Genomic DNA, 53,895 nt, shown 5'->3' with positions numbered 1-53,895 from the left:
TGTGACCAAAATAGAACGCATCGGCTCCGGAAATGGCCTGCCCTTTTCCCTTCTGTAATTGCTCAATGCGCTGGCGGCTCCAGACAACCTCATTGCCATCAACTTCGGCGCCAAACGCATAATGATTTGCCGGATAATCGGCATGCGCAACCACCACGATGCGCTGGTCCAGCTGCACATGCATAATCAGCGGCAGCGTCCGGCAGTGATTGATCGCATGCTTAGCTGCAATCATGTCGACGCCTTTCAACTTATAGAACCAGTCACCGCCGTTAAACATCCACTGCTTATGCAATCCACTGGTCAGCGCGCTGAGTGCCATCTCTTCATGATTGCCGCGCACGCTGCGAAACCAGGGTTCCTGCAACAGTGCCAGACAGGCCGGACTGTCCGGGCCGCGATCGATTAAGTCACCGACGGAAATCAGTAAATCTTTCTCTGTATCAAATTGAAGGGCTAGCAGTTGATCATCCAGCAAGGTTCTGCAGCCATGCAAATCACCTACCAGATAAATATGACGCCAGTTTTCACCGTTAAGATATTGGTACAGCATGATCCACCCTGAGCACATTTACTGGAAACATTGACAGTCCGTTTAGGAAATAACGACTACAGTATAGGCTATTCGGGAATTGGGACTTCTCACACTCATGAGCAATCGCAAACAGTTTTATATCACGCTGTCGTTAATTACGGCTGGGAGCCTGTTGATTATTGAGGTATTAGCCCGGCTGGTGCATTTGATTATTGTGGGGTAATGCTGACAGCGTCAGACGCTCGGGGCTGGCACCCGGCTGACGCTGTAGCGGGCGGCACTATTTGGCTTTTAATGCGCGCGGGTTTTTGCTTAGTGAAGCTGACCAGTTGAACTCTTTAACTTCACTCTCTTTAGCCGAAGACGCCTTGCGCGGTTTCTTCGCTATCACGGCTTTGGTGGTCTCTTTTACCACACGATCCTTCATCACCAGGCGCTTGGCCTCTTTCTGAATTTCCTTTTCTTCTTTCTTACTTGGCACATGGCTCATCTTTAACGTCAGGGTCTTAACCTTTGCCGCCACCAGCTCCTTCTCTGCATCGGTAAACTGGTCTATCGAAATCTCTTTGTCGCTTTTCATCAAGTTGGCTCCAGGCCGAACGGTGGACGCGTCACTCGCGTATCGTTGTTGCCCACTGAGGGTAGAGTGTTGGCGCGGGATAAACAAGATAAAGGGTAAAAACCTGTGGCTTTGGCTGGATTGTGAGCTCAACAGGGTGTTTAGGTCCCCTGCAGACGAGACTTTCGACCTGTGCGCCGTCATCAAACGTTAAATATCATTATTTACGCTTACGGGGAATCCAGGCGCATTTACGCTGTCTGACCCTGCAGGATATTTCAGCGTCATCACCCGGGCCATCCGGGGGCTTTACCATAACGGAGTAAATTAATGACTGAGCAGGCGTCTTACACTATCGGCAAACTGAAAATCACCCGCCTGACTGAACAGATGTTCAGCGTGCCGCAGGGGAAACTGTTCCCCACGTCGGGTGATGAGTCGCCTGCTGAGCAAGCCGATATGCCGGTGAACATGAGCGTTCACAGCTGGCTGGTCGAAACCCCTAACCGCATCATGCTGATCGATACCGCCACCGGCAATGGCAAAGATCGGCCTTTCAGTCCGCTGTTCCACCAGCTGAATTCCCCGTGGATGGAGAATCTGACTGCCGCCGGGATCGATCCGGCAGACGTGGATTATGTGCTGCACACGCATCTGCATACCGATCATGTTGGCTGGAATACGGTGCCGAATGGCGATAGCTGGATACCCACCTTCCCCAACGCAACCTGGGTTTGCCCGCAGGCAGAAGTCACCTTTATGACCTCTCCAGCCGCAGCGGCACGCAGAGTGGTATTTGATGACAGCGTGCAGCCGATCATTGATGCCCGCCGTTTGGTTACCCTGCCCGATGAAATCACCGAATATCTGCCCGGTATCGTCTTCTATCCAACGCCGGGACACAGCCCGGGACATATGAGCATCGCCTTTGTCACCGAAGGTGAAACGGCGATCTTTTTGGGCGACGTGATGCATTCAGCCATTCAGGTGGCCCATCCGCAGTGGAACTCGATGTTCTGCGGCAACGGTCCACTGGCCGCCGAATCCCGCCGCTGGCTGCTTGAATTTGCCGCAACTGAACACGCGACGGTGTTTACCAGCCATTTCGATCGCACATCTGCCGGACGCATTACCAAAGACAACGACCGCTTTGTCTGGACGTTTGTGTAGCGCGTTCGGCGTTTAGCTTGCCATCGGCGCTGTCAGCAATCGATGCGCCAGCCATTCAGCAGGATACGGCAGGCGATAACCTCTAAGGTATTCGCCTGGTGACTTTCCAACGGTGAAAAGCTATTGTTTGAGGCTAACCTGTTGGAAAGTCGCATATAAGGCACACCTCCCACGATGACTATTTCGCTGCAAACGCCCCTGATTTCTTCCCTCCCGCTGAGTCAGTTAAACCAGTGTAACGTCTGGCTAAAGATGGAGTCGGCCCATCCGAGCGGCTCTTTCAAGCTGCGTAGCGCCAGCCACGCCTGCCAGTTTTATGCGGCCAAAGGTGCCAAAGGGTTTGTCAGTTCGTCAGGCGGTAATGCCGGCATCGCGGTAGCGCACAGTGGCCGACAGCTAAATATCCCGGTGACGGTGGTAGTACCCGAGACGACCTCGTCCCGCGCACGGCAGCTGATCCTGCAGGAAGGCGCCCAGCTGATTGTGCATGGCCGCAACTGGAGTGAGGCCAACGATCATGCCTTGTCATTAACTTCCGACACCAACGTTTATGTGCATCCATTTGATAACCCGCTGTTGTGGCAAGGCATCAGCACCCTGATCGATGAAGTGATTGAGGCTGGCGTGATCCCGGATGCTGTGGTGCTTTCGGTGGGTGGCGGCAGTTTGCTATCGGGTATCGCGCTGGGGCTGGAAAAACATCAGCTTAAAAACATCCCGATATATGTTGCGGAAACCTTTGGTACGGCCTCGCTGAATGCGTCGATGCAGGCGAAGAAATTGGTCCGTCTTGAACAGGTCAGCGGCATTGCCACCACGTTGGCGGCGAGTCAGGTTTGCGAAAATGCGTTTAACGTTAGTCAGCAGTTTGATGTAAAGAGTTTGCTGGTGTCCGACGACGAAACGGTCGAAGCCTGCAAACTGTTCCTTAACGATCATCGCGTATTGGTTGAACCTGCGTGTGGCGCGTCTTTATCGTTGATGTATAAAAACCGGATCGGCTTCAAGCCTGAAGATAACGTGTTGGTGATTGTCTGCGGCGGGGCGTCGGTTACCCATGAAATGCTGATGGAATATCAGCCTACTCGTTGAGTTATTGAGCCCCTGCCGGATGCATTATTCTTCAGGGGTTTTATAGCGGCGATTTGCATACCACTGTATTGCCGCACCGAGTAACAGCATGACGATAGCGACAGGCATCTTATTGATATCCTCACTGCTCAGCCCACCAAATGCCAGGAAGTAGAATGCGGCAACGAAAGATTTAACCAGCTTCTTGATGTTGCTTTGCTGCTTGATGCAGATACTGCGAACAGACCATGCGCCCAAAATCAAACCCAATAGCGCTAAAACGGTGATCATCACGTGCTCCCTGAAAGACGATTTTCTTGGCTGTTAAAAGACACTATTTGTGGGGAAAGATCCATAAAAAAATAGCGAATCTGGGCGCGTTTGTAGGCCGTACCGTGCCAGTGGTGGGATGGGTCATTCTGGGCAAGGATATTGCACAAATCAGCTTTCGTACTGTGCATCGTTATAATCTTCTTGTGCGCCCTCAGGATAAAATCTGGTGAGTGATATGTATGATACAGCTGCTTCAGTACGGCGTGAGCTACCATTAGTGACGACGTTCCTTCTCAATAAAATCGACATCAAAGATGGTGATATCTTACAAGAACTCTATGAAGCCGACGATATCGCTGAAATGTCTGAGAAATTCTTCAGGGAATTTAACGTGCAATCCAAAGGTTTTACGCTTAACTCGTATTTTCCCTGGAAAACTCCTTCGTGTTTTTCGCGCAAGCCGGAGAATCAGGGCAAAAAGCCACTTACCCTGGAAATGTTTATTGAGTCTGCAAATGCGGGATGCTGGCTGTTCGAATAACTGACATAAGGGCGATATGCTTTGCCTGTTTTTCTACCAGTAAACGACAATCGGATGCAGGGTCTCACCCAACCCGACTATCTAATCGCACCCAATTTACCAGGCGCATCAGGTGCCGTGTTGTCGCTGTTCCAAATACCAACCAAAAAAAAGACCGAATACTAAACTCGGTCTTTTAAATCATTCGGTTACGTCATCAAGTGGCGATGAAATGACTACTGAGAATTTTTGCCTTAGTTGAATACGCAGCTTCTTCCTGACGGTGCGCCAACGACACGCGACATGCGGTCACAAGTGATAACCACTTGCTTACCTTTTTTCAGCTTTAAGGCGGTCCCTTTTTCTGAATCCTTCATTTCCATTCTGGCCGGCATGAACTGATTAGATGTTTTAAGGCTGATTATAATCGAGTCAGTGAAATCCTTATCAATTGACTGAACAATACCGGTTACCGCAACCAACTTACCTTTGATGTCTTCATCAGTAGCAACTTCATTCTCATCATAGGCACTGAAAAGTTTGCTAGCAGAAATTTGATATATTTCCTTCTGAGGCTTCGTTGGTTGTGAAGACTCTGATGTTTGTTCTGTTTGTGTAGAAGTAGAGCTGCCAGTGTCTTTGTCTTTACCAACCAAGTAACCAATCACTATCAGTCCAATAAAAACATAAAGCACCCATTTAAAAAACTTTTTCATTCTGATTTCCTTTTCAACCTTCAAATATTATTTTCAAACGTTTTTATAACGACACCCATAGGTGTCACTTCATTAGCACTGCATTCAAAACTAGAGCCTTTGCCAACAATGCTAATTTTATTTCCCGGTATTCTTGAAACGTCATAAACATCACAATTACCATCAATATCAATAATCCATCGTCCGTTACTGATATCGGATCTGGAGAAGTCACACAGCCAAGATGCTGATGCAGACTCGACAAGAATGGGTTGTTCTATGCCGGATGGTATAAAATTAAAATCGAAGTAATACCAATCATCTTCAATTAGTTTTCCGGCTATAAGTTTTGTTTTTTTTATCTTTATTGTCTTGTCATGAAGACCTTCATCTTCAGTATTTTTTTTAATTGCGGAACCTTCACCAGTAGCCAACCAATTCAGCGATACTCCAGTATCAAGCGCACAAGTTACAACTACATCACCAGGGAAGTAATCTCTACGTACCCAGGTGCTAACAGTGCCTGAAGATATCCCAAGCAGTTCACAAAGTTGCTTTTGCAGGTTGAAACCGTAGGCGTCCATTATCCTGCGAAGTACCGGCTTGCCACCATTTGAAATGATTTTATTGTAAAGGGCCTCACCTTTAGGAGACTCATGCTCAACACCCAGATTTGCATTTGCAAGTTTGCCGGTCGTAAGCCAGTGAAGGTCACTACCGGTATCCAATGCACATTTCACGAATGCACTGCCGGGCACGCTGTCACGCTGAACCCAGTTGCTGACGTTTGCGGCAGGTACACCTAAGCACTCTGCCAAAGCTTTCTGAGTTGACACGCTATAGGCAGAAGACAAACGCTCGACGATTTCTAGCGCCGTCCCTTCGGTAAAATCCATAAGCCACCAAATAAATAAACAATTGTTGTTTACTAAACGCCATTTGTTGATCTAGGATGTACCACACCACATGAAACACCATAGAACAAAACGACCCACGGGAGATATTGCTTTATGCATACTCAAAATGCAAACAGTCAGAACTCATTTGACTTACTACACTCACCTGAACTACTGGCAAACATCGCATCAGCATTGATGCCAGCCCTGAGCGCAGCGGTAAACCTCGCAGTTGAAAAAGCTATCGCATTGAACACATCTGCAACCATGTCGAAAGAAGATTTCGCGGCTGCCAATGGTATCAGTAAGTCGGTAGTAGAGAAGTGGATTGCCAACGGCGTTATTCTCCTCGCACCTACCCCAACCAGCACTGTTAAACGAATTGTGGAATGCAAAACAACAGGCCGCACTCGTACCGACGTGATGGAAAAGCATGGCAACGCTTTAATTAATGTAGCTGCTTGGCGAGAAAAGAATCGCCAGCATGCGATTAATTGCCGTTACATCAAACCTTAACTTGATTATGCAAGCTCAAGGAGCTAACTCCATGTTTGATTTTCAGGTTTCTCAACATTCGCATTATGAAAATGCCTGCCGGGCCTTCGCTTCACGTCACAATCTTCGTAAGTTGGCTGACCAGATCGGCATGAACCATCAAACGCTTCGTAACAAGTTAAATCCTGATCAGGTGCATCAATTAACTGCACTAGAAATCGCGACGCTAACAGACGTTACTGAAGACGCTACGCTCATCGATGGCCTGTTGGCACAGATGAAATGTCTGCCAGCAGTGCCCATGAATGAAGCTGTTGCCGAACGTATGACGCATTACGTTATGCAGGCAACCGCTGAGTTGGGGAAAGTTGCAGCTGCTACAGTTTCTGGCGAAAGAATGACAGCCTCACGCACCAGCGCTTTTATGGAAAACGTTAACGCAGGCATTCGCTGCCTGTCGCTTATCGGCTTAACCGTTCATGCGCGCGTCCAGTCAAACCCGACTCTTGCCAGCACCGTTGATGCAATCAGCGGGATAGGCGCGTCAATGGGCCTGAGCTGAGGTAAACAATATGATTTCCTTTGCATCATTGCTTAAGCGTCAGAATCCATCACCTGCTTACGGTCACGGCTGGATTATGGGTAAATACGGAAAGCGCTGGCACCCAAGTAATGACCAGAAAGCTCTGATGCGTGGGCTTACACAGAAACAAAAGCCAACGCTCAAATTCATTCTTAAGGTTGGGGGTTAATATGGGGCGTACCGCACTGGCAGTAACCACCGGGCAACCGGAAAAGCCATTTACGCAAATTCACCTTGTACATGCTCGTGTTGATACCGTTGAGAGAATGTCTTTCAGCGAGTTTCAGCAGGCGTGGCGCAGAATGCGTAAGAACAATGACAACCCAGCGCTTCGTTATTTCAACCGCCAGAATGAAGAATTTAAATTCTGTGTAATGACCCTGGCAAACCGCGAACGCCCGACAACATTCAGGCAGGATGAAATAGGCAGGCCGTTTGAAAGTTTCACTGAGACTCAGCGCGAAATGATTATCAGAGCGATGAATAAAATGTGTCGCTGGGGCCGTATTCTCCCCCGTCAGTTTTCAGTCGCAGACAGTTTTTTATCTGAATAAATAACCAATCTCTAAATCAATGGCGTAAGCACGCCGGGCATTCTTTTGCCCGAAATCAGGAGAAGCACAATGAATAAATCAGAAGTAATGCAGTCAGCCAATGACTTGCACCTGAATCAATTACTGATAGAAGCCCGTTCTGAAGAACGAAAAGATAAAGCGCTGGCTGTATCAATTCGCCTAGAAGCGCTGGCAATTGTTATTACACGCAAAGAGATGAGTCATAAAGAAGTGGCTGAATTATTACGTCAGGAAGCTCAGCGTTTTGAAAATGAATCACAGGAGCTGCACTAATGGCTGATTCTATGGATATCGTTCAGGCCCGCGTAGAGGAAGAGCTAGCCCGCCACGTTGCCAACGCAATCCACCGCCCTGTCAGAGTTAGCGAGTTTTTCTGTCTGGAATGCGGTGATGAAATATCTGAAGCGCGCCGCCGGGCGATTATTGGTGTTGAGCGATGCGTGACCTGTCAGGAAGTTACTGAGCTGAAAAGCGTGCATTACAAAGGGTGCTGATATTGAGAATCATAATTGGTAACTCTCACGCAATATCTGTTGCAGATACAGGCGCATTGGCACTGGAGCGCATGGCATGGCGCTCAGTAGAAGGTCAGCGAGTTCAGGTGCCAGAAGTTTTGGCAATTTATAAATCTGAGATGTTGCTTGCCCGCGATCTGATTTGCGACTGTATCGGTATTTCAATTCACCGACTGGAAATTAACAACATAGGTGACATGGGTGAAATGTTCGAACGCCTTTTACCAGTTTGTTCTCAAGCTGCTGCTGATTTGCAACCGCTGCGTCAAAGAAAGCTACTGGAATATTTAACAAAAAAACGCAATGAGGATTCTCAATGAATGGGACAGTTTTAAAATGGCCGGGAAGTAAGTCCCGCATCATGCATGAAATCAACAAGCATCTGCCAACGGGTGATCGACTGGTGGAACCTTTTGCAGGTTCGTGCGCAGTGATGATGAATACAGATTACCCGGCTTATCTGGTGGCTGACGTAAATCCTGATTTGATTAATCTGTATCGTCAAATTAAAGATTTCCCGCAGCAGTTCATTATCGTAGCCAGTCGTGCATTTTCTGAAAATCGTTCAGGCGAAAGCTATTATAAAATCCGTGAGATGTTCAATCATCATCTCGGCCTTCCATTGTTAGAGCGTGCCGCATATTTCCTCTATCTGAATCGCAATGGATATCGTGGCATGTGTCGGTATAACCAAAAGGGAAACTTCAACGTTCCCTTTGGTCATTATGATGAGCCCTATTTTCCTTTGGATGAAATCAAAGCTTTCGCCGAAAAGGCAGGGCGCGCCAAGTTTATATGCGCTGATTTTACTGAAACGCTGGATATGTTGAAGACTGGTGATGTGGTTTATTGCGATCCTCCATACGATGAAACGTTTGCTGAATATCACGGCGGCGGCTTTGGTAAAGATAAACAGTATGAGCTGGCATCCGTTCTGAGTGATGTCGCCAACCGTTACCCGGTCATAGCATCGAACAGCAACACCAAGCTCGTTAAAAGCTTGTACCGTCAGTTTGACCTTCATCAGATTACTGCCCCGCGTAGCATTGGCGTTGCGGCAGGAAAAGGCAAAAAAGCTGAAGAACTAATCTGTGTTAGCCGTGAATGTGGCACCGCTATTAAGCATGCAAACCCTGCCGTGTATCCTGGCATAATCAATGGTGCATGTGCATGACGCAGGAATTTGCCTACCCGTGGAACGCTCCACGGGAGGCCATCGCCAGCCCCTATCTCACATATGACCAAATCCACCGCCGCGATCAGCTGATTGCGGCTGTTTCGCATGCGCGCGAATTACTGGAAGGTCAACCCGCGCTTGTCCGTATCGACGTTAATCGCCGCCTTGCCGAACTGGAAAGAGAAAGTGGAGTTCAGCGAGCCAATGCCTACTTAACGAAAACTTTCGTTGAGCGGACATTGCCACGCCTTGAGCTGGTAAATGCACAGTATCGCCTGGGTGAAATGACTAAAGGGAGCTTTACGATGTTGACTGATAACGCCGGAAATAACAGTAGGGCAGCAACTGCTGCCGGTACGCTTTGGGAATTGATGAGAAGATTTAACCGCCTGCCGGAAATGGCCCGCGCCGATGTTGATCTGCTGGCCGGTGATGTAGCCAGTTTTATTTTGTCAGAAATGGTCCAGGCACATGGTCAGTACGTTGACGAATCAGACTATAAATATACACACCGCATCTACATGATGGCGGCCGGCATCACGCGTGAATTGAAGCAAACCCCTCCCCTTTGGGAAAAAGTAACCTCGCGCTTATTTGATCCCGAAGAAGTGACACCAGCCATTATGCGTATGCAGATGGAAAAATGGTGGAAAGGTCGCCTGCGCCGTATAGCTGCATCATGGCGCGAACATCTTCAGATCGCCCTTGCTAACGTCAGCAAAAAACACACCCCTTACGCCAGCAGCATGACGGTTATCGAATGGCGTGAGCAGAAGCGTCGTACCCGCGAATTTCTAAAGGGACTGGATTTGGAAAACGAGGAAACCGGGGAGCGCATAAGCCTTATCGAAAAATTCGACGGCAGCGTGGCAAATCCGTCTATTCGCCGTGGTGAGCTGATGAACCGCATCAGCGGCTTTGAGAAAATCTGTAATGATATGGGTTACGTTGGCGAGTTTTATACTGTGACCGCCCCATCCCGCTATCACGCAACAATCAAAACCGGTCACCGTAACCGCAAATGGAACGGAGCCAGCCCCGCTGATACGCAACGGTATCTCTGTAACGTCTGGCAGAAAGTACGCGCGAAACTTCATCGTGAAGACATTCGCATTTTTGGCATTCGTGTTGCCGAGCCTCACCATGACGCAACGCCGCACTGGCACATGTTGATGTTCATGCTTCCTGAGAATGTTGAAAGGGTCGGTCAGATTCTGCGTGATTACGCTTATCAGGAAGACAGCAGCGAGCTGACCACTGACAAAGCCCGAAAGGCGCGATTCCATGCTGAGGCCATCGATCCGGATAAAGGCAGCGCTACCGGTTATATAGCTAAGTATATTTCCAAGAATATCGACGGTTACGCTCTTGATGGCGAACTGGATGATGAAAGCGGTAAAGAGCTTAAAGATACTGCGCCTGCCGTTTCGGCCTGGGCTGCACGTTGGCATATCCGCCAGTTTCAGTTTATCGGTGGTGCGCCGGTGACGGTATTTCGCGAACTTCGCAAAATGAAAGACAGCGAAACAGCGCACGGTTTAAGCGTCGATTTTGGCACTGTTCATGACGCGGCAGATCACGGATGGTGGGATGAATATGTTAACGCGCAGGGTGGCCCTTTTGTTAAGCGTGACGATTTGGTTGCCCGTAACTGGTATCAGACAAGCCAGGAAACGAATGAGTACGGAGAAGAAATCACGCGTATTCAAGGGGTTTATGCACCTTCAGTCGGGGACGACACACCTATTTTAACCCGCCTTACCAAGTGGAAGATTGTTTCAAAACTCGCCGTTGATTTGGGGGTTGACCTCAAGGGTGCGAATGCGCCCTCTCGGAGTTCTGTCAATAACTGTACGGGGAGATCGGAATCTGAAGACCCGCCGAAGCCGGAAATTGTGCCAGATTGGGATTTTGGGGTAATGGTTCGCAAAGAACGCCGCAAAATGCTCACTAGAATCAGAACTGCTGAACCCAAAAGAACTGCCAAGGCGTTCTTCCGTGATCAAAAAACAGAAGCTGCATGCGCCAGAGCCATTCAGGAGATAAAAGATTTAACGCGCGAAACTATCAGTCGCGGACTCGCTATGAGGCTGATAGGTGGTACTGATACCCAAATAGCAGGCGAATGGTGTCGTGGGGCTAGAAGTGGGGCAATTTTCAAGGGTAATGTGCCCTGCTCCCCTGAAGCTTTGCTTACAAGATTCAAGCTTGCGATAGCTGGCAAGAGTTCAGAATAGCGGAATAAAACCGCCTTGCATTAGTTAAAAGACAATCATGCTTTGAGATCGTCAAAGCAACGCGCCCAATTTGACGAAGACTAAAATACTGCATCCAATTCAGCTAGATAAGGATGGTTTAGATCCAACGTAAAATCCTTTTAAAATCACGAAACACTATGATACTGTATAAATACACAGTATTAAACAAGGGGGGATTATGCAACTGGATGAGATTAGCGCCATGCATAAGAAAGTAGCGTGTATGCGGTTCATCGCTGAGTTGTCATTGATAGCCAATTGCAAACCGTCTGATCTTGAGCTGGCACTAACATTGATTGCTGATTTGGCAAATACCGAGCCTCGCTATGAGGACGAAGAAGAAATTTTTTACGCTGCTGATTGAATGCCAATGGGGGCTGAGATGCGTTTAGACATCACGATTGATAAAGAACAAAAGTTAAGCCAAGAAGCATTAATGGCTTTTGAAGCCGAGCTACACCGGCAGGTCATTGCCGTTTTTCCCGGAACAAAAATTACCATCCGCCGGGGTACGACCTCTGGCGTAGAGATGGCCGGTTTCACGTTGGAATCAGATCGAGAGACACTGAGTATTATTGTGAAGAACGTCTGGCAGCAGGATGAAAGTGTTTAGATGGCCAGAAAGGATTTCGCCCTCTTCGCAGCCTATCGCGACGCTACCCATCAGGTGGGTAACCATTTAGAAATCTCCACAGCGGACTTTATTCAATCAGCTGAAGCTGCTGGATATCCTGTTACGCCAGCTGAAGCTAACAAATTCATTGTGGCTCAGAGACAGCGTGTAAAAGTGATCTCTGAAGGAGAGCATGGAATGCATATCTACCGATATTCGCATTAGCCTGGTGCTTCAGGTTGACCACTGAAATCTTAAAACAAGTCATGCATGCTCAGAGTGCATGGATTCGCATCAGAAAACTCACAGCTCAAAACCTCAAGGGTGCCAGCACAGGCGCCCTTTCCACCCTCTCATGCATCTGCATCAAAAGCGCCCTACAAAGCGGGCAGGCGTGGCGGGGATAGCATTGCGCGCTGAGGGGGTAAACATGTATTGGCAGGCTTGCTCAGCACCACAGAGCCAGTTTAATGATGCAGCCAGGGAGGGAAGGAAAAAAGTATCGTTCAAATGTTTCTGAGCGCTGAGGTTGGCTCGTGCCAGGAACGAAAAGTACAAACGAATACTCAAAAACTGAATAGTGCCTTCTGTCAAAGTTAACAGCTATGACAATCAACTTACGTTCTGGTTAAAAACACTCAAAAAAACAAATGTGAAAATTCGAATATGTTATTGACTCAACGTCTGCGAGGGTTGAAACTGGTTTCAACCCAATTCTCAGGAGTCATTATGCAACAATTGCTCCCTCTGCAACTTTTCAAAAATTTGTCTGACGATACACGACTTAATCTTGTGCTGCTACTGCGTGAAAAAGGTGAACTCTGCGTTTGTGAACTCTCGTCTACTCTGAAAGAAACTCAGCCGAAAATCTCGCGGCACCTTGCCTTATTGAGAGAGAGCGGCCTACTAATCGACAGGAGAGACGGCAAATGGATCCATTATCGTCTTTCGCCACACATGCCAGCTTGGGCAGCGGCAGTAATTGAACAAGCCTATCTCTGTCAGCGGGATGACATTTTGCAGCTCAGCCAGCAGGCTGAGCGCGATAATGTGACGACTAACGGCAAGTCTATCTGCATGTAAAAAAATTTCACTTTATACATTCGATTTTTCGAATGTGTTTCGTGTAGTGAATTCATGATCCAGTCTCAATAGTAGTTATATTTTTGAAGGAGAATGTATGTTTCTGGCAGGTGCGATTTTCGTCCTTACTCTGGTACTGGTTATCTGGCAGCCGAAAGGACTCAGTATTGGCTGGAGTGCCGTAATTGGTGCCGGCCTGGCGCTACTGACGGGCGTGGTACACATCGACGATATTCCGGCCGTCTGGCAGATTGTCTGGAACGCCACAGCTACGTTTATTGCGGTAATCATTATCAGCCTGCTGCTCGATGAGTCCGGTTTTTTCGAGTGGGCTGCGCTGCACGTTTCCAAATGGGGAGGTGGCAAAGGCCGGCTGCTTTTCACCTATATCGTACTGTTAGGAGCAGTTGTCGCGGCGCTGTTCGCCAACGATGGCGCGGCTTTAATTCTGACGCCGATCGTTATCGCCATGCTGCTGGCGCTGGGCTTCAGCCCCGGAGCCACCCTGGCGTTTGTGATGGCGGCGGGCTTCATCGCCGACACCTCCAGCCTGCCGCTCATCGTGTCGAACCTGGTCAACATTGTCACGGCAGACTTCTTTAAGCTGGGCTTTAGCGAGTACGCCTCCGTCATGGTACCGGTAAATATTGCTTCGGTTGCCGCCACGCTGGTCATGCTGCATCTGTTTTTCCGCAGGGACATACCAGCCACCTATGATCTGGCGAAGCTGAAAGCGCCGCGTGAAGCTATCCGTGATGTGCGCACCTTTAAAACCGGTTGGATTGTGCTCATCCTGCTGCTTGTCGGCTTTTTTGCCCTCGAACCGCTAGGCGTGCCGGTCAGTCTGGTGGCAGCGGTAGCGGCGTTTATTCTCTGGCTGGTTGCCCGCAAAGGACATGTGATAGATACCGGAAAGGTGCTGAAAGGCGCGCCCTGGCAGATTGTTATCTTCTCGCTGGGCATGTATCTGGTCGTGTACGGTCTTCGTAACGCCGGAATGACCGATTACCTTTCTGCCGTCCTGAACAGGTTTGCAGAGCACGGCGTCTGGGGCGCTACGCTAGGCACCGGTTTCCTTACGGCGGCGCTCTCGTCCGTCATGAATAACATGCCTACCGTGCTGGTTGGCGCGCTTTCGATTGACGGCAGCACCGCTGAGGGTGTGGTTAAGGAGGCGATGATTTACGCCAACATCATCGGCTGCGACCTCGGCCCGAAAATCACCCCCATTGGCAGCCTCGCTACCCTGCTGTGGCTGCACGTACTGGCGCAAAAGAATATCACTATCAGCTGGGGCTACTACTTCCGGGTGGGCATCGTGATGACCCTGCCGGTACTTTTTGTGACGCTGGCCGCGCTGGCTCTGCGCCTGTCTTTTTAACCCTAATACCAGGGCTGCGCATGTGCAGCCCTTTAAGGAGTACCGCTCATGACTGACATCACCATTTACCACAACCCGGCCTGCGGGACGTCCCGCAACACCCTGGCGCTTATCCGCAATAGCGGTACTGAACCCACGGTGATTCTGTATCTTGAAACTCCACCGTCCCGCGACGAGCTTAAAAAGCTTATTGTGGATATGGGCATCAGCGCACGCGCCCTGCTGCGTAAAAATACCGACCCATACGAGCAGCTCGGCCTTTCGGAAGACCGCTTCACCGATGACGAACTGCTTGATGCTATGCTGGCACATCCGATCCTGATTAATCGCCCGGTGGTGGTGACGCCGCTCGGAACAAAGCTCTGTCGCCCCTCCGAAGTGGTCCTGGACATACTGCCAGACCGGCAGCAGGGTGCATTTATCAAAGAGGATGGCGAAGCGATCATTGATGAGCAAGGAAACCGCGTCAGTCGCTGATTTTTCATCAGGTTGAAGGCATACCTTGTGTGAAAAATAAAAGCCGGCATCTGCCGGCTTTTGTTTATATGCTGCGCTGGTTTACCCGCTCTGAGAGCTGAGCTGCGCTCTCTTTCCTCTCGCTGTAACGGTCGGTCAGATAATCGCTTCGCCCGCGAGTGAGTAGAGTGAATTTCATCAGTTCCTCCATGACGTCCACGATGCGGTCGTAATACGGTGAGGGTTTCATGCGGCCGTCCTCATCGAACTCGGCCCAGGCTTTAGCCACGGATGACTGGTTCGGAATGGTAATCATGCGCATCCAACGTCCGAGAATGCGCATCTGATTTACGGCGTTGAAGGACTGTGAACCACCGCTGACCTGCATGATGGCAAGAGTTTTCCCCTGCGACGGGCGGACAGCCCCGGACGTCAGAGGTATCCAGTCAATCTGTGTTTTCATAATGCCCGTCATGGCACCATGACGCTCAGGGGAGCACCAGACCATCCCTTCTGACCAGATCACCAGATCGCGCAATTCTGCGACTTTCGGATGCGTCTCCGGAGCATCATCCGGCAACGGGAGGCCGGACGGATTGAATATTTTAACCTCCGCACCCATAGACGTCAGCAAGCGGGCAGCCTCTTCAGTTGTGAGCCGGCTGTAAGAGCGTTCCCGCAGGGAGCCGTAGAGCATCAGGATACGGGGTGGATGCGCCACCTCTTCGGCATTCAATTTGTCTTCCGTAATGGGCGCATTCAGGAGTATGGGATCGATATTGATCAGGGCATCACTAAGGTTATTCACAATGAAGTCTCTTTATGTGTAATGGCGATAGATAGATCGCAGTCATTGCCGCCGACGCAGCACTCTTCAGTCAGAAAAGCCATCAGCTGCTCAAGCTGCGCATAGCATGGTCTGCAAAACAGCGTGCGGCTCTGTCGTTCCTGGCTTATGAGGGCCGCAGACATCAACGCAGAGAGATGATGGCTGAGCGTGGAGGCAGGAATATCCAGGCGCTTCTGTAGTTCGCCAACTGGCAAGCCTTCATGACCCGCTTTGACCAGTTCTCTATATATGCTGAGTCGGGTCGGGTGTCCCAACTCACGTAGGGCGTTTGCAGCGGTTTGTAAATCCATGCTATCTCCTAAAACTATATTTCCAGAATAGTGGAATTATTTTTATCATATATTAATTTAGTCATCTTGGCACTCTGTTGATGGGTTAAAACGACTAATCTGCTTCTGATTCGGTAGGTTGGTAACGTCCGCTTTCAGTAGGGAGCGGACGCATGCAGGAGGAAGTTAGCTATGAGTGAAAATCTCACTTCTTTCTTCAAATGAGGGTGTATGGGATGTGTTCGTACAGCACGGTTCAGTCGGTTGAGGTTATCTCCAGCGAATATGCCCTAAACGCGATCACCTCCTCCCCCATCCAGTCGTTGATTTCTTTCATGCGCTCCTGCAAAGGCGTCAGCTCGTTCCTGACAAATACCTGTGACGCTTTCACCGCATCCCCGAACCCGCCGGAGTTGTCGGGGATAATCCCCATCATCTGTGGCGGCACGCGGTGCGCGCTAAGCAGGTCGTCGCGGCTGGCCTTTTTGATGTTAAAGAAATCATCCTTTGTTGCCACTTCGCTGAGCGGCAGGATTTTGATTCCGTCCGGTTTACCGTTTGGCGCGTACATAAACAGGTTACGGAAGTTGCCCAGGCCTTTTGTATCGCGCATCGCCTGACGCATCCTGTCAACGTCGCTGCTGCTCTGCGCCGCGTCGGTCATATACAGGATGTAACCGGCGTGCGCCCCGTTCTGGTAATACTTGCGGCGAAACAGGGTGGCAGCTTCATTCAGCCAGGCGGAGTTCAGCGCGCTGAGGTATTCCGGGAGGCCGTAAAGCTCCTGATTAATATCCGGCTCAAGAAGGTGAAACACGCTTCCTGCTGCAAAAAGGTGTGGCTCTTTCCAGTCGTTCACAAACCAGTATTCATACTCCTTAACGCCCTTGCGGGTAAACTTGGCCGGGGTGGTTTCCAGTCTGAACGGTGCGCCCAGGCTGTTACGCCGCAGCTCGGCAAACGCATTTCCGAATACCAGATAATCCAGCGCAAATTTACTGAATTCCTGCTGGCTCATCATCGGGTGCGGGATAAAGGTAGAGGCCAGAATGTTGCGCTTAACGTAGATAGGCGAGCTGTGATGCACCGCCGCGCGCAGGCTTTTTGCCAGCCCGTGGAAGCTGACCGGCGGCTCGTACCAGCGCCCGTTACCGAGACACTCGGCATAATCCAGTATGTCGCGTTTATCCATCACCGGCGACGGCTCGCCGAAAGTGAACGCCTCAACCTGTTGAGGTGCTGCCGGTGCGGCCGGAGTTGGTGCCTTGAATGCCTTACGGCTGCGTTTATTCATCAGTAAAATTCCAGAATTGAAGGGTTGGCGGTGCCGCTGGCAGCGGTAAGCGGTTCATTTAACAGCGCATGCATAATTGCCCAGGCGACGTCGGCGTGGCTGGCGTCCTCGCTGCGGCTCGCCTCGTAGGTCGAACGGTTGCCGCTGGCGGTCATGGTTTTACGGATGGCCATGAAAGATTGCGTGATATCGGTGCTTCCGGCGTCATACTCCAGACGCCCGCTGCCGATGGTGTCTTTTGCCTTCAGTACCATCCCGGTTTTAACCTCCGGCGAATAACGGATCTCCCTTGCCGCCGGGTAAAACTGGCGGACCAGCTGAAACACGCCCTGGCCGATGCCGGTTGCATCAACGCCGATATATTCCACGCAATATTTTTTCGTTAAGTCCTCAATAGATTTCGCCTGCGCGGCAAAGTCCATGCCGCGCCACTGGTGGTGCTCCAGCACGCGGAATTTGCCGCCCGCAACGAGCGGCTGCGCAATCACGGCACAGCCCGCGCTGTCGCCGGTGTGCGACGGGTCATAACCTATCCACACCGGACGGTAATCAAACGGGCGCAGCGCGTAAGGGTTAAAGTCGGCCCATTCTTCGAGACTGTCGATCATGCAGGTCTGCAACTCGGCAAACGGGAACACGCTCGCCTCGTCGTCGACAAACTCACACATCAGCAGGTTCTGGTATTCCGGCGGGCTGTACTCCAGCGACAGCTGATCCAGGTCAAACAGGTTACATCCGCCGGACAGCGCGTCCTCAACGGTGACAATCTGCCGCCACTGCCCGTCTGGGCATAACGTGCCTTTCGCCAGATGTGAATGTGATAAATCCAGCTCAATACGATCGCCCTTGCTGCGACGCCCCTTGTTAAACAGCTCGCCTGACCAGAACGGATAGGCGCTGTGGGACAGGCTCGACGGCGTGGAGAAATAGGTGGTGCGCCATTTTTTATGCAGCGACATACCGCTGGCGACCTTGCGCAGCTCCTGGAATTTCGGGATCCAGAAATACTCGTCGAGATACAGGTTGCCGGTATAGCTCTGCGCGGTGCGCACGTTCGTCCCGAGGAAAATAAGCCGCGCGCCGTTGGGCAACACGATAGGGTCGCCTTTCAGGTCAACATCAACCTGCCGGGCAAAGTCGATAATGTAGTTTTTGAAAACGTGCGCCTGCGCCTTGCTGGCGGATAAAAATATCTGGTTGCGCCCGGTGGTCAGCGCATCAATCAGCGCCTCGCGGGCAAAGTAGAACGTCGCGCCAATCTGGCGGGACTTAAGGATATTGCGGATGCGGTGGGTCAGCCCGGCTTTGTGCCAGTTGAGCTGATAGTCAAAGCAGCTTTCCATAAACAGGCCGGTCAGCTTGTCGGTCTGATCCTCGCTGAAAACGTTTTTAATCACCGGCTGGCGCTCGCCCTTGTTGCGGTTGCGCACGTTAGGATTCAGATCCGCCTCGTTACCCGAACTGCGGTAACGCTCGACGCGGGCCAGCCGCTCAATCTGACGGCCCAGTGCGTCTATCTCCTTGTAATCCCCGTTGCCCTTTACCTCTTTCATGATGAGCTGAATTAACCGTGCCTCCATGCTGGCCTCAACGCGACTGATGGGCGCTATGTCCTCCCACGCGTCGCGCAGCTTCCAGCTCTGCACGGTTGGTGTTTTCTGGCCGAGCGTCTCCGCAATCTGGCGCACGGAATAACCCTGCCAGTAAAGCAGTGCGGCCTGACGGCGCGGATCGCTGATGGTGGTGGTTGGTGTCATGTTCATGGCGACAAGGCTACCGGGGAGCAAAAAGCCGCGCCTGCTGTCCCTGTTTGCTGATAGCTGAGCGGGCTGGCTTTCGTTGAGCGGAATCGCCGTGGCGGGGAAACTGGCCCCGACCTGAACCAATCCACTGACCGGAGCCTGTTAATGGCAACTCTTAAAGCAAAGCGTTTTCGTATCGCAGTTGAAGGCGCAACCACCGACGGCCGCGTTATTTCCCGTGACTGGATTTCGCAGATGGCGGCGAACTATAACCCGGCCATGTACGGTGCCCGCATCAACATGGAACACATCAAGGGTTATACCCCTGACAGTCCTTTCCGCCGTTATGGCGACGTAACCGCCCTGAGCGCGGAAGAAATCACAGACGGCCCGCTGAAAGGCAAGCTGGGGTTATATGGCGATATTAGCCCGACGCCGGAGCTGGCCGGACTGACCAAAGCACGCCAGAAAATCTACACCTCCATTGAGGTGAATCCGAAGTTTGCCGACACCGGCGAGGCGTACCTGATTGGCCTGGCCGTTACCGACGATCCGGCGAGTCTCGGCACTGAAATTCTGAGCTTCAGCGCGTCGGCTTCCGCGAATCCGCTGGCCTCCCGCAAGCAGCACAAAGACAACCTGTTTACCGCCGCCGAAGAAACTCTGATCGAATTCACCGAAGAAGCCGATCCGGCCCCGTCACTCATGGCCCGCGTAACGGCGATGTTTTCCGCGAAAACCAAATCCGCCGACCTGCAATTTGCCGACGTCAGCGCGGCCGTTACCGCCGTAGCAGAACAGGTGCAGCAGAACGGTGACGAGCAGACGCAAAAGCTGTCGGCGCTTGAGCTGGCCCTGAGCGGGCGGATTGACGAGCTGGAGTTGCAGGCCGGTGAAGACCGCAGCGCCTTTACTGCACTGCAATCGCAGCTCGGCAAAACGGACGGCAGCTTTACCCGTCGCCCGGCCTCAACCGGCGCAGATAACAAAAACGGCGTGCAGACCGACTGCTGAGCAGGCCGCAACACTCTTTAACTGAATACAGGAGCGCAAATGCGCCAGAACACCCGCTTTAAATTTAACGCTTTCATGTCCCGCCTGGCCGAGCTGAACAACGTCGAAACCGGTGATATGAACAAGAAATTCACCGTTGAACCGGCAGTGACGCAAACGCTGATGAACCGCGTGCAGGAGTCCTCAGATTTCCTGACCCGTATCAATATCGTGCCGGTGTCTGAGATGAAGGGCGAAAAGGTCGGCATCGGCGTATCCGGTTCGATTGCCAGCACCACCGACACGGCGGGCGGCGACGAGCGCGAAACAGCTGATTTCTCGGCGCTGGACAGCACCGGCTATGAGTGTGTGCAGGTCAACTATGACTTCCATATCCGTTACAACACCCTCGATCTGTGGGCGCGCTATGAAGATTTTCAGGCCCGGCTGCGTGACGCCATCATCAAGCGTCAGTCGCTAGACCGCATCATGATCGGCTTCAACGGCGTTGAGCGTGCGAAGACATCCAATCGTGCTAAAAACCCGATGCTTCAGGACGTGGCCGTGGGCTGGCTGCAAAAGTACCGTAACGACGCGCCGAAACGCGTGATGAGCAAGACCACCGCTGAAGACGGCACCGTGACCGACGGCGTGCTGGTTGGCAAAGGGCGCACCTACGTGAACCTTGACGCCGTGGTGATGGATGCGACCAACACCCTGATTGAGCCGTGGTATCAGGAAGACCCGGAGCTGGTTGTTATCTGCGGGCGTCAGCTGCTGGCTGACAAGTATTTCCCACTGGTTAATCAGGTGCAGGCCAACACCGAAGCGCTGGCGGGCGATCTGATTGTCAGCCAGAAACGCATCGGCAACCTGCCTGCCGTGCGCGTGCCTTACTTCCCGGCCGATGCGCTGCTGATCACCCGACTCGATAACCTGTCCATTTATTTCCAGGAGGGCACGCACCGCCGCCTGATTGACGAGGTGGCGAAGCGTGACCGCATCGAAAACTACGAATCCATTAACGAGGATTACGTGGTGGAAGATTACGCCGCCGGTTGCCTGATTGAAAAAATCACGATGTCCGATTTGCCGGACGAGGTTAAGGCCGACGCTTCCACGGCTGAAGCCCCTGCGGAAAACCCGGAGGCATAACGCATGTTAAGCCCTGCCCGACGTCACCTTATGCGCCAGCAGGCTGTCGAAGCCTCGCAGCAGGCCAGCAACCCGCTGCGCCATGCCAGCGGCTACGAGCTGATGCTGCTTAAGCTCAATGAAGACAAGCGCCGCCTGAAGAAAGTGCGCTCGCAGGAGCGCAAGGCGGAACTCAAGCGCGACATGCTGCCGGAGTATCTGCCGTGGGTGACGGGCGTACTGAGCCAGGGCAAAGGCGCACAGGACGCCGTGCTGATGACCGTCATGATCTGGCGGCTGGATGCAGGCGACGTGCCGGGCGCGCTGGAGATTGCCCGGTACGCGATTGCGCACGGACTGGTGCCGCCCGCCGGGTTTAAGCGTGATGCAACGGCTTACCTGCTGGCTGAAGAGGTTGCCGACGCCACGACCCGCGCCTGGACGCTGAAAACGCCGGTCGATACCGGCCCGCTGCTGGCGACGATTGAGCTGACGAAATCCGCAGATATGCCCGATCAGGTGCGCGCCAAGCTGCACAAAATCACCGGGTATGTCCTGCGCGATGGGGGCAGGGCTTTGGATGCAATGGAACACCTGACACGGGCGCTACAGCTGCATGAGGGCTGCGGCGTCAAAAAGGACATAGAGCGGCTGGCTACCGAGCTGAAAAAGCAGGCTATTGCCCGCCGCTGACCGAAAGCGCCCCGCGCCGGGCGGCAGAACGGCAACGCACTTTCAGTGTCTGCGCCGTTCTCCACCGCCCACCTATTTTAAGGCCGATTATGAACATGCTTGTTATACCCGCCCCGCGACCGGCAGATGCCGCCGAGCCGCCGGTAAAGAACACCTTTTTCTGGCCTGATATCGACCTTCAGCAGCTGCGCGACACGCTGCGCTATGAAGGCACCGTCACCGCGCAGCGCCTGCGCCTTGCGGTAAAAACGGCGATTTCAGAAGTGAACGCCGAGCTGTATGACTGGCGCGCCGCGAAGATGGCGGCGGGCTTCAAAACCCTGTCTGACGTACCGGCAGAACGCTTTGACGATGAGAGCGAAAAGGTGGCGCAGTATTTTGCCGCCGTCTCTGCCCTGACCGCCGCGACAATCGTCGAACGCTATCGCGGCTATGACGCCAGCGGCACGAAAAAGGCCGGAGAGATTGAAGCCAGCGCGGACGAATACTGGCGCGATGCGCGTTTCAGTATCAGCCGTATCGGCGGGCGTTCCGGCTGCATCGTGAGCCTGCTGTGATTATTTACGCGCAGCAGGGCGACACCGTGGATCAGATTTGCTGGCGCTACTACGGGCGCACGCAGCAGGCGGTTGAGCTGGTTTATGCCGCCAATCCGGGGCTTGCTGAAAGCGGTCCGGTACTGATGCACGGCTGCGGGGTGACGTTGCCGGACCTGCCTGAATCGTCAGCGGATGAAACCGTTAACCTGTGGGACTGAAAAAAATGGAGAAAGTCAGCTCGCTGATTAACTACCTGATCGGGCTTGTGCTGATGTGGTTCGCCCGCCACACGCCGCAGGAAATCGCCTTTATGGTGGGATCCGGCGTCGCCATCGTGACGTTAGTGATTAACGTGGCGACGTTTTTTATTAACTGGCACTACCGCCGGAAAACGTATGAGCTGCACCGGCAGACCGTGCAGGGGGTGAATATTGAAGACCGCTAACCGCTGCGCCGTTATGGCCGTGCTGGCAATAGCCGTGCTGCTGCCTGACTTCAATACTCTGAAAATTTCCGACGGTGGGCTGCAACTGATTGCCGATGCTGAAGGTTGCCGCACCTCACCTTACCAGTGCAGCGCCGGAGTCTGGACCAACGGCATAGGACACACCGTGGGCGTGACGCCGCAGAGCCATGTAAGTGAGCGTCAGGCGGCGGTCAATCTTGTGTATGACGTGATGCGCGTTGAACGTCAGCTTGCGGGCTGCGTGCCGGATGACATGCCCGCGCCGGTGTATGACGCGCTGGTCAGTTTTTCGTTTAACGTCGGCACCGGCGCTGCCTGCCGGTCGACGCTGGTCAGCTACCTGAAGCGCAGGCAGTGGTTGCAGGCATGCGATCAGCTTGACCGCTGGGTTTACGTCAGGGGCGTGAAGAATGCCGGGATCGAAAAGCGCCGCGCCCGTGAGAAAGCCTGGTGCTTAAAGGGGGCGTCATGATGCGCCTGCTTGTGGCTGCGCTGGCCGTGGCGCTGGCGGCACTTGGCTTCACCTGCTGGCAGCTTGATGTAAAGAAAAACGAGCTGAGCGCCGCTGAGCGCATCATCGGCACGCTGTCCGCCGGAATTGAAAGCCGCGATAAAGCTATAACCCGGCTGAATGACGAGGCCAGGGCAACCGGAAAGCGCGATGCCGCGCTGCGTGAGCTTCAGGGCAAGGCCAGCGCCGGTGCCCTTAACCGTGAACTGCAATTACAGAGGGAAACCGATGCTAATCCGACTTTGCGTGACTGGTCTGCTGCTGCCCTGCCTGCTGATGTTATCCGGCTGCACAGTCGTCCGGCCTTCAGTAACGCCCGAGATTATCTGGACTGGCTGTCCGCGCGTAACAAGCTGCCCGCTACCGGGCAACAGCCTGCAATCTCAGGGCGATCTGGCGGCGGATAACCGCCAGTTAGAAGCTGCGCTCGCGTCGTGCGGGTTGCAGGTTGAAATCATTAAAGATTGTCAGGAGCAGCACGATGCTGAAACCGCAACAGATACGACAGATGCTGGCAGACAGCGTGCCGCTGCTAAAACGAAATCCTGACAGCCTCAATATGTTTATCGACAGCGGGCGCATTGCTTCCACGCTCGCCAGCTCGCTGTCGTTTGAGTATCAGTATCAGCTCAATCTTGTTGTGACCGATTACGGTGACAGCCCCGATCTGCTGATTGTTCCGCTGCTGGCCTGGCTGCGTGAAAACCAGCCCGACATTATGGCAACCGAAGAAAAGCGGCGCACCGGCTTCACCTTCAAAGCCGACGTTATCAGCGACGCGCTCTGTGATATCAGCATTGATTTACAGCTGACTGAGCGCGTGATCGTGAAGCAGGAAGGCGGCGCGCTGCACGTTAACCATATCGGCGAGAACCCGTTGCCGGATAACGACGCCCGCCCAACGCAGCTTTACGCGGGCGGTGAGCTTGTGAGCGGGCTACGGCTTTGAGCGGGCTGGAGGCATTCGACGAGCGGCTGGGGGCGCTGATTGGCAACCTGTCACCGGCTGCGCGAAAAGAGATGGCCCGCTCAATTGCGAAACGGCTGCGCGCCGGTCAGCAGCAAAACATCAGGCGCCAGCAGGAGCCGGACGGCACGCCGTTTAAACCGCGCAAGGCACCGGTCCGCAAAAAGAAAGGTCGGGTAAAGCGCGAGATGTTCGCAAAGCTTCGCACGGCAAAATACATGAAGGCGAAAGGCACCGCTGACGATGCCGTGGTGGAATTCACCGGCAACGTTCAGCGCATGGCCCGCGTGCATCATTACGGCCTGCGTGACCGGCCAGCCCGTAACGGGAAAGATGTTAGGTATGAAGCAAGGCCTTTGCTGGGATTTGATTTTGATCTTTTGAAAGATGTTGAGTCTTTAATTTCCCAGCAGTTAAGTGTAGATTGAAATTACTTCAATTTTATAAAATAAGGTGAAATCCGTGCCAATTAATCGCTCTGAACATGAGCTTGAACTTGCTACCGAGCTTTTAGCTGATATTGAATTGAGCCGTTTAAATTGTGAATCATTAATACTTAAATCTGCGCGGTTAGCACGATTATGTGGAACTGATGAATTTCAAAAATGGCTTAGTTATGAGATTAAAGGGTATGTTAATGACGAGCTTGGTCGTAGGTATATGTCCAGAACGGGAAGATGGATTGACCGCGAAAATGACAAAGGATATTGGACTCCATTGGCAGGGATTGAGGCATCTATCAGTACACAGAAATTGAAACTTGAGAGCATGGTTACTCCCAATATAAGTGGGATCTCAAATGCCATCATAATCACCCGAGAACATAACACACTTAAAGCTTCAATTGCTTCTATTATAACGACGCTCACGACTATTCGAAGTAAAGTATTAGGCATTCTCCACGATTTTGTAACTCAGATATACTATGCTAAAGAGCTTGATAGCTTGGCTGAATCAATTTTTGAAAGTTATAAAGGTGAGGTGGATAAATTATTAGTTGAACAAAGCGGCGAAGTGATCAGGCAAATACCATCAGTCATAAGTAGACTATCTGATGGTGATGGAGAGGCTGTTAGCCAAGCCTTAACTACAGTTCGCCGTATTATAGATAATTTTGCAGACTCAATTTACCCCCCTTGTGAAGGAACATATGAAATTGGTGGTAATCAACTATCATTAGATGCGTCTCGTCATATAAATAGATTAAATGTATTTGTTCATCAGAGGGTGGCAAGTAAATCAAGGCGAGATAAAATTAGGCAAAATCTTGTTAATCTTTATTCAAGAGTTTCTTCTGGTGTTCATGCGGATGTTTCGATTGAAGAGGCTAAGTCACTTTTTCTTAACGCATATCTGTTATTAGGTGAGATTTTACATATTTCAAAAATTGAAATTATTGCAATCGAGCGCCCTGCCAATTAAATATCCCCTTCTCTTTTTGCTCATCGATAGACAAACAGAACTTAATTGAGGATGCCCAGACATAAGGGCATCCTCATCTAATGAACTCACAAATTCCAGAAATCCTGCGCCTGCTGCGCAATCTTATCCGTATCGGCACCGTGTCCGCCATCAATCTGGAGGACGGGCTGTGTCGCGTGGATACCGGCAGTAATACAACGAACTGGCTGCACTGGCTGACCGCCCGTGCCGGGCGCACCCGTTCATGGAATGCGCCTTCTGTCGGTGAACAGGTGCTTGTCCTGTGCCTGGGCGGCGAGCTGGATACCGGCTTTGTGTTGCCCGGCGTGTTCTCTGACGAAAACCCCGCCCCGTCAGCCTCGGCCGATGCACTGCACTGGTCATTTCCCGACGGCGCTGTGATCGAGTATGAACCGGAAACCAGCGCACTCAAGGCGACCGGTATCAAGACCGCGACCATACAGGCGGCGGTAAAAATCCTGCTGGATGCGCCAGAGGTTGAATGTACCGCATTGCTGAAAACCGCCACGCTGGAAGTGACCGAAGGCGGCACGATGGCGGGTGACATTAAGCACAGCGGCGGCGGCTTCAGCTCTAACGGCGTAATCGTTCATTCCCATAAACACGACGGCGTGAAGTCCGGCACCGATCTGTCAGGAGGGCCGAAGGCATGACCGTGAAATATATCGGCATGAACCGGGATACCGGCGAGGCCATTACCGATATTGAGCATATTCGCCAGTCGGTGCGCGACATTCTCCTGACGCCAGTCGGCACCAGGGTAATGCGTCGCAGCTATGGCTCGCTGCTGTCGGCGCTAATTGACCAGCCTCAAAACGAGGCGCTGCGCCTGCAAATTATGTCGGCCTGCTATATGGCGATCCTGCAATGGGAACCCCGCATAAAACTGACCGGCATCAGTTACGAATCCGCGTTTGACGGCGGCATGGTGGTTGAAATCACCGGCACCCGCAGTGATAACGCGCAGGATTTTTTACTAACCATTCCCGTGAGCTGATATGGCAACTATTGACCTGAGCCAGCTACCCGCACCCGATGTGGTGGAGGCGCTGGACTACGAAACCCTGCTGGCCGAACGCAAAGCCACGCTGATATCGCTTTACCCGGCTGAGCAACAGGATGCCGTCGCCCGCACGCTGGTGCTGGAATCTGATCCGGTGGTTAAGCTTCTGCAGGAAAACGCCTACCGCGAGGTGATCCTGCGCCAGCGCGTCAACGAGGCGGCTAAGGCCGTCATGGTGGCTTATTCACTGGCAGATGATTTAGACCAGCTCGGGGCAAACAACGGCGTAACCCGCCTGACCCTGACGGCGGCGGATGAAACGACCTTACCGCCGACCGACGCCGTGATGGAAAGCGACGATGATTACCGCGTGCGCATCGCTGCCGCCTTTGAAGGGCTAAGCGTGGCCGGGCCTTCAGGGGCTTACGAGTATCACGCAAAAAGTGCCGACGGGCGCGTGGCCGATGCGTCGGCGATCAGCCCTTCCCCGGCCTGTGTCACCATTACCGTGCTGGCGCGTGAGGGCAACGGGCAGGCGGCTGCTGATCTGCTGGCCGTGGTGGACGCGGCGCTGAATGATGAGGACGTGCGCCCTGTTTCCGACCGGGTGACGGTGCAGTCAGCTGAAATCATCGAATACAGTATTGACGCCACGCTTTACCTGTATCCGGGACCCGAGGCTGAACCCATCCGCGCCGCATCAGAGGCAAAGCTTGCCTCCTTTATCACTGCGCAGGCCAGACTTGGCCGGGACATCCGCAAATCAGCCTTATATGCCGCCCTGCACGTTGAAGGGGTGCAGAGGGTTGAGCTGGCCGCGCCTGTCGCCGATGTGGTACTGGACAAGACGCAGGCCGCTTACTGCACCGGCTACAGCATTACGATAGGGGGATCGGATGAGTGATCGCCTGCTGCCGGTCGGTTCTTCTGCGCTGGAGGTTGCAGCTGCGGAGGCGTGCGCAAAGATTGACGAAATCCCGGTTCCACTGCGCAGGCTGTGGAACGCGAAAACCTGCCCGCTTGCGCTGCTGCCCTATCTGGCGTGGGCGTGGTCTGTTGACCGCTGGGACCAGGGCTGGTCTGAGTCCACCAAGCGCAGCGTTGTTGCCGCCTCGGAATATGTACACCGCCATAAAGGCACCATCGGCTCGCTGCGTCGTGTGGTTGAGCCGCTGGGATACCTTATCCGCATTGTTGAGTGGTGGCAGACAAACGATGAGCCAGGCACGTTTCGTCTTGATGTGGGTGTGCTGGATACCGGCATTACCGAAGAAATGTACAACGAGCTTGAGCGCCTGATTGCGGACGCCAAGCCATGCAGTCGCCACCTCATCGGGCTGTCAATCAACCTTGACGCCAGCGGCGTGCTGCCCGTTGCCGCCGCCTGCTACAGCGGCGACGAGCTGACCGTTTACCCCTATACCCCTGAAATCATCACCGTGAGCGGGCCGGGCTTTACCGGCGCGGCGGTGCATCTTATTGACCTGACGGAAGTGAGCACATGACAACAAAATATTTTGCCCTGCTGACGAGCCAGGGCGCGGCAAAGCTTGCCAACTCCGCCGCGCTGGGCACGAAAGTGCAGATTACCGAAATGGCCGTGGGCGACGGTGGCGGCACGCTGCCCACGCCTGACGCGGCGCAAACCAGACTTGTCGGGGAAAAGCGCCGCGCTTCGCTCAACGCGCTGACGATTGACGCGGCGAACAGCAGCCAGATTATCGCCGAGCAGATTATCCCGGAAAGCGAAGGCGGTTTCTGGATCCGCGAAATCGGGCTGTTTGATGCCGACGGCGTGATGATTGCCGTTGCCAACTGTGCGGAAACCTACAAGCCGCAGTTACAGGAGGGCAGCGGCCGCACGCAGACCGTGCGCATGATTTTAATTGTGAACAGCACGGCCGCAGTCACGCTGAAGATTGACCCTTCCGTGGTGCTGGCAACCCGGAAATATGTTGAAGACGCGGTGATCGAGGTTAAGGTTTATGCCGACAAGGCGCTGGCTGCGCACGTTGCCGCCGACAATCCGCACAAGCAATACCTCATGATGGCAAGCGCGCTGGCAGAGATTAAGGATGCCGGGCTTGTTGCTGACGCGCTGAAAAACCTCGGCCTGGGTGAAGCCGGTAAGCATGAGGTTGCGGCAGCGGCTGATATGACGGCTGGCGGGGATAAGCTGCCTACCGTTGCTGCCGTTATGAGCCTCTTCAGCAAACGCGCCTTTACAGGCTATGACTATATCCGCATTCCCGACGTTCCCGGCGGGCTGATTATTCAGTGGGGATCGCTCAACCTGCAGAACGGCGCGGGACAGGTAACTTTTCCCGTAGCGTTTACCAAAGCGGTGATCCGGGTGCTGGCCGGTGACATCAGCAGCGCATCCTGGAATTCAAGTAACTTTACCGTATTTGGCCCGGCAAATCCGACGCTCACCGGCGTGGGCATTCGTGCGGTCACGCTTTCAGGGACAACCTTTGTTCAGGCCATAACCGGCAGTCAGTGGCTGGCAATAGGATATTAAGGGGCAATCATGACGAAGTTTTACAGTGCATCAACAGGCGGTTTTTATTCCTCAGAGATCCACGGCAACGACATGCCGGAAGATGCAGTAGGTATCTCTGACGAGGTATGGCAGAAGATGTGTGACGGTCAGGCGGAGGGAAAGATTATTATCGCTGACGCAGGGGGCAAGCCGACTCTTGCCGAACCACCAGGACCCACGAAAGACGAGCAGATCGCAACGGCTGAAGATGAAAAAAACGTACTTCGCGCAAACGCTGATTACATCATTCAGCCGCTAAAGGATGCCGATGAATTGGGCATTGCGACGGACAGTGAGAAAGTACGGCTAAATCAGTGGAAGACGTACAGGGTGATGCTCAACCGCGTGGCGACTTCCACAGCGCCAGACATTACCTGGCCGGAAAAACCCGCCTCGTAAAATCAGTGCTGACCGGGCAGGCTTTTGTCCGGTCATTCTTCAGCAAACCGCAACCGCATGCATCGCCCCGCCCGAGCGGGCAATCTGAGCGCACCCAATTCATGGAGTGCATCAGATGTCTGATTATCATCACGGTGTCCGGGTCGTCGAAATCAACGACGGCACGCGCACCATTTCCACCGTCTCCACCGCCATCGTCGGGCTGGTCTGTACCGCCGAGGATGCGGACGCGACCGCGTTCCCGTTAAACACGCCGGTACTGCTGACTAACGTACTGTCTGCCATCGGCAAGGCCGGTAAGAAAGGCACGCTGGCAGCATCTTTGCAGGCGATTGCTGACCAGGCTAAACCCGTCACCGTTGTGGTGCGCGTGGCTGAAGGGGCGACCGATGCGGAGACTATCTCCAATGTCATCGGCACCACTGACGAAAACGGCCAGTACACCGGCATGAAGGCGTTACTGAGTGCGCAGACCCAGCTCGACGTTAAGCCGCGCATTCTCGGCGTGCCGGGACTCGACTCGCTGGAGGTTGCGACCGCGCTTGCCAGTATTGCGCAGCAGCTGCGCGCCTTCGCCTACGTCTCCGCATGGGGCTGTAAAACCATTTCGGACGCGATGAAGTATCGCGAGAACTTCAGCCAGCGCGAGCTGATGGTTATCTGGCCGGACTTTATCGCATGGAACACCACCGCCAACGCCTCAGAAACCGCCTACGCCACCGCGCGTGCGCTGGGCCTGCGCGCCAAAATCGACAACGACACCGGCTGGCACAAAACCCTGTCGAACGTTGGCGTTAACGGCGTGACCGGCATTTCTGCCGGGGTATTCTGGGATTTGCAGCAGACCGGCACCGATGCCGACCTGCTGAATCAGGCGTGTGTGACCACGCTTATCCGTAAGGATGGTTTTCGTTTCTGGGGAAACCGTACCTGTAGCGACGATCCGCTTTTTGCGTTTGAGAACTACACCCGCACCGCGCAGGTGCTGGCCGACACGATGGCAGAGGCGCACATGTGGGCCGTTGACAAGCCGCTGACGCCGGTACTGGTGCGCGAGATTATCGCGGGTATTAACGCCAAATTCCGTGAGCTGGTTAACGCCGGTTATCTGCTGGGCGCGTCCTGCTGGTATGACGAAGCTGCCAACGATAAAGACACCCTTAAGGCGGGCAAGCTCTTTATTGATTATGACTACACGCCGGTGCCGCCGCTGGAAGACCTGACGCTGCGCCAGCGCATCACCGACACCTATCTGGCGAACTTCGCCGCGTCCGTTAACAGCTGAGGACTGAACAATGGCATTGCCAAGAAAACTCAAGGGGATGAACCTCTTTAACGATTCCAACAGCTATCAGGGCGTTGTTACCAGCGTTACGCTGCCGAAACTCTCCCGCAAGCTGGATCCGTTCCGTGGCGGCGGCATGAGCGGCGCAGCGCATATTGATATGGGCCTCGACGACGACGCGCTGGATATGGAATGGAGCATTGGCGGGATTGATGAGCTGGTGCTGTCGCAGTGGGGCGCGGGGTCCGTACCGCTGCGCTTTACCGGCTCTTACCAGCGCGACGACACCGGCGAGGAAATCGCGGTAGAGATTGAGGTGCGCGGCAAGCACCAGGCGTTTGATTTTGGCGAGGCCAAGCAGGGCGAGGACACCGAAACCAAAATCACCACCAAATCCACCTATTACAAACTGACCTTTAACGGCAAGGAGCTGATTGAAATCGACACCCTCAACATGGTTGAGAAGGTCAACGGCACCGACCGTCTGGAGCAGCGCCGTAAAAATATCGGCCTCGTTTAACCCTTATGCCAGCGCCCCGTCGCTGGCCCTACCCCCTATCTGAGCAGAGAGAAAAAATGGAACTGAAAGAAAACGTCGTTACCCTTGAAACCCCGGTTATGCGTGGCGAGCTGGAAATCAAAACCCTTGAGGTGATTAAGCCTAATTCCGGCGCGCTGCGCGGCACCCGCCTTGCCGATCTGGCTGGCTCGGACGTGGATGCGCTGATCACCGTGCTGCCGCGCATCACGCTGCCTGCACTGACGAAGGCCGAGTGTATGAACCTCGATCCTGCTGACCTGATTTCACTGGCAGGCAAGGTGATTGGTTTTTTGTCGCCGAAATCGGACGAGTAAGCTGGCCCGGCGGTATGACCGTTAACGACCTGATGGCCGATATCGCCACCGTTTTTCACTGGCCTCCCTCTGAAATGTACGCCATGCAGCTGGACGAGCTGCTTGACTGGCGGCACAAGGCGATGATCCGCAGCGGAGTAAAACCCGATGAGTAACAACCTGAAACTACAGGTGCTGCTTAAGGCGGTAGACCAGGCGACGCGCCCGTTTAAAGCCATTCAGAACCAGACCCGAAAGCTTTCCGGCGATATCCGCGAAACGCGCGACAGCATCAAGGCGCTCGACGCGCAGGCGGCGAAGATTGACGGCTTTCGCAAGACAAGCGGCCAGCTAGCGGTCACGCAGCAAAAGCTTAAAGACGCCAAAGCTGAAGCGGCCGCACTGGCCGTGCAGTTTCGCAACACGGAAAAGCCCACCACGGCGCAGGCCCGCGCGCTGGAAAAAGCCCGTCAGGCCGCAGGCGAGCTGCAAACCAAAAGCAACAGCCTGCGCCTGTCGGTGCAGCAGCAACGTGAGGCGCTGAACGCTGCCGGGATTTCCACCAAAAAACTGAGCAGTGAACAGCAGCGGCTGAAGAGTGCCGCCGGGCAGGCAACGGTCAGCCTGAGCCGCCAGAAGCAGGAACTACAGCGCCTTGCCCAACAGCAGGAGCGGCTGAACCATATCAGCGATCGCTACCGTAAAGGCCAGGAATTATCCGGCAGGATGCGCAATGCCGGTGCTGCCGGTGTGGGCGCGGCAACCGTCGGCGCGATTGCCGCGACGTCGGTACTGCGCCCCGGATACGAATTTGCCCAGGCTAATTCCACGCTTCAGGCGACGCTCGGTCTGGATAAAAATTCCGATGATTTCAAATCGCTTAAAACGCAGGCGCGCAGCATTGGTGATAACACTGCGGCTTCCGCGAACGATGCCGCGCTTGCGCAGATCATCATCGCCAAGTCGGGCGGGTCGGTTGACGACATCAAGGCCGCAACGCCGGTCACGCTGAATATGTCGCTGGCCAATAACCGCACGATGGAGGAAAGCGCCAAACTCCTGATGAGCACGAAGAACGCTTTCGGACTGGCTAACGGACAGGTGGCGCACCTGGGCGACGTGATTTCCGCGACGCTTAACAAGACCGCCGCCGATTTTGACGGGCTTAATGATGCGCTGACCTATATTGCGCCGGTCGCCAAAAACGCGGGCGTGAGCGTTGAACAGACCACGGCCATGATTGGTGCGCTGGCAAAGGCGGGCACAACCGGCAGCATGGCCGGTACGGGCGTGCGCGCCATGCTGCTGCGCGTGCAGGCACCGACCGGTCAGGCGTTCAAGGCAATCAAAGAGCTGGGCGTAAAGACCGCCGACAGCAAAGGCAACATGCGGCCGTTCTTTACCATCCTGAAGGAGATGCAGAAATCCTTTGAGAAAAACAAGCTGGGTACGGCGCAGCAGGCGGAGTACCTGAAAACCATCTTCGGGGAAGAAGCCGCATCCTCTGCGGTTACGCTGATGCAGAGTGCAGCCAGCGGATTACTGGACGACCTGACTAAAACGTTTCAGGGATCTGACGGCAGCACGGAAAAACTGGTCAAGGTGCAGCAGGACAACCTCGGCGGCGACTTTAAGGAATTACAGTCGGCGCAGGAGGCTATCGGCACCGACCTTTACGATCAGCTTGATGCCAGCCTCAGAAAGCTGACGCAGGACAGCACGAAGTTTTTGCTGACCGTGGATAGCTGGATACAGAAAAATCCGGCCCTGTCTTCGGGTATTGCCAAAGCCGCGACGGCGGGCCTGATTTTTGTGGGCGCGCTCGGTGCGCTCGGGCTTGTCGCGTGGCCGGTGATGGCCGGTGTGAACGCGCTTATCGCGGGCGCGGGGTTGCTCGGCACCGCATTCAGCGTGGCGGGCGGTGCCATTACTGCCGCACTGGGCGCGCTTACGTTGCCGGTGGTGCTTGTGGTTGCCGCAGTCGTCGCCGGTGCGCTGCTTATCCGTAAATACTGGGAGCCAATCAAGGCGTTTATTTCCGGCGTCGCTGAAGGCTTTACCGCAGCAGCAGGCCCGATAAGCGACGCCTTTATCTCGCTGCAACCCGCCTTTAACTGGCTGGGTGACAAGGTTAAAGACCTGTGGAGCTGGTTTACAAAGCTGCTGGATCCGGTGAAGTCCACGCAGACAGAGCTTAAAAACGCCGGGGATATGGGCAAGACGTTTGGCAAAAATCTTGCCGATGCGCTGAAAATCCCCGGTCAGGCGCTCGACCAGCTGATGAGCGGGATTAGCTGGGTACTGGATAAGCTCGGCGTTATCGACAGTAAATCTGACGGGCTGAAGGACAAGGTTCCCGACCACGACCCGGTCGCGCCGAACGGCCTGCCGTGGATGCTGGCCGACAACGGTCCGGACTATAAGCCGGTGTCGTCACCGGCGGCAGGGGGCGGATATAACGATCTGAGTCAGAACAGCTACCAGTACGAAATTAACATGCATCCGGGTATGACCAAAGACGACGCGCTGGCGCTGATGGCGCAGCATCAGGAGCGTAACGACCGTAACCGGCAGGCACAGCAACGCAGCAAAATGGGGTGGGAATAATATGATGATGATTTACGGCATGATGCCGTTTATGCGCCAGACGCTGCCTTATTCCGAGTTGCAGCAAAGCGTTGATTACCGCTGGCCGACTAACAGCCGCGTCGGGCAAAGGGCGTCGGCGCAGTTTATTGGCGTGGGTGATGAGAAAATAACCCTGACCGGCGAGCTGCGCCCGGAGGTGACCGGCGGCGCTATCTCCCTGCTGACGCTCAAGGTGATGGCTGATGAGGGGCGCGCATGGCCGCTGATTGGCGGCAACGGCACGATTTACGGCATGTACGTGGCGGAAAGCTTTTCGGCAAGTCACAGCGAGTTTCTGAGCAACGGCAGCGCGCAAAAAATAACGTTCACGCTGGGGCTGAAGCGCGTGGATGAATCGCTGACCTCAATGTTTGGCGACCTGAAAAAGCAGGCCGACGGGCTTGTAAGCGGCGTTAACAACCTGCCCGGCCAGATTACGTCCGCCATTAATAACGCAAAATCTGCCGCGAGTGGCATTATCTCAACCGTGGGCGGGCTGCTGTGATGGCCGTTACCGGGTTACCCGTGCAGGCCGGGGCGCAGATACAGCCTGACTTCCTGCTGACGGTGAATGCAAAAGACATTACCGGCAATATCCGCGACCGGCTTATCTCCCTCACGCTGACCGATAACCGCGGCTTTGACGCCGATCAGCTCGATCTTGAGCTGGACGATGCCGACGGGCAGCTGGCAATGCCGGTGCGCGGGGCGGTGATAAAGCTGTATCTGGGATGGAAAGGCCAGGCGCTTATCGGCAAGGGAGAATTCACCGTTGATGAGGTTGAGCATCACGGCGCGCCTGACACGATGGTTATCCGGGCGCGCAGCGTGGATTTTCGCGGTTCGCTGAATTCCCGCCGGGAGGTTTCCTATCACGACACCACCCTGGGCAAAGTGGTAACGCAGATTGCGGAGCGTAACAGCCTGAAACCCATGCTGGCGGATGGCTTTGCGGCGCTGCCGGTCGCCCATATTGACCAGACGCAGGAAACTGACACGAAGTTTTTGACGCGGCTTGCCTCGCTGTATGGCGCAGTGGCCGCTATCAAGGCCGGGCGGCTGCTGTTTCTGCGCCCCGGCAGCGGCGTGACGGCGAGCGGTAAGCCTATTCCGCAGCTGACGATCACGCGTCAGGACGGCGACCGGCACACCTTCAGCATTGCCGACCGGGGTGCATACACCGGCGTAACGGCCAGCTGGCTGCATACCAAAAATCCAAAGCCGAAAAAGGTAAAGGTAAAGCGCGTACCGAAGGAAAAACACCTCCGCGCCCTGGAGCATCCGGCGGCGAAAAAGAAAAAGGCCGCTGCAAAAACGCCGGAAGCCCCGGATGGGGATTATCTGGCCGGCACTGAAGATAATGTGTTTGCGCTGACCACGGTTTACGCCACCAAAGCTACCGCCATGCGGGCCGCAAAGGCCAAGTGGGACAAGCTTCAGCGAGGTGTTGCCGAGTTTTCGTTAACGCTTGCAATGGGGCGTGCTGACCTGTTCCCGGAAACACCGGTCAGGGTCAGTGGATTTAAGGCGGTGATCGACGCGCAGCCCTGGCTAATCAGTAAGGTGACGCACAGTCTTAACGGCAGTGGCTACACGACGGCGCTGGATTTTGAGGTGTTGTTGTCGGATGTTGAGTATGAAGCTGAAGACGGTATAACAGGGTGATACAAGCATAAATTAAAATTTGCAAGTTTATGTTTGATTATGCAAAATTCAAACATCCCTCCCCCGCTTCGCATTCACAGGTAAATTCGATAATGATGCATTGCCCACTTTGTCAGACCGCTGCTCATGCTAAAAGCAGCCGCTACATCTCGCGCGAAACAAAAGAGCGTTATCACCAGTGCCAGAATATTAATTGCAGTTGCACTTTCAAAACCCATGAAAGCATAGCAGGGATGATCGTCTCGCCCGGAGAAACAAATAAGGTCCAGATCTTTACGCACAATGCGCAACAGCCCTCCCTGCTCCACTGATGACGCCCGCGAAAGCGGGTTTTTTTTCATTAATTATTCCAACCGTTCCCCACATCATCCGTAAATCTTCTTTACTACTTATTCATAGAGTTGAACTCATGAGTTATGTATGAAATTTCTAAAACAAACATTGAATACTGTATTTACATACAGTATTTTTATGGTTTTTACACTCAGGTTTATCATGGCTATCAGAAAACAATCAGACGGCAAATGGCTTTGCGATTTCTATCCAAATGGCCGTGAAGGTAAGCGCATCAGAAAGAGCTTCAAGACTCGCGCTGAGGCAATAGCATTTGAACGTTATCAGGTCGAGGAGTCCAAAGCTAAACCCTGGCTTGGCGAGAAAGAAGATCGCCGTAAACTCAGCGAACTTATAACCCTGTGGTACAAATTACATGGCTGCTCTCTGGGTGATAAAAAAGGCCGGCTCGGCAAGCTCAACATAATTTGCAGGGGATTGGGTGATCCAGTTGCAACCACCATCACCGCAAAGGATTGGGCGCATTACAGAGAAAGGCGTCTAAGCGGCCAGATTGAGAACGGCTATAAAACCAGTGAGAAATCTCTCAAGGTCAAAGTGGGTACGGTAAATCGTGAGCATTGTTTTTTACGTGCAGTCTTTAACGAACTGGAACGCCTGGGTGAGATCACCTACCCTAACCCGCTCAAAAATATTCGTGAGTTTGACGAACCTGAAAAGGAAATGTCCTGGCTCACGGACGCGCAGATATTACGACTCCTCGCAGCTTGTGATTTACACGGCAACCCCGAATTAACCCTCATAGTCAGAATCTGCTTATCCACTGGCGCACGCTGGAGCGAAGCTGCTGGACTCAAAGCAAGTCAGATATCCCCGAATAAAATCACCTTCATAAATACCAAGGGTAAGAAAAACCGTACTGTTCCAATAGGGGACCAGCTTTATAACGATCTTAAAGATAAAGAAGGCTCGTTTTTTTCTGAATGCTATCGCCAGTTCTACCGGGTAATTCGCCTTGCCGCGATAGAGTTGCCAGAGGGTCAGATGAGCCACGTCTTACGCCACAGCTTCGCCAGTCACTTTATGATGGCCGGTGGCAACATTGTCGTTCTACAACGCATCCTCGGGCACTCAGATATCCGCGTAACTATGCGTTACGCTCACTTCGCTCCTGACCATTTGGAGGAAGCTGTAACCAATAATCCATTGGCGAAAATCACAGGTAAAAATGACTACAAAGTGTCTACAGAGGTTCCTACAGGGGGTAACACGGTATAACAGGAGGGTGTCTAACTGATTGATTTAACACTAAGTTACTGTTTTTAAATACATTAAAAAAAAAGACCGAAGACGATTCCTATCTTCGGTCCAGGGAAATGGCTCCTTGTGGGAGCCGTGCGCTAAAAGTTGGCATTTATGCAGGCTATGTCGCCTTGCCCTTTAAAAGGTAGTACAGGCGCGGGGATTTTCCAGCCAGTTGTAAACGGCTTGCTATAAACTTGTTGGCTCTGTGATCATGGCGGCAGAAACAGGCGAACTGCCTTGCCAGGCGGCAAGACAGCGTAATGAAGTGAATCTCTGGCGTGACTTTTTCGGCTTAGTTACACAGCTTTTGAGTGCGCTCGATAATCGGCGTCAGGCTCTTTTTCTGGCCCGGATGCTGTCGGTCGTCGCTCTGGATAATGCTGATGTTCTGCCCTTTCGCCTGCCCGCTCTTCACCAGAGCGCTGGCGACATCGTTGATTGGGTACTGCGCCAGCGTGCTTGGATTGATAACAAACAGCGCATTGCCTTTGGCACAGGTCAACATCACTTCTTCGCGGTCGAAAGGCCAGGTATCCTTGCCCATTTCAAAACGACTTACGGTGATAATCTCCGCCGCCATGGCGCTGGAACAAAAACTCAGTGCAATCATCAGACTGGCCAATTTTTTCATGGTGGTGCAAACCCTCTCTGGATAACGCCTGCCGTGTGCAGGCGGTAGAAATAATCAGTATCAGGCCGGTTCAAGCGTGGCAAACACGCTGACCAGCAGCAAAACCAACGCCGAGAGCAACAGCTCAGCCAGCGTGGTCAGCAGGAATTTATGTTGGGCATTCTCACCGCTACGCTGAAATCGTGGCACCAGCCAGTAACGGTTAAACAGGGCGACCGCACACATCAACGCCACCAGCAGCGTCTTAATCAGTAGCAGCTGGCTGTAGAGCTGAAAGCTGGCCGGTGGCCAGCCCAGCAGCAATAGCGCGTTGATCACGCCACTGATCACCACCAGCGCCACCGCCAGATGCCCGTAGCGTGAAAAGCGCATCAGGGTGCGGATCGCGTCATAGCGTGTCGCCATCTGTCGCGCGTCATTCATCAGCAGTGCCACCGGCAGCAATCCACCGGCCCAGAAGGCCGCCGAGAGCAAATGCACGGCCTGATTGGTGCGTTGCAGCATGCCCATCGCGCCATCCAGCATCGCGGCATGTCCGACAAAGGCCAGGCCCACCAGCTGCCCTACTCCACTCAGCAATAAGAGCTGCTGACGAATACGGCCCTGAAGCAGCAATGCCGCCACGCCCAACAAGGCGGCGATCAGCTGCCATTGCCAGGCCTGACCAAAACGGGTCTGCAATACCGCCAGCCAGACGTCCGTATTGCCGAGATCCTGCCAGCCATCGCCCATCAGCCCGGTTTGGGCGGCGAGCAGCATAACGGCGGTAATCAACGCCGTTATCGCGCTGCAACTCAATAACAGGCGAAAACGTCCCGCCAGATAGGATCGAAAACGGGCTGGCGCCATCAATGCGGTATACAGGCTGCCGCTTGCCAGCGACATCAGCGCGGCAAAGTGCAGCCAGCGGCAGAGTATATAAAAGGTGCTGAGGGACATCTTACTTCACGCTAAAGCTGTAGTTCCCGTTGGTTTTATGTCCGTCTACCGAAAGCACATGCCAGTTCACCAGGTAATGACCCGAGGGCAACGGCTTCTGTAAGGGCGCAATCAGCTGGTTATGCTGTTTTGGTGCGCGCTCAGCTTTCGCGGTTGGGATCGCTTTCTGATTGCCGTCGAGGATCACCACGCCGCTGAAAGCAGGTTCGATATCTTCAGAGAACGTCAGCGTTAACGCCTGAGGAGAGGCTTCAACATTCGCATTCGCGGCGGGATACTGGCTCTTCAAATGAGCATGTGCAGAAGCTTGCTGAGAGAAGGCGGCAGCGGTCAACGCCAGAGCAAAAACCATAGAGAACTTACGCATAATAGTCGTATCATCCTGTCCTTGGCAGCCCGATAGCTGCGATGAGGCCGAAAGGATACCCCGCTTAAAATAATGTGTCGAGCCGATAACGGCGCTAAGCAGACCCAGGCTTGCGAAAGTGCACTAACTGCTATATTTTTGCCGCCGTAACAGGAGAAAGCTGATGACTCAAAATCTGGCCAACTGGCCGCAGGAAGAAAAAGATAAGGTTAACGTTGACCTGGCCGCTGCAGGTGTGGCGTTTAAAGAACGCTATAACATGCCGGTAATTGCCGAAATGGTTGAGCGCGAGCAGCCGGAAGCATTACGTGACTGGTTCCGTCAGCGTCTGACGCAATATCGCCAGGCTTCACTGAGCCTTTCGCGCTTACCTTACGAACCAAAACTAAAATAGCCGTCAATTTGACTTAATATCTCTTGTCTTTATTCACCGCTTCGGTTGTGATGATGGCCTCAATGAGGCCTTGCTGGAGAGCTTATGTCTGTCTGGAGTATCGCTGCTGCTCAATCAGGTTCGCGACCGGGTGACATCACCTGGAACATTTCCCGCCACCTTGAATTCATTCTTCAGGCTGCATCCCATCACATCGATTTACTGATCTTCCCTGAACTTTCCCTCACCGGCTATGAACTCTCCCTGGTGCCCACTCTGGCGATGACCCTGGACGATCCGCGTTTGCAGGTGTTTGCCGATGCCGCAACTGCCCATCAAATGTCGATTGTCATCGGCCTGCCGCTGGTTAACGGCGAGGATATTCTGCTCAGCGCCGTGGCTTTCCTGCCGGATGGCACCAAGGTGGCCTACGGCAAACGCAATCTGTTTGGTGATGAGAAGCTGTTCTTTACCGCGGGTGAAGGCGTGCCGCTGTTTGGTTATCAGCGTCATCATGTCGCCATGGCGATCTGCGCGGATATCAGCGTGGAAGAGTATGCCCGCGACGCGGCAAGACGTGGCGCCAACCTGTATGCCACTGGCGTACTGGTTTCGGAAAAGGGCTATCACAATGATTGTGAATACCTGGCGCGGTGGTCACGCGACTACAAAATGGCGGTGCTGATGGCCAACCATGCCCTGCCCACCGGCGGTTATCAAAGCGCGGGCAAGAGTGCGCTGTGGGATGAAAGCGGCAGACAGGTGGTCGCCGGCGGCGAAGGTGAGCAGTTAGTCATTGCCAGAAGAACGGGTAATGATTGGCAAGGAGAGGTGCATTCGTTACGCTACCCGCCAGTTTTTTAAAAGGGACGCATAATGTTACGCGTGATAGATACCGAAACCTGCGGTCTGCAGGGTGGAATTGTGGAAGTGGCGTCGGTCGATGTGATTGATGGCAAGATTGTCAATCCGATGAGTGATTTGATCTGCCCTGACCGGCCAATCAGCCCACATGCGATGGCGATTCATCGCATCACCGAAGCGATGGTCGCGGATAAGCCGCCTATCGAGCACGCCATCGGTCGTTATCACGGAAGTCCCTATTACGTCGCCCACAACGCCAGCTTCGACCGGCGGATGCTGCCCGAAATGCACGGAGAGTGGATTTGTACCATGACCCTGGCACGCGGATTGTGGCCAGGCATCAAATACAGTAACCAGGCACTGCGCGAAACCCTGAAGCTGGAGGTTACCCCTCCGGCCGATCTTCACGCGCACCGGGCGCTGTACGACTGCTATGTCACTGCCGCCCTGCTGATCCGCATTATGGATTATTCCGGCTGGGATGCTGCCGAGATGATCCGCAGAATGCTGGTGAAAGGCTCAAGCACCACCTTCCCGTTTGGCAAATACCGTGGCAGTAAAATTGATGATGTGGCGAAACGCGATCCGGGATACCTCAAATGGATGCTGAAAAATATCCCGGATCTTAAGCCCGATCTGCGCAGCGCGATGGAACGCGCGTTGTCAGCTGAGGATTAGTTTGCGTTGCCCGCGCTGAGCGTTTCCTGCGCCAGCGCGATCAAGAAGGTGTATTCCAGCGCCACGCCTTCGTAAGCCTTGAAGCGTCCTGATTTACCGCCGTGTCCTGAGTCCATATCGGTGCAGATCATCAGCAGGTTATCATCCGTTTTCAGCTCTCTCAGCTTCGCCACCCATTTTGCCGGTTCCCAGTACTGTACCTGGGAATCGTGCAGACCGGTGGTGATCAGCAAATGCGGATAGGCCTGGGCAGTAACGCAATCATACGGGCTGTATTGACGAATGTAGCGGTAATACTGCTCTTCCGCCGGATTGCCCCACTCGTCATATTCCCCGGTGGTAAGCGGAATGGATTCATCGAGCATGGTGGTAACAACGTCGACGAACGGCACCTGCGCCACAACGCCATGGAACCGGTCAGGCGCCATATTGATTACCGCACCCATCAGCAGGCCACCGGCGCTGCCGCCCATCGCATAGAGCTTATCAGGATGACCATATCCCTGTGCCACCAGCGCATCGGTCAGATCGATAAAGTCGTTGAAGGTGTTCATCTTATTTAACAGGCGGCCATCGTCATACCACTGCTGCCCCAATTCTCCGCCACCGCGAATATGCGTCAGGGCAAAGACGAATCCGCGATCCAGCAGGCTCAGGCGGCTGGCGCTGAAATCGGCATCCATACTGCTGCCATAAGAGCCATAGCCGTACACCAGCAGCGGATTTTTGCCCGGCTGATAGTGGTCGCGGTGATAGACCAGGGAAACCGGCACTTCAACGTCATCACGGGCGGTGATCCAGTGACGTTCACTGCGATAGTTGCTGCCATCAAAGCCCTTAACCTCAGCCTGTTTCAGCACCTTGCGCTCGCCACTGTCCAAATCCAGCTCAAACAACGTGTCCGGTGTGGTCATTGACGAGTAGCCATAACGGATTTTGCTGGTCTCCGGGCTGGGATTGTAGGAAAGCCAAGTGACATAGGCCGGATCGTCAAAGGCGATGCCTGACTCCTTGCCGGTCAGCCAGTGGATCTGGCGCAGGCTGGTCAGCCCACCTTCACGTTCTTCGACCACCAGCCAGTCACGGAACAGGCTGAAATCTTCCAGCACCACATCAGGCCGTGGCGGGATCAGTGTCTGCCACTTGTCTTCCGCGAAAGCAGCGGTCCGGTACAGACCGAAATTTTTGCCTTCACGATTCGAACGCACATAGAACTGATGCTGGTAATGATCAACGCCATATTCGTGATCCTTTCGGCGCTGGCAGAACAGTTGCGGTTCGGCATTCGGGTCAGCGGCATCCAGCAGCAGAACTTCGCTGGTGGTGCTGCTGCTCAGGGAGATGAGGATATAGTCTTCCGAGGTGGTTTTGTGCACGCCGACGTAGAAGGTATCGTCCAGCTCTTCATATACCAGCTGGTCATCCTGCACAGGCGTTCCCAGCGTATGGCGCCAGACCTGATAAGGCAGCAGCGTCTGCTCATCTTTCTTCACGTAATACAGCGTACGGTTGTCGCTGGCCCAGGTCAGGCTGGATGAGACATTTTCCAGCACATCTTCGTACCAGTCTCCGGTTTCCAGATTGCAGAAGCGGATGCCGTACTGACGACGTGAGAGGAAATCCTCTGCAACCGCCATGATTTTATTATCGCCGGTGATGCCGACGCCGCCGAGGGTATAAAAATCGCTGTCCTTCGCACGCAGGTTGCCGTCCAGCAACACGTCCCACTGATCAGGCGTAGTGGTCTCTTCAGGCTGGCGCGTATAGATGGCGTATTCATTGCCCTCTTCATAACGGCTTTGATAGCGGTAACCCTTTCTGACGTAAGGGACCGAGTGATCGCGCTGAGGAATGCGGTCAATAATCTCCTTCAGCACCGTCTCCTGCAGCGCCTGCTGCGACTGCATGATCTCTTTACCATAGGCATTTTCGGCCTTCAGGTAGTCGAGGACCGCAGGATCTTCCCGCTTGTCATCGCGCAGCCAGTAATAATTATCGGTGCGGGTTTCTCCGTGGAGCGTCATATCGAAAGGAATTTTTTTGGCAATTGGTGGTTTATGCATGGTTCAGCCCCGTTGGATCAATCACATAGGCTAAGGGTGGCAGTTGTTATCAAGATTGCCAAGCGCAATGGCAGGAGATTGGAAAAATAGTGTGACGGGGTGACGCAAGCGTCACCCCGAAAGCAGGATCAGGCGGTAAGCTTCAGCTTTTCGGCTTTAATATCTTCTGCCATGCTGTCGCGCACGTCCTGAGGGATTTTCAGTTCATCACCCAGCGCCTGAAGGTAGCTGCGCTCCATAAAGTGGTCGACGTCGATCACCAGGTTGCTGAGGAAATAGACCTCCAGCGCCTCTTCTTCGTTTTTCACGTCCACGGCCAGTTTTTGTGGGTCAAGCGGCATATCAATCGCCTGCTGTATCAGCCGCTCGCCATCTACGCCAAGCCCGGACTGATGGATATGCTCGTTAATGGCCTGTCGTTCCTGGGTATCAATATGCCCGTCGCTTTTCGCGGCGAAGACCAGCGCCTGCACCAGACGCTCTGCCCGGCGATCGACGGGTGACTGCTGCTGACCGAATTGCGGCTGATCCTGATGGGTTTCGCTCACCCGATCCTTATACTTTTTCCACAGTACGGCACCTGCTGCGGCGCTACCGCCGATAATCAGCGCATTTTTGCCATACTTGGTCAGCAGATTACGGGAGGATTTGCTGGCAATCAGCAAACCGGCCAGTCCGCCAAGCGCGCCCGGTGCCAGCATTTTACTCAGGCCTTCACCGCCGCCTTTGCCGTCTTTACTGCCTCCCAGTACCGTTTGAATCTGTTGCAGCCAGTTACTCATTGCCTTTCCTTCTTCAGCGGAAAACAACCAGCATAGAGCGACTTGCGTCAAGAAGCGTCAAAGCAGGAAAAGCCTGGAAAACCTTCACGGCCAGTTGATGCTAAGCCGTCAGCTATACTTAGCCCACCAGTCGAACCTTCTGGTTCATAATGCTTCGCCAAAAGCGGCGGCTGAACCGACTGGATTTGTTTTTTTAAAGCACTGGCGTAGGGGAAAAATCATCATGAGATTCAATAATAATCCGCTGTTTATCAATACGGTTCTGCTTGGCGGCAGCACAGAAGAGAAGTTGAAGGCTGCCAGCCAGGCCGGGTTTGATCAGGTTGAGCTCTGGCGTCAGGACGTGGAGGCAGCCAGCGGCGATGCCAGTGATGTGGCCAGATTACTGGATAACCACCGCCTGGCCCTGACGGATTACCAGGTGCTGCTGGATTTTGACGGCGCGCCAGACGATCAGCGAGAGAGTAAACGCCAGGAAGCCCTGCAGATGCTGGATACCGCCGTTGAACTGGGCGCAACAACCTTGCTGACGCCTGCATCAACCCATCAGGGCTGCATTGCAGATCGGGAAGAGGAAGATATCCGCTGGCTGGCCCGTCAGGCAGGCAAAAGTGGCCTGCGCGTGGCCTTTGAGGCCATGGCCTGGAGCACGCATATCAACAACACGGCGGCGGCGTGGCAGCTGGTGCAAAAGGTCAATGAACCCAATCTGGGATTGGTGGTGGATGCTTTTCACATTTTCGTGCTGAACCGTACGGTGGACGATCTGGCGGGGATTCCGATGGATAAGATCTTCCTGGTCCAGCTGTCCGACCTGGTTACCCTTCCCAGCCACGATCATCTGGTGGATGTGGCACGCCATCAGCGTTTATTGCCAGCCGAAGGGAATTTCCCGCTTTCATCTCTGGCTGACTATCTTCATCAGCAAGGCTATTCAGGCCCGATAGGACTGGAAGTGTTCAGCGATCGTTATCATCAACTGCCGCCGGCAGAGGTGGCCAGCAAAGCGCTGCAGTCGTTGAAAAAGGTGTTATCCGGCGACGATCGTTAACGGTAGCCGGTGGAGGAAGTCACTAACAGGGAAGAATTAAGGCGAAGTTTCTGGCGCGCCAGGGAAAAATACCCTGCGCGCCACATACTGTGATGAAGTAAAAAGAATCAGGCAGCTTTAACGGTTCGTGCAGCCGGTTTTGCTTTGGCCGCTTTGCCCGTTGAGTCTTCCGGCTCTTCCGCACCGGACTCTTCAGTCGGTTCATCTGCTGCAGCTTCAGCGCTGTCTAGTTCAACAGTCGGTTCAGCATCATTACCCGCGGCGGCGGACTCGCTCGTCTCAGGCATCTTGCTGGTGCGCAGAATATGCTGCACGGCGTCTTTATTCTCCGCCAGGAACATGCCCAACGCTTCACGCTGTGGTTCTTCCATGTCCAGAGGTGCCACGCTCAACCAGTCAGAAAAGGCTTCTGCCATATCGAGCATTTTATCGTACGCGTCGGCTTCTTTCTTACTGGCGAATGTCATCTTTTCCTCACCTTTTCTGACGACAACATATTTGATTTCAACAGCCATAGTCCACACCTCAGTTAACTGTATTTTTATACAGTATAACAGACGGGTCTTTTTTGCTCAACCCTGGAAAGCGGATGTACGCGCAATCGTTTTCGTTTATACTGCGCGCGTTTTTTCCCTCCAATCAGGTAGAGATTATGACCACTCTTGGTACCGCGCTGCGCCCTGCCGCAACCCGCGTAATGCTGTTAGGTTCAGGTGAACTGGGCAAAGAAGTGGCGCTGGAATGCCAGCGTCTTGGCGTTGAAGTGATCGCCGTCGATCGTTATGCCGATGCACCCGCTATGCACGTGGCGCACCGCAGCCATGTCATCAACATGCTGGATGGTGAAGCGTTGAAAGCGCTGGTTGCGCTCGAGCGCCCGGATTACATCGTGCCGGAAATTGAAGCCATCGCCACCGATATGCTGATTGAGCTGGAAAAACAGGGTCAACACGTGGTGCCAACCGCCCGCGCTGCCCGCCTGACCATGAACCGCGAAGGTATCCGTCGCCTGGCGGCAGAAGAGTTGGCGTTGCCCACCTCCACCTACCGCTTTGCCGACAGCCAGCAGGCGTTTAATCAGGCGGCTGACGAAATCGGCTTCCCGTGCATTGTGAAGCCGGTGATGAGCTCGTCAGGCAAAGGCCAGAGCTTTATCCGCGAAGCGTCACAGTTGGATGCCGCCTGGGAATACGCGCAGCAAGGCGGACGTGCCGGTGCTGGCCGGGTAATCGTTGAAGGTGTGGTGAAGTTTGATTTCGAAATCACCCTGCTTACCATCAGCGCGGTAGACGGCATTCACTTCTGCGCGCCGATTGGTCACCGTCAGGAAGATGGTGACTACCGTGAATCCTGGCAGCCGCAGCAGATGAGCGCCCTCGCGCTGCAACGTGCTGAGCAGATTGCCGAAGAAGTGGTTAAGGCGCTGGGCGGCCACGGCCTGTTTGGTGTTGAGCTGTTTGTCTGTGGTGATGAGGTGGTATTCAGCGAAGTTTCCCCTCGCCCACATGACACCGGCATGGTAACGCTTATCTCTCAGGACCTGTCCGAATTTGCCCTGCACGTGCGTGCCTTCCTCGGTCTGCCGATTGGCGGCATTCGTCAGTACGGCGCCGCCGCATCTGCGGTGATCCTGCCAGAACTGGACAGCGATAACGTGCAGTTTGCCAATTTGGGCGGCGTGCTGGGCGCCGGTCTGCAGGTGCGTCTGTTCGGCAAACCGGAAGTTCGGGGCAAGCGCCGTCTCGGCGTGGCGCTGGCCACGGGCGAGAACATCGATGATGCGGTACAGCGCGCGATCGCTTGTGCAGCCGGTGTGAAAGTCAGCGGATAAACGCGCTTTCGTGCCAACAAAAAAGGGATGGCCTGTGCCATCCCTTTTGTTTTTTGCCTGATCCGACGTCTTATCGCGCGCCCGCTACCGCTTCTCTGGCCAGCTGGGTGATACGATCGTAATCCCCTGCTTCCAGCGCATCAGCCGGAACCAGCCAGGAACCACCAATACAGAGCACGCTTTTCAGCGCCAGATAGTCACGGTAGTTGGCCGGCGAAATGCCGCCCGTCGGGCAGAAACGCACCTGAGGGAACGGGCCGCCAATCGCCTGCAGCGCCTTCACGCCACCGTTGGCTTCAGCCGGGAAGAATTTGAATTCACGCAGGCCATAATCCAGACCGGTCATTAGTTCCGACACCGTGCTGATGCCAGGAATCAACGGCACCGGGCCATCAACCGCTGCGCGTAACAGTGATTCGGTCACGCCAGGACTGATAACAAACTGCGCACCGGCATCGGTCACTTCTTTCAGCTGCTGGACGTTAAGTACCGTGCCCGCACCCACAATGGCTTCCGGCACTTCGCGGATCATTGCTTTCAGGGCATCCATCGCACAGGGTGTTCTCAGCGTGACTTCTAATACTTTCACTCCGCCCGCCACCAGCGCTTTCGCCATCGGCACCGCGTGCTCAAGTTTGTTTACCACAATTACCGGCACCACAGGGCCAGTGGTGAGGATTTGCTCGGCGCTGGTCTTCCAGTTAGTCATCTTTCTGCTTCTCCAAAGCGACGCGCGCGGCGTCAGGACAGGAATACAGCCTCTACCATACAGGATTGCCCTTCCCTGCGTCCATGCGCTAATGCGGATTTTTAAAACTACGGTTCATTTTTCTTTACGACGCTTTTTGCTCTCGCCTGCGCAAAAAAAAGCCCCGTAACAGAGACGGGGCTTGAGAGCAGGCAGCGATGGACGATTAGCCGATATCGTTCCAGGAACGGCCATCGCGGGTGATCATCGCCACAGAGGCAACCGGTCCCCAGGTCCCTGCCTGATAAGGCTTAGGCGCTTCGTTATCGCCAGCCCAGGCTTCCATGATGGAGTCGACCCACTTCCAGGCTTCTTCCACTTCATCACGGCGGACAAACAGCGCCTGAATACCGCGCATGGTCTCCAGCAACAGGCGCTCGTAAGCATCTGCCAGGTGAGACTGGTTGAAGGTCTCAGAGAAGCTCAGATCCAGCTTGGTGGTTTGCAGGTTGTGTTTGTGATCCAGACCCGGGACTTTGTTCAGAATCTGAATATCCACACCTTCATCCGGCTGCAGTCGAATGGTCAGTTTATTCTGCGGCAGTTCCTGCCAGGAATCTTTGAACAGGTTCAGTGCCGGGTTCTTAAAGTACACCACCACTTCAGAACATTTCACCGGCAGGCGCTTACCGGTACGCAGGTAGAACGGAACGCCGGCCCAGCGCCAGTCGTCGATATCCACGCGGATAGAAACGAAGGTTTCGGTGCTGCTGGATTTGTTGGCATCTTCTTCTTCCAGATAGCCAGGCACTTTTTTGCCCTGCACAAAACCAGAGGTGTACTGACCACGCACGGTTTTATCGCGCACGTTGGTATGGTCGATGCGACGCAGTGAACGCAGGACTTTCACTTTCTCATCGCGGATACGGTCTGCAGAGAGATCCGCAGGCGGTGACATGGCAATCATGGTCAGAACCTGCAGCAGGTGGTTCTGGATCATGTCGCGCATCTGGCCGGCTTTGTCGAAGTAACCCCAACGGCCTTCGATACCGACTTCTTCCGACACGGTAATCTGCACGTGATCGATAGTGCGGTTATCCCAGTTTGAAGCAAACAGGGAGTTAGCAAAGCGCAGTGCCAGCAGGTTGAGGACCGTTTCTTTGCCCAGATAGTGGTCGATACGGAACACCTGGTTCTCTTCGAAGTATTCACCGACCTGATCGTTGATCTCCTGAGAGGTTGCCAGAGAGGTGCCTAACGGCTTCTCCATCACCACACGGGCTGGCTGTGCATTGAGCTTGGCGGTGCCCAGACCTTTACAGATCGCACCGAAGGTACCTGGCGGCATTGCGAAGTAGTTGATGGTGACGCGTTTTTTCTGGTCGAGCATTTTGCCCAGTTTGGTAAAGTGCGCGGCGTCGTTCACATCAAGATTACAGAAATCGAGTCGGCTGCTGAGCTTGTCCCACAGCGCTTCGTCAATCTTCTCCTTCATAAAGGTTTCCAGCGCTTCACGCACTACCTTGGTGTAGGCTGCTTTATCCCAGTCTGCACGACCCACCCCGATGATGCGGGATTCTTCGTGGATCTGACCGGCTTTTTCCAGTTGATACAGGGAAGGCAACAGTTTCCGGCGCGCAAGGTCGCCTTTGGCACCGAAAATGACCAGATCGCATGCCTGGGCCGTTTGTGTAACCGCCATTATATTCTCCTCGTTGCAGGATAAGCCTGACCCGTATAATCCGTAAGCAGTCAGGCTCTTATTGTAATTTTCTTTCAATACAATGTACTGCTTTTGCCGGGTCCACGTAAACCTGGCAGCACGCCTCCAGCACAGAGTATGCAATTGTCTGAACTTTCCCGCGCAGTGAACGGGCAGTTTGTGCGTAATTTTTAAACTTTTTTGTTACTGCATTTACAACTGTGAAAGTTAGACACAGTTCAAAGTCTGATAAAAAAGGCAGGCCTGACGTGCAATGCCCCTGCCCGAAGCCGATCGGCGCGCTGTATATTCTCTACAAATTGACATCGATTTCTCCTGTGATTGAAATCGTCAGAATGTATGAGTGGACGCCGTTATGAATATGCTGGAAAAAATCCAGGCTCACCTGGAACACCTTAGCAAATCCGAGCGCAAAGTGGCGGAGGTAATTCTTGCCGCGCCGGGCTCGGCCATCCATGCCAGCATCGCGCTTCTGGCCAGAGAAGCAGAAGTCAGTGAACCGACGGTGAACCGCTTTTGTCATCGCCTGCAAACCAAAGGTTTCCCCGACTTCAAACTGCAGCTGGCGCAAAGCCTGGCCAACGGCACGCCGTATGTCAGCCGTAATGTGGAAGAGCATGACAGCGTGGAAGCCTACTCCGCCAAGATTTTCGAGTCCGCGATGGCCGGGCTGGATCGCGTTCGCAACGGCCTGGATGCTACCGCCATTAACCGTGCGGTGGACCTGCTGACTCAGTCGAAAAAAATTGCCTTCTTCGGCCTCGGCGCGTCTGCCGCCGTGGCGCACGATGCGATGAATAAATTTTTTCGCTTCAATGTGCCTGTCATCTATTCCGATGATATTGTGATGCAGCGAATGTGTTGCATCAACAGCACGGAAGGCGATGTGGTGGTGTTAATCTCCCACACCGGCCGCACTAAAAACGTAGTCGAACTGGCTCAGCTTGCGCGGGAAAATGATGCTACCGTGCTGGCTATCACTTCGGCGGATTCACCGCTGGCCCGTGAGGCCACGCTGGCGCTGACGCTGGATGTCCCGGAAGACACGGATATTTATATGCCGATGGTCTCCCGGCTGGCGCAACTGACATTAATAGATGTGCTCGCCACCGGTTTTACCCTGCGACGTGGCGCAAAGTTCCGCGACAATCTGAAGCGGGTCAAAGCGGCACTGAAAGAATCGAGATTTGATAAAGAAGACCCGTTAGTGGCCCTCTCACGCCGTTAGCCGGTCCGCAACAGGTCGCTGTACCCGGCCTGATCCTATAAAATAGAGTGAACCTTTTCAGGGATTGCTCAGGCAACCTCCCTTTCAAAGTCAACGGAGTCATACATGTCCAGACGTCTCAGAAGAACCAAAATCGTAACGACCTTAGGCCCCGCTACCGACCGTGATAATAACCTCGAAAAAATCATCGCTGCGGGTGCCAACGTCGTTCGCCTGAACTTCTCACATGGCACCGCAGAAGATCATATTCTGCGTGCAAACAAAGTCCGCGAAATTGCCGCGAAACTGGGCCGCCACGTGGCAATCCTCGGCGATTTGCAGGGTCCGAAAATCCGTGTTTCCACCTTTAAAGAAGGCAAGGTCTTCTTAAGCGTAGGCGATCGTTTCCTGCTCGATGCCAGCCTGGGTAAAGGCGAAGGCGATAAAGAAAAAGTCGGCATCGATTATAAAGGCCTGCCGGCCGATGTGGTGCCTGGCGACCTGCTGCTGCTGGATGATGGCCGTGTGCAGTTGAAGGTACTGGAAGTTCAGGGCATGAAAGTGTTTACCGAAGTCACCGTCGGCGGCCCGCTGTCCAACAACAAAGGCATTAACAAACTTGGCGGTGGCCTGTCGGCTGAAGCACTGACCGAGAAAGACAAAGCGGACATTCTGATCGCCGCGAAAATCAATTGTGATTACCTCGCCGTTTCCTTCCCGCGCTGTGGTGAAGACCTGAATTACGCCCGCCGCCTGGCTCGTGACGCTGGCTGCGATGCAAAAATCGTCTCGAAAGTGGAACGTGCAGAAGCCGTCGCTTCACAGGAAGCGATGGATGACATCATCCTGGCCTCCGACGTGGTGATGGTGGCAAGGGGCGATCTGGGCGTTGAAATCGGTGATCCGGAGCTGGTCGGTATCCAGAAAGCGTTGATCCGCCGTGCCCGTCAGCTGAACCGTTCGGTGATCACCGCGACCCAGATGATGGAGTCGATGATCACCAATCCAATGCCAACCCGCGCCGAAGTGATGGACGTGGCTAACGCCGTGCTGGATGGCACCGATGCGGTAATGCTTTCCGCTGAAACCGCCGCCGGACAGTATCCAGCGGAGACCGTCACCGCGATGGCAAAAGTGTGCCTGGGCGCAGAGAAAATCCCAAGCATCAACGTCTCTAAGCACCGTCTTGACGTGCAGTTCGATAACATCGAAGAAGCCATTGCGATGTCAGCGATGTATGCCGCTAACCACCTGCAGGGCGTGACCGCGATTATCACCATGACCGAATCCGGTCGCACCGCGCTGATGACCTCGCGTATTACATCTGGCCTGCCCATCTTCGCCATGTCGCGTCATGAGCGTACGCTGAACCTCACCGCGCTGTATCGTGGCGTGACGCCGGTGTTCTTTGATAGCAACAACGACGGTGTGGCGGCAGCGCACGACGCCACCAACCTGCTGCGTGATAAAGGCTTCCTGATGTCCGGCGATCTGGTGATCGTGACTCAGGGTGACGTGATGAGTACCACGGGTACGACCAACACCAGCCGCGTGCTTCGCGTAGAATAACCTTCCCCCAAGTTATTGAGCTGCAAGGCTCAATAACTTTTTCTTATCCCCCCGCCGCACTCCCCATAGTCCTTTGACTGGCCTTTTGCAGCCCTTAACGGCTCTTTTGTGATCTGAATCACACTTTTAACATTAACAATGCTTATAACACTCCTGTCACAATAATCCTATTGAATGATAATGATTACTATTTATAATCTCATCCTCAATAACAAACGGTACTTTAACGCCACAAAACCACACAAACAGGAGTTATTTTAGTTAAGTTAAGCTAAAACCACTGGATTGATGTGCCATTAGGGTTTTTACCACCCTGGAAAACCGTTAATAAATCTGAACTGACGCCGTGCCGTCAGGCGCATAACGTCGTCCTTTTTTTGGGATGGCAGGGCTCACTACGTCTTTTTTTAAGGAATTGCTATGGTCTTACGTTCACAAACTCAGCCGGTGCCTCGTCTGCACCTGTCGTCAGAAACTGCTGGAGTCCAGGAGTACATTTTCAACGATCGGCAACTGGACTCGTGGGATCAGCAAACACAGGACGTACTGACGTTGCTGACGAATACCATTGCCAACGTGGAAAAACCGTTCAGCGGCATTCTTCCTCACGAACTGGCGCCAAAATTTAACGCTGTCGATCTGAACTCCCCGCTGGGCAGCAACGAAGCGGCGCTGGAAGAGCTGAAGGAGCTCTACCTGCGTGATGCCGTCTGGTTCCACCATCCAAAATACGTTGCCCATCTGAACTGCCCGGTGGTGCTCCCTTCCCTGCTGGCCGAACAGATTATGGCGGCGGTTAACAGCTCGGTAGATACCTGGGATCAGAGCGCTGGCGGCACGTTGATCGAACAGAAGGTGATTGACTGGACCCTTAGCCGCATCGGCTTACCGCATCATTCTGACGGCATCTTCACCAGTGGCGGCACGCAGTCCAACCTGATGGCGATGCTGCTGGCGCGAGACAGCTGGTGTGCTGAACATCATCCGGGTCATTTGATCAAACATCAGGGGCTGCCGCACGATGCCAGCAAATGGCGCGTATTTACCTCGAAACTGAGCCACTTCAGCATTCAGAAATCGATGGCGATCCTGGGCCTGGGCTACGACGCGGTGATCCCGGTGGATTACGACAATCACTACCGCATGGACGCGATGAAGCTGGAGCAGGAAATTCAGCGCTGCCATCAGGAAGGCCTGATCCCGATTGCCGTGGTTGCCACCAGCGGCACCACCGACTTTGGCAGCATCGATCCGCTGCAAACCATTTCGCATCTTTGCAAACATTACGGCCTGTGGATGCATGTGGATGCGGCCTACGGCTGTGGCTTACTGGTCTCTGAGCAGCATCGTCAGCGGCTGAACGGCATTGAGAAAGCCGATTCAGTGACGGTGGATTACCACAAATCGTTCTTCCAGAC

General features: G+C 53.8%; 68 protein-coding genes and 2 pseudogenes (2 of these 70 cut by a window edge). 53 read left to right on the top strand and 17 right to left on the bottom strand.

From position 1 onward, the window contains the following. On the bottom strand, positions 1 to 553 hold the 5' portion of the coding sequence (locus ACXKZG_RS10105; RefSeq protein WP_346594446.1) for a metallophosphoesterase. Its footprint begins 95 nt before the window's first position; only the first 553 of its 648 coding nucleotides appear in the window; the start codon lies at positions 551 to 553; its stop codon lies beyond the left edge, outside the window. Positions 554 to 815: 262 nt separating this feature from the next. Continuing rightward, the gene (gene yjbD / locus ACXKZG_RS10100; protein ID WP_013202496.1) at positions 816 to 1,115 is read right to left on the bottom strand and encodes a DUF3811 domain-containing protein; all 300 of its coding nucleotides are present in this window, start codon (positions 1,113 to 1,115) and stop codon (positions 816 to 818) included. A gap of 309 nt (positions 1,116 to 1,424) precedes the next feature. Between yjbD and ACXKZG_RS10095 the strand changes: the two genes are divergently transcribed. Next, the gene (locus ACXKZG_RS10095; RefSeq protein ID WP_488876153.1) at positions 1,425 to 2,264 is read left to right on the top strand and encodes an MBL fold metallo-hydrolase; all 840 of its coding nucleotides are present in this window, start codon (positions 1,425 to 1,427) and stop codon (positions 2,262 to 2,264) included. A gap of 174 nt (positions 2,265 to 2,438) precedes the next feature. Beyond that, entirely contained in the window at positions 2,439 to 3,356 is a 918-nt protein-coding gene (locus tag ACXKZG_RS10090) for a pyridoxal-phosphate dependent enzyme (protein ID WP_346567511.1), read from the top strand. Positions 3,357 to 3,380: 24 nt separating this feature from the next. Here ACXKZG_RS10090 and ACXKZG_RS10085 read toward each other — a convergent pair whose 3' ends face one another. Next, the gene (locus ACXKZG_RS10085; protein WP_265910683.1) at positions 3,381 to 3,626 is read right to left on the bottom strand and encodes a hypothetical protein; all 246 of its coding nucleotides are present in this window, start codon (positions 3,624 to 3,626) and stop codon (positions 3,381 to 3,383) included. Between the two features lie 71 nt (positions 3,627 to 3,697). Here ACXKZG_RS10085 and ACXKZG_RS10080 point away from each other — a divergent pair. Together ACXKZG_RS10080 and ACXKZG_RS10075 are read left to right on the top strand one after the other, a co-directional pair. Then, positions 3,698 to 3,838 (top strand): annotated as a pseudogene (locus tag ACXKZG_RS10080) (STM2901 family protein); the annotation flags it as partial. 5 nt (positions 3,839 to 3,843) lie between these two features. Next, complete coding sequence (locus ACXKZG_RS10075) at positions 3,844 to 4,149, top strand: DUF1493 family protein (protein WP_488876250.1); 306 nt, start codon at positions 3,844 to 3,846, stop codon at positions 4,147 to 4,149. 233 nt (positions 4,150 to 4,382) lie between these two features. On the opposite strand, the gene ACXKZG_RS10070 is transcribed toward ACXKZG_RS10075, so the two are convergent. Both ACXKZG_RS10070 and ACXKZG_RS10065 read right to left on the bottom strand, forming a co-directional pair. Continuing rightward, complete coding sequence (locus ACXKZG_RS10070; RefSeq protein ID WP_488876152.1) at positions 4,383 to 4,844, bottom strand: OB-fold protein; 462 nt, start codon at positions 4,842 to 4,844, stop codon at positions 4,383 to 4,385. A gap of 20 nt (positions 4,845 to 4,864) precedes the next feature. After that, positions 4,865 to 5,719 (bottom strand): phage repressor protein CI, encoded by an 855-nt coding sequence (locus ACXKZG_RS10065; RefSeq protein WP_488876151.1) that lies wholly within the window; start codon positions 5,717 to 5,719, stop codon positions 4,865 to 4,867. 114 nt (positions 5,720 to 5,833) lie between these two features. Between ACXKZG_RS10065 and ACXKZG_RS10060 the strand changes: the two genes are divergently transcribed. The 14 genes from ACXKZG_RS10060 to arsC all read left to right on the top strand — a co-directional run bounded on the left by ACXKZG_RS10060 (position 5,834) and on the right by arsC (position 14,876). Beyond that, complete coding sequence (locus ACXKZG_RS10060; protein WP_488876150.1) at positions 5,834 to 6,235, top strand: hypothetical protein; 402 nt, start codon at positions 5,834 to 5,836, stop codon at positions 6,233 to 6,235. Between the two features lie 31 nt (positions 6,236 to 6,266). Further along, positions 6,267 to 6,776, top strand: a complete 510-nt coding sequence (locus tag ACXKZG_RS10055) for a phage regulatory CII family protein (RefSeq protein ID WP_488876149.1) — start codon at positions 6,267 to 6,269, stop codon at positions 6,774 to 6,776. A 10-nt stretch (positions 6,777 to 6,786) separates the two neighbouring features. Then, positions 6,787 to 6,966: a phage filamentation protein Fil family protein gene (locus ACXKZG_RS10050; protein WP_488876148.1), complete on the top strand. Its 180-nt coding sequence runs from the start codon at positions 6,787 to 6,789 to the stop codon at positions 6,964 to 6,966. A 1-nt stretch (position 6,967) separates the two neighbouring features. Then, entirely contained in the window at positions 6,968 to 7,351 is a 384-nt protein-coding gene (locus ACXKZG_RS10045) for a hypothetical protein (protein WP_488876147.1), read from the top strand. Between the two features lie 69 nt (positions 7,352 to 7,420). Further along, positions 7,421 to 7,645: a DUF2732 family protein gene (locus tag ACXKZG_RS10040; protein ID WP_488876146.1), complete on the top strand. Its 225-nt coding sequence runs from the start codon at positions 7,421 to 7,423 to the stop codon at positions 7,643 to 7,645. After that, complete coding sequence (locus ACXKZG_RS10035) at positions 7,645 to 7,866, top strand: TraR/DksA family transcriptional regulator (protein ID WP_488876145.1); 222 nt, start codon at positions 7,645 to 7,647, stop codon at positions 7,864 to 7,866. The genes ACXKZG_RS10040 and ACXKZG_RS10035 overlap by 1 nt, the downstream gene beginning before the upstream one ends. A 2-nt stretch (positions 7,867 to 7,868) precedes the next feature. Beyond that, positions 7,869 to 8,207, top strand: coding sequence for a hypothetical protein (locus ACXKZG_RS10030; protein WP_488876144.1), 339 nt, complete (start codon positions 7,869 to 7,871; stop codon positions 8,205 to 8,207). Continuing rightward, on the top strand, positions 8,204 to 9,061 hold the full coding sequence (locus ACXKZG_RS10025; RefSeq protein ID WP_488876143.1) for a DNA adenine methylase: 858 nt from the start codon (positions 8,204 to 8,206) through the stop codon (positions 9,059 to 9,061). The genes ACXKZG_RS10030 and ACXKZG_RS10025 overlap by 4 nt, the downstream gene beginning before the upstream one ends. Further along, positions 9,058 to 11,301 carry a replication endonuclease gene (locus tag ACXKZG_RS10020; protein ID WP_488876142.1) on the top strand — a complete coding sequence of 748 codons (2,244 nt, stop codon included), beginning with the start codon at positions 9,058 to 9,060 and terminating at the stop codon, positions 11,299 to 11,301. The genes ACXKZG_RS10025 and ACXKZG_RS10020 overlap by 4 nt, the downstream gene beginning before the upstream one ends. Before the next feature lie 199 nt (positions 11,302 to 11,500). Then, entirely contained in the window at positions 11,501 to 11,686 is a 186-nt protein-coding gene (locus ACXKZG_RS10015; protein ID WP_488876141.1) for a hypothetical protein, read from the top strand. Positions 11,687 to 11,704: 18 nt separating this feature from the next. Continuing rightward, a complete protein-coding gene (locus tag ACXKZG_RS10010) occupies positions 11,705 to 11,935 on the top strand; it encodes a DinI-like family protein (RefSeq protein ID WP_488876140.1) in 231 nt (76 codons plus the stop codon). Between the two features lie 729 nt (positions 11,936 to 12,664). Further along, positions 12,665 to 13,018 (top strand): metalloregulator ArsR/SmtB family transcription factor, encoded by a 354-nt coding sequence (locus tag ACXKZG_RS10005; RefSeq protein WP_488876139.1) that lies wholly within the window; start codon positions 12,665 to 12,667, stop codon positions 13,016 to 13,018. A 97-nt stretch (positions 13,019 to 13,115) separates the two neighbouring features. Further along, entirely contained in the window at positions 13,116 to 14,399 is a 1,284-nt protein-coding gene (locus tag ACXKZG_RS10000; RefSeq protein WP_488876138.1) for an arsenic transporter, read from the top strand. Between the two features lie 48 nt (positions 14,400 to 14,447). Further along, positions 14,448 to 14,876: a glutaredoxin-dependent arsenate reductase gene (arsC, locus tag ACXKZG_RS09995; RefSeq protein WP_488876137.1), complete on the top strand. Its 429-nt coding sequence runs from the start codon at positions 14,448 to 14,450 to the stop codon at positions 14,874 to 14,876. Positions 14,877 to 14,940: 64 nt separating this feature from the next. Here arsC and arsH read toward each other — a convergent pair whose 3' ends face one another. From arsH to ACXKZG_RS09975, 4 genes are all read right to left on the bottom strand, one after another. Further along, entirely contained in the window at positions 14,941 to 15,633 is a 693-nt protein-coding gene (arsH, locus tag ACXKZG_RS09990) for an arsenical resistance protein ArsH (RefSeq protein ID WP_488876249.1), read from the bottom strand. A gap of 26 nt (positions 15,634 to 15,659) precedes the next feature. Then, positions 15,660 to 15,995, bottom strand: coding sequence for an ArsR/SmtB family transcription factor (locus ACXKZG_RS09985; RefSeq protein WP_488876136.1), 336 nt, complete (start codon positions 15,993 to 15,995; stop codon positions 15,660 to 15,662). Between the two features lie 235 nt (positions 15,996 to 16,230). Beyond that, positions 16,231 to 17,268, bottom strand: coding sequence for a phage portal protein (locus tag ACXKZG_RS09980; protein ID WP_488876135.1), 1,038 nt, complete (start codon positions 17,266 to 17,268; stop codon positions 16,231 to 16,233). Then, positions 17,268 to 19,031, bottom strand: coding sequence for a terminase ATPase subunit family protein (locus ACXKZG_RS09975; RefSeq protein ID WP_488876134.1), 1,764 nt, complete (start codon positions 19,029 to 19,031; stop codon positions 17,268 to 17,270). The genes ACXKZG_RS09980 and ACXKZG_RS09975 overlap by 1 nt, the downstream gene beginning before the upstream one ends. A gap of 144 nt (positions 19,032 to 19,175) precedes the next feature. On the opposite strand from ACXKZG_RS09975, the gene ACXKZG_RS09970 reads away from it, so the two are divergent. From ACXKZG_RS09970 to ACXKZG_RS09840, 27 genes and pseudogenes are all read left to right on the top strand, one after another. Next, a complete protein-coding gene (locus ACXKZG_RS09970) occupies positions 19,176 to 20,024 on the top strand; it encodes a GPO family capsid scaffolding protein (RefSeq protein WP_488876133.1) in 849 nt (282 codons plus the stop codon). A gap of 39 nt (positions 20,025 to 20,063) precedes the next feature. After that, positions 20,064 to 21,158, top strand: coding sequence for a phage major capsid protein, P2 family (locus ACXKZG_RS09965; protein WP_488876132.1), 1,095 nt, complete (start codon positions 20,064 to 20,066; stop codon positions 21,156 to 21,158). Between the two features lie 3 nt (positions 21,159 to 21,161). Next, positions 21,162 to 21,830 carry a phage terminase small subunit gene (locus tag ACXKZG_RS09960; protein WP_488876131.1) on the top strand — a complete coding sequence of 223 codons (669 nt, stop codon included), beginning with the start codon at positions 21,162 to 21,164 and terminating at the stop codon, positions 21,828 to 21,830. 89 nt (positions 21,831 to 21,919) lie between these two features. Further along, positions 21,920 to 22,387, top strand: a complete 468-nt coding sequence (locus tag ACXKZG_RS09955) for a head completion/stabilization protein (protein ID WP_488876130.1) — start codon at positions 21,920 to 21,922, stop codon at positions 22,385 to 22,387. Next, positions 22,384 to 22,587 (top strand): tail protein X, encoded by a 204-nt coding sequence (locus ACXKZG_RS09950; RefSeq protein ID WP_488876129.1) that lies wholly within the window; start codon positions 22,384 to 22,386, stop codon positions 22,585 to 22,587. Before ACXKZG_RS09955 ends, ACXKZG_RS09950 begins: the two co-directional genes overlap by 4 nt. A 5-nt stretch (positions 22,588 to 22,592) precedes the next feature. Continuing rightward, positions 22,593 to 22,814, top strand: coding sequence for a phage holin family protein (locus tag ACXKZG_RS09945; protein WP_053140793.1), 222 nt, complete (start codon positions 22,593 to 22,595; stop codon positions 22,812 to 22,814). A gap of 13 nt (positions 22,815 to 22,827) precedes the next feature. Then, complete coding sequence (locus ACXKZG_RS09940; RefSeq protein ID WP_488876248.1) at positions 22,828 to 23,307, top strand: lysozyme; 480 nt, start codon at positions 22,828 to 22,830, stop codon at positions 23,305 to 23,307. Further along, positions 23,304 to 23,654 (top strand): annotated as a pseudogene (locus ACXKZG_RS09935) (Rz-like lysis system protein LysB); the annotation flags it as partial. The gene ACXKZG_RS09940 and the pseudogene ACXKZG_RS09935, both read left to right, overlap by 4 nt. Further along, entirely contained in the window at positions 23,575 to 23,895 is a 321-nt protein-coding gene (gene lysC / locus ACXKZG_RS09930; RefSeq protein WP_488876128.1) for an Rz1-like lysis system protein LysC, read from the top strand. The pseudogene ACXKZG_RS09935 and the gene lysC, both read left to right, overlap by 80 nt. After that, positions 23,828 to 24,295: a phage tail protein gene (locus tag ACXKZG_RS09925; protein WP_488876127.1), complete on the top strand. Its 468-nt coding sequence runs from the start codon at positions 23,828 to 23,830 to the stop codon at positions 24,293 to 24,295. The genes lysC and ACXKZG_RS09925 overlap by 68 nt, the downstream gene beginning before the upstream one ends. Beyond that, entirely contained in the window at positions 24,292 to 24,741 is a 450-nt protein-coding gene (locus ACXKZG_RS09920) for a phage virion morphogenesis protein (protein WP_488876126.1), read from the top strand. Before ACXKZG_RS09925 ends, ACXKZG_RS09920 begins: the two co-directional genes overlap by 4 nt. A gap of 34 nt (positions 24,742 to 24,775) precedes the next feature. Continuing rightward, positions 24,776 to 25,735, top strand: coding sequence for an AbiTii domain-containing protein (locus ACXKZG_RS09915; protein ID WP_488876125.1), 960 nt, complete (start codon positions 24,776 to 24,778; stop codon positions 25,733 to 25,735). 80 nt (positions 25,736 to 25,815) lie between these two features. Next, a complete protein-coding gene (locus ACXKZG_RS09910) occupies positions 25,816 to 26,409 on the top strand; it encodes a phage baseplate assembly protein V (protein WP_488876124.1) in 594 nt (197 codons plus the stop codon). Then, on the top strand, positions 26,406 to 26,753 hold the full coding sequence (locus ACXKZG_RS09905) for a GPW/gp25 family protein (protein ID WP_488876123.1): 348 nt from the start codon (positions 26,406 to 26,408) through the stop codon (positions 26,751 to 26,753). Before ACXKZG_RS09910 ends, ACXKZG_RS09905 begins: the two co-directional genes overlap by 4 nt. 1 nt (position 26,754) lies before the next feature. Next, positions 26,755 to 27,663, top strand: coding sequence for a baseplate assembly protein (locus ACXKZG_RS09900; RefSeq protein WP_488876122.1), 909 nt, complete (start codon positions 26,755 to 26,757; stop codon positions 27,661 to 27,663). Beyond that, positions 27,656 to 28,264, top strand: coding sequence for a phage tail protein I (locus ACXKZG_RS09895; protein ID WP_488876121.1), 609 nt, complete (start codon positions 27,656 to 27,658; stop codon positions 28,262 to 28,264). Before ACXKZG_RS09900 ends, ACXKZG_RS09895 begins: the two co-directional genes overlap by 8 nt. After that, complete coding sequence (locus ACXKZG_RS09890; RefSeq protein WP_488876120.1) at positions 28,261 to 29,280, top strand: phage tail protein; 1,020 nt, start codon at positions 28,261 to 28,263, stop codon at positions 29,278 to 29,280. The genes ACXKZG_RS09895 and ACXKZG_RS09890 overlap by 4 nt, the downstream gene beginning before the upstream one ends. Positions 29,281 to 29,289: 9 nt before the next feature. Beyond that, positions 29,290 to 29,700: a tail fiber assembly protein gene (locus ACXKZG_RS09885; protein ID WP_488876119.1), complete on the top strand. Its 411-nt coding sequence runs from the start codon at positions 29,290 to 29,292 to the stop codon at positions 29,698 to 29,700. Between the two features lie 115 nt (positions 29,701 to 29,815). Next, positions 29,816 to 30,985, top strand: a complete 1,170-nt coding sequence (locus ACXKZG_RS09880; protein ID WP_488876118.1) for a phage tail sheath protein — start codon at positions 29,816 to 29,818, stop codon at positions 30,983 to 30,985. Between the two features lie 10 nt (positions 30,986 to 30,995). Then, positions 30,996 to 31,505 (top strand): phage major tail tube protein, encoded by a 510-nt coding sequence (locus ACXKZG_RS09875; RefSeq protein WP_053140613.1) that lies wholly within the window; start codon positions 30,996 to 30,998, stop codon positions 31,503 to 31,505. Positions 31,506 to 31,561: 56 nt separating this feature from the next. Then, the gene (locus ACXKZG_RS09870; protein WP_053140611.1) at positions 31,562 to 31,840 is read left to right on the top strand and encodes a phage tail assembly protein; all 279 of its coding nucleotides are present in this window, start codon (positions 31,562 to 31,564) and stop codon (positions 31,838 to 31,840) included. A 32-nt stretch (positions 31,841 to 31,872) separates the two neighbouring features. Next, entirely contained in the window at positions 31,873 to 31,995 is a 123-nt protein-coding gene (locus ACXKZG_RS09865; RefSeq protein WP_053140783.1) for a GpE family phage tail protein, read from the top strand. Beyond that, positions 31,988 to 34,426: a phage tail tape measure protein gene (locus tag ACXKZG_RS09860; RefSeq protein ID WP_488876117.1), complete on the top strand. Its 2,439-nt coding sequence runs from the start codon at positions 31,988 to 31,990 to the stop codon at positions 34,424 to 34,426. Before ACXKZG_RS09865 ends, ACXKZG_RS09860 begins: the two co-directional genes overlap by 8 nt. Position 34,427: 1 nt before the next feature. Continuing rightward, positions 34,428 to 34,952: a phage tail protein gene (locus ACXKZG_RS09855; protein WP_488876116.1), complete on the top strand. Its 525-nt coding sequence runs from the start codon at positions 34,428 to 34,430 to the stop codon at positions 34,950 to 34,952. Beyond that, entirely contained in the window at positions 34,952 to 36,112 is a 1,161-nt protein-coding gene (locus ACXKZG_RS09850; RefSeq protein WP_488876115.1) for a phage late control D family protein, read from the top strand. The genes ACXKZG_RS09855 and ACXKZG_RS09850 overlap by 1 nt, the downstream gene beginning before the upstream one ends. Before the next feature lie 92 nt (positions 36,113 to 36,204). Then, on the top strand, positions 36,205 to 36,423 hold the full coding sequence (locus tag ACXKZG_RS09845) for an ogr/Delta-like zinc finger family protein (protein ID WP_488876247.1): 219 nt from the start codon (positions 36,205 to 36,207) through the stop codon (positions 36,421 to 36,423). Positions 36,424 to 36,607: 184 nt separating this feature from the next. Next, positions 36,608 to 37,684 carry a phage integrase gene (locus ACXKZG_RS09840; protein ID WP_345827798.1) on the top strand — a complete coding sequence of 359 codons (1,077 nt, stop codon included), beginning with the start codon at positions 36,608 to 36,610 and terminating at the stop codon, positions 37,682 to 37,684. A gap of 319 nt (positions 37,685 to 38,003) precedes the next feature. On the opposite strand, the gene ACXKZG_RS09835 is transcribed toward ACXKZG_RS09840, so the two are convergent. From ACXKZG_RS09835 to yobA, 3 genes are read right to left on the bottom strand one after another with little or no spacing between them, the layout of a single operon-like run. Continuing rightward, positions 38,004 to 38,342, bottom strand: a complete 339-nt coding sequence (locus tag ACXKZG_RS09835) for a YebY family protein (RefSeq protein ID WP_134824300.1) — start codon at positions 38,340 to 38,342, stop codon at positions 38,004 to 38,006. 60 nt (positions 38,343 to 38,402) lie between these two features. Beyond that, positions 38,403 to 39,281, bottom strand: coding sequence for a copper homeostasis membrane protein CopD (copD, locus tag ACXKZG_RS09830; RefSeq protein ID WP_488876114.1), 879 nt, complete (start codon positions 39,279 to 39,281; stop codon positions 38,403 to 38,405). 1 nt (position 39,282) lies between these two features. Further along, positions 39,283 to 39,648, bottom strand: coding sequence for a CopC domain-containing protein YobA (gene yobA / locus ACXKZG_RS09825; protein WP_134824302.1), 366 nt, complete (start codon positions 39,646 to 39,648; stop codon positions 39,283 to 39,285). Positions 39,649 to 39,811: 163 nt separating this feature from the next. Between yobA and ACXKZG_RS09820 the strand changes: the two genes are divergently transcribed. The 3 genes from ACXKZG_RS09820 to exoX all read left to right on the top strand — a co-directional run bounded on the left by ACXKZG_RS09820 (position 39,812) and on the right by exoX (position 41,563). After that, the gene (locus ACXKZG_RS09820) at positions 39,812 to 40,042 is read left to right on the top strand and encodes a DNA polymerase III subunit theta (RefSeq protein ID WP_013202504.1); all 231 of its coding nucleotides are present in this window, start codon (positions 39,812 to 39,814) and stop codon (positions 40,040 to 40,042) included. Between the two features lie 84 nt (positions 40,043 to 40,126). Then, entirely contained in the window at positions 40,127 to 40,885 is a 759-nt protein-coding gene (locus tag ACXKZG_RS09815) for a carbon-nitrogen hydrolase family protein (protein ID WP_013202505.1), read from the top strand. Between the two features lie 12 nt (positions 40,886 to 40,897). After that, entirely contained in the window at positions 40,898 to 41,563 is a 666-nt protein-coding gene (gene exoX / locus ACXKZG_RS09810; RefSeq protein WP_013202506.1) for an exodeoxyribonuclease X, read from the top strand. Here the strand turns inward: exoX and ACXKZG_RS09805 are convergent. After that, positions 41,560 to 43,626, bottom strand: coding sequence for a prolyl oligopeptidase family serine peptidase (locus tag ACXKZG_RS09805; RefSeq protein ID WP_488876113.1), 2,067 nt, complete (start codon positions 43,624 to 43,626; stop codon positions 41,560 to 41,562). The genes exoX and ACXKZG_RS09805 overlap by 4 nt on opposite strands. 128 nt (positions 43,627 to 43,754) lie before the next feature. Continuing rightward, positions 43,755 to 44,408: a tellurite resistance TerB family protein gene (locus ACXKZG_RS09800; protein WP_488876112.1), complete on the bottom strand. Its 654-nt coding sequence runs from the start codon at positions 44,406 to 44,408 to the stop codon at positions 43,755 to 43,757. Positions 44,409 to 44,631: 223 nt separating this feature from the next. Here ACXKZG_RS09800 and ACXKZG_RS09795 point away from each other — a divergent pair, with 223 nt between their 5' ends. Next, positions 44,632 to 45,459, top strand: a complete 828-nt coding sequence (locus ACXKZG_RS09795) for a sugar phosphate isomerase/epimerase family protein (protein WP_488876111.1) — start codon at positions 44,632 to 44,634, stop codon at positions 45,457 to 45,459. A 107-nt stretch (positions 45,460 to 45,566) separates the two neighbouring features. On the opposite strand, the gene ACXKZG_RS09790 is transcribed toward ACXKZG_RS09795, so the two are convergent. Next, positions 45,567 to 45,974 (bottom strand): YebG family protein, encoded by a 408-nt coding sequence (locus ACXKZG_RS09790; protein ID WP_488876110.1) that lies wholly within the window; start codon positions 45,972 to 45,974, stop codon positions 45,567 to 45,569. Positions 45,975 to 46,111: 137 nt separating this feature from the next. Here ACXKZG_RS09790 and purT point away from each other — a divergent pair, with 137 nt between their 5' ends. Next, complete coding sequence (gene purT, locus ACXKZG_RS09785; RefSeq protein ID WP_482436634.1) at positions 46,112 to 47,290, top strand: formate-dependent phosphoribosylglycinamide formyltransferase; 1,179 nt, start codon at positions 46,112 to 46,114, stop codon at positions 47,288 to 47,290. 70 nt (positions 47,291 to 47,360) lie between these two features. On the opposite strand, the gene ACXKZG_RS09780 is transcribed toward purT, so the two are convergent. Further along, positions 47,361 to 47,999, bottom strand: a complete 639-nt coding sequence (locus ACXKZG_RS09780; RefSeq protein WP_206400846.1) for a bifunctional 4-hydroxy-2-oxoglutarate aldolase/2-dehydro-3-deoxy-phosphogluconate aldolase — start codon at positions 47,997 to 47,999, stop codon at positions 47,361 to 47,363. A 205-nt stretch (positions 48,000 to 48,204) separates the two neighbouring features. After that, complete coding sequence (gene zwf / locus ACXKZG_RS09775) at positions 48,205 to 49,680, bottom strand: glucose-6-phosphate dehydrogenase (RefSeq protein WP_013202513.1); 1,476 nt, start codon at positions 49,678 to 49,680, stop codon at positions 48,205 to 48,207. A 376-nt stretch (positions 49,681 to 50,056) separates the two neighbouring features. Between zwf and ACXKZG_RS09770 the strand changes: the two genes are divergently transcribed. The 3 genes from ACXKZG_RS09770 to ACXKZG_RS09760 form a co-directional block, all read left to right on the top strand. Continuing rightward, on the top strand, positions 50,057 to 50,929 hold the full coding sequence (locus ACXKZG_RS09770) for a MurR/RpiR family transcriptional regulator (RefSeq protein ID WP_013202514.1): 873 nt from the start codon (positions 50,057 to 50,059) through the stop codon (positions 50,927 to 50,929). 105 nt (positions 50,930 to 51,034) lie between these two features. After that, positions 51,035 to 52,477, top strand: coding sequence for a pyruvate kinase (gene pyk, locus ACXKZG_RS09765; RefSeq protein WP_013202515.1), 1,443 nt, complete (start codon positions 51,035 to 51,037; stop codon positions 52,475 to 52,477). Between the two features lie 420 nt (positions 52,478 to 52,897). Further along, positions 52,898 to 53,895 carry the 5' portion of a pyridoxal phosphate-dependent decarboxylase family protein gene (locus ACXKZG_RS09760; RefSeq protein WP_488876109.1) on the top strand. The gene runs 556 nt beyond the window's last position, so 998 of the gene's 1,554 nt are visible here — the first part of the coding sequence; the start codon lies at positions 52,898 to 52,900; its stop codon lies off the right edge, out of view.

The sequence above is a fragment of the Erwinia sp. 2186 genome (assembly GCF_057812255.1).
Note: the sequence above shows the minus strand (reverse complement) of the source record. Positions and strands in the feature narration are given on the sequence as shown.

Coding starts and splice junctions, on each gene's coding strand:
- zwf (WP_013202513.1), bottom strand. CDS start 49,680: ATGGCGGTTACACAAACGGCCCAGGCATGCGATCTGGTCATTTTCGGT.
- ACXKZG_RS10090 (WP_346567511.1), top strand. CDS start 2,439: ATGACTATTTCGCTGCAAACGCCCCTGATTTCTTCCCTCCCGCTGAGT.
- ACXKZG_RS09895 (WP_488876121.1), top strand. CDS start 27,656: ATGAGTGATCGCCTGCTGCCGGTCGGTTCTTCTGCGCTGGAGGTTGCA.
- ACXKZG_RS09800 (WP_488876112.1), bottom strand. CDS start 44,408: ATGAGTAACTGGCTGCAACAGATTCAAACGGTACTGGGAGGCAGTAAA.
- ACXKZG_RS10070 (WP_488876152.1), bottom strand. CDS start 4,844: ATGAAAAAGTTTTTTAAATGGGTGCTTTATGTTTTTATTGGACTGATA.
- ACXKZG_RS09835 (WP_134824300.1), bottom strand. CDS start 38,342: ATGAAAAAATTGGCCAGTCTGATGATTGCACTGAGTTTTTGTTCCAGC.
- ACXKZG_RS10060 (WP_488876150.1), top strand. CDS start 5,834: ATGCATACTCAAAATGCAAACAGTCAGAACTCATTTGACTTACTACAC.
- ACXKZG_RS09955 (WP_488876130.1), top strand. CDS start 21,920: ATGAACATGCTTGTTATACCCGCCCCGCGACCGGCAGATGCCGCCGAG.
- ACXKZG_RS10020 (WP_488876142.1), top strand. CDS start 9,058: ATGACGCAGGAATTTGCCTACCCGTGGAACGCTCCACGGGAGGCCATC.
- ACXKZG_RS10055 (WP_488876149.1), top strand. CDS start 6,267: ATGTTTGATTTTCAGGTTTCTCAACATTCGCATTATGAAAATGCCTGC.
- yjbD (WP_013202496.1), bottom strand. CDS start 1,115: ATGAAAAGCGACAAAGAGATTTCGATAGACCAGTTTACCGATGCAGAG.
- pyk (WP_013202515.1), top strand. CDS start 51,035: ATGTCCAGACGTCTCAGAAGAACCAAAATCGTAACGACCTTAGGCCCC.
- ACXKZG_RS10045 (WP_488876147.1), top strand. CDS start 6,968: ATGGGGCGTACCGCACTGGCAGTAACCACCGGGCAACCGGAAAAGCCA.
- ACXKZG_RS10065 (WP_488876151.1), bottom strand. CDS start 5,719: ATGGATTTTACCGAAGGGACGGCGCTAGAAATCGTCGAGCGTTTGTCT.
- ACXKZG_RS10005 (WP_488876139.1), top strand. CDS start 12,665: ATGCAACAATTGCTCCCTCTGCAACTTTTCAAAAATTTGTCTGACGAT.
- ACXKZG_RS09770 (WP_013202514.1), top strand. CDS start 50,057: ATGAATATGCTGGAAAAAATCCAGGCTCACCTGGAACACCTTAGCAAA.
- purT (WP_482436634.1), top strand. CDS start 46,112: ATGACCACTCTTGGTACCGCGCTGCGCCCTGCCGCAACCCGCGTAATG.
- exoX (WP_013202506.1), top strand. CDS start 40,898: ATGTTACGCGTGATAGATACCGAAACCTGCGGTCTGCAGGGTGGAATT.
- ACXKZG_RS09985 (WP_488876136.1), bottom strand. CDS start 15,995: ATGGATTTACAAACCGCTGCAAACGCCCTACGTGAGTTGGGACACCCG.
- ACXKZG_RS09815 (WP_013202505.1), top strand. CDS start 40,127: ATGTCTGTCTGGAGTATCGCTGCTGCTCAATCAGGTTCGCGACCGGGT.
- ACXKZG_RS09905 (WP_488876123.1), top strand. CDS start 26,406: ATGACCGTGAAATATATCGGCATGAACCGGGATACCGGCGAGGCCATT.
- ACXKZG_RS10035 (WP_488876145.1), top strand. CDS start 7,645: ATGGCTGATTCTATGGATATCGTTCAGGCCCGCGTAGAGGAAGAGCTA.
- ACXKZG_RS10075 (WP_488876250.1), top strand. CDS start 3,844: ATGTATGATACAGCTGCTTCAGTACGGCGTGAGCTACCATTAGTGACG.
- ACXKZG_RS09925 (WP_488876127.1), top strand. CDS start 23,828: ATGCTGAAACCGCAACAGATACGACAGATGCTGGCAGACAGCGTGCCG.
- yobA (WP_134824302.1), bottom strand. CDS start 39,648: ATGCGTAAGTTCTCTATGGTTTTTGCTCTGGCGTTGACCGCTGCCGCC.
- ACXKZG_RS09850 (WP_488876115.1), top strand. CDS start 34,952: ATGGCCGTTACCGGGTTACCCGTGCAGGCCGGGGCGCAGATACAGCCT.
- ACXKZG_RS09795 (WP_488876111.1), top strand. CDS start 44,632: ATGAGATTCAATAATAATCCGCTGTTTATCAATACGGTTCTGCTTGGC.
- ACXKZG_RS09875 (WP_053140613.1), top strand. CDS start 30,996: ATGGCATTGCCAAGAAAACTCAAGGGGATGAACCTCTTTAACGATTCC.
- ACXKZG_RS10010 (WP_488876140.1), top strand. CDS start 11,705: ATGCGTTTAGACATCACGATTGATAAAGAACAAAAGTTAAGCCAAGAA.
- ACXKZG_RS10050 (WP_488876148.1), top strand. CDS start 6,787: ATGATTTCCTTTGCATCATTGCTTAAGCGTCAGAATCCATCACCTGCT.
- ACXKZG_RS10085 (WP_265910683.1), bottom strand. CDS start 3,626: ATGATCACCGTTTTAGCGCTATTGGGTTTGATTTTGGGCGCATGGTCT.
- ACXKZG_RS10040 (WP_488876146.1), top strand. CDS start 7,421: ATGAATAAATCAGAAGTAATGCAGTCAGCCAATGACTTGCACCTGAAT.
- ACXKZG_RS09780 (WP_206400846.1), bottom strand. CDS start 47,999: ATGACTAACTGGAAGACCAGCGCCGAGCAAATCCTCACCACTGGCCCT.
- ACXKZG_RS09790 (WP_488876110.1), bottom strand. CDS start 45,974: ATGGCTGTTGAAATCAAATATGTTGTCGTCAGAAAAGGTGAGGAAAAG.
- ACXKZG_RS09880 (WP_488876118.1), top strand. CDS start 29,816: ATGTCTGATTATCATCACGGTGTCCGGGTCGTCGAAATCAACGACGGC.
- ACXKZG_RS09820 (WP_013202504.1), top strand. CDS start 39,812: ATGACTCAAAATCTGGCCAACTGGCCGCAGGAAGAAAAAGATAAGGTT.
- ACXKZG_RS10015 (WP_488876141.1), top strand. CDS start 11,501: ATGCAACTGGATGAGATTAGCGCCATGCATAAGAAAGTAGCGTGTATG.
- ACXKZG_RS09975 (WP_488876134.1), bottom strand. CDS start 19,031: ATGAACATGACACCAACCACCACCATCAGCGATCCGCGCCGTCAGGCC.
- ACXKZG_RS09805 (WP_488876113.1), bottom strand. CDS start 43,626: ATGCATAAACCACCAATTGCCAAAAAAATTCCTTTCGATATGACGCTC.
- ACXKZG_RS09865 (WP_053140783.1), top strand. CDS start 31,873: ATGGCCGATATCGCCACCGTTTTTCACTGGCCTCCCTCTGAAATGTAC.
- copD (WP_488876114.1), bottom strand. CDS start 39,281: ATGTCCCTCAGCACCTTTTATATACTCTGCCGCTGGCTGCACTTTGCC.
- ACXKZG_RS09840 (WP_345827798.1), top strand. CDS start 36,608: ATGGCTATCAGAAAACAATCAGACGGCAAATGGCTTTGCGATTTCTAT.
- lysC (WP_488876128.1), top strand. CDS start 23,575: ATGCTAATCCGACTTTGCGTGACTGGTCTGCTGCTGCCCTGCCTGCTG.
- ACXKZG_RS10000 (WP_488876138.1), top strand. CDS start 13,116: ATGTTTCTGGCAGGTGCGATTTTCGTCCTTACTCTGGTACTGGTTATC.
- ACXKZG_RS09890 (WP_488876120.1), top strand. CDS start 28,261: ATGACAACAAAATATTTTGCCCTGCTGACGAGCCAGGGCGCGGCAAAG.
- ACXKZG_RS10095 (WP_488876153.1), top strand. CDS start 1,425: ATGACTGAGCAGGCGTCTTACACTATCGGCAAACTGAAAATCACCCGC.
- ACXKZG_RS09855 (WP_488876116.1), top strand. CDS start 34,428: ATGATGATGATTTACGGCATGATGCCGTTTATGCGCCAGACGCTGCCT.
- ACXKZG_RS09900 (WP_488876122.1), top strand. CDS start 26,755: ATGGCAACTATTGACCTGAGCCAGCTACCCGCACCCGATGTGGTGGAG.
- ACXKZG_RS09940 (WP_488876248.1), top strand. CDS start 22,828: ATGGCCGTGCTGGCAATAGCCGTGCTGCTGCCTGACTTCAATACTCTG.
- ACXKZG_RS09965 (WP_488876132.1), top strand. CDS start 20,064: ATGCGCCAGAACACCCGCTTTAAATTTAACGCTTTCATGTCCCGCCTG.
- ACXKZG_RS09845 (WP_488876247.1), top strand. CDS start 36,205: ATGATGCATTGCCCACTTTGTCAGACCGCTGCTCATGCTAAAAGCAGC.
- ACXKZG_RS09860 (WP_488876117.1), top strand. CDS start 31,988: ATGAGTAACAACCTGAAACTACAGGTGCTGCTTAAGGCGGTAGACCAG.
- ACXKZG_RS09885 (WP_488876119.1), top strand. CDS start 29,290: ATGACGAAGTTTTACAGTGCATCAACAGGCGGTTTTTATTCCTCAGAG.
- ACXKZG_RS09960 (WP_488876131.1), top strand. CDS start 21,162: ATGTTAAGCCCTGCCCGACGTCACCTTATGCGCCAGCAGGCTGTCGAA.
- ACXKZG_RS09910 (WP_488876124.1), top strand. CDS start 25,816: ATGAACTCACAAATTCCAGAAATCCTGCGCCTGCTGCGCAATCTTATC.
- ACXKZG_RS09970 (WP_488876133.1), top strand. CDS start 19,176: ATGGCAACTCTTAAAGCAAAGCGTTTTCGTATCGCAGTTGAAGGCGCA.
- arsC (WP_488876137.1), top strand. CDS start 14,448: ATGACTGACATCACCATTTACCACAACCCGGCCTGCGGGACGTCCCGC.
- ACXKZG_RS09945 (WP_053140793.1), top strand. CDS start 22,593: ATGGAGAAAGTCAGCTCGCTGATTAACTACCTGATCGGGCTTGTGCTG.
- ACXKZG_RS09980 (WP_488876135.1), bottom strand. CDS start 17,268: ATGAATAAACGCAGCCGTAAGGCATTCAAGGCACCAACTCCGGCCGCA.
- ACXKZG_RS10025 (WP_488876143.1), top strand. CDS start 8,204: ATGAATGGGACAGTTTTAAAATGGCCGGGAAGTAAGTCCCGCATCATG.
- ACXKZG_RS09870 (WP_053140611.1), top strand. CDS start 31,562: ATGGAACTGAAAGAAAACGTCGTTACCCTTGAAACCCCGGTTATGCGT.